Raw genomic sequence first — 52449 nt, forward strand, 5'->3', positions numbered from 1 at the left:
CGCCTGCCCGCCCAGACAAGGAGTCCGCATGACCGATTCTCGCCTGACCTCGTCGATGGCGCGGCTGCTCGCCGTCCTCGAACCGCACGCCGTCGTCACCGACCTCTACAGCGAGCGAGGTTCGGAGGTGTACGACGCGATGACCCGTGGTGACGACAGCGAGGTGCGCGAGATACTCCGTATCGGCCGGCGCACCGAGGGGAGGATCCTCGAACTCGCGTGCGGCAGCGGTCGACTCACTGTCGCGCTCGGTCGCCTGGGACGTGAGACGGTCGCGCTCGACAGTTCGCCGCGCATGCTCGAGCTGCTTGAGGGACGCGCCCAGCGCGCGGGTGCGAAGGTTCTTCCCGTGCTCGGAGACATGAGCGCGTTCGACGTCGATGGGTCGTTCGGACTCATCGTGCTGGCGGCGACCTCGATCACGTTGCTGCCTCCACCCCGGCGTCGGACGATGCTCGAGGCTGTGCGCGCGCACCTGGCGCCCGATGGTGTCTTCCTCGTCTCGGTCCACTCGACCGGCGCCTATACGGGCGGAGCCGAGACGCGGCTCGTGCCGCTGAACGCGGACCCTGTCGAGGTCGTGATCCTGGATGAGCAGGTCGACTCGACGGCCGGCCACCGAGATGTGAGCGTGCTGCACCTGCGTCGGCAGGCAGGAGTGCGCACTACAGAAGTGTTCGCCTCGCGGGTGAACCTTCTCGATGAGACGCAGCTGCGTGCAGAGCTGAGCACCGCGGGGTTGCGCGTGCGCGATGCCTTCCCGGTCCGTCTCGCAGACGGGTCGCAGAGCCTGTCCATGCTCGAGTGCGTCCGATGACGAGCGAGCTTCCGATGACGGTGTTCCCGGCTTCGGCTCGACCGGAGCTCGGGGTGCGTGTCTCCGTCGATGCGCCGGCAGACGCGGAGGGCGCCTGGATCATCGCGCGTGACCGAGTGCCCAAGGCCCGGATCTCCGAGTCGGTTGCCACCGTCGCACGGCACTTCACCGGGGTGCGGACGGTGTCGCAGATCGCTCAGGAGCTCGGCGAACCGTGGACGTCTGACGATGTCGGGGGAGTTGCGCGTCGCCTCGCCGACGCCGGTCTCCTGCGCACAGACGCGCAGCGGGGAGACCGCGACCGTCGGCTCGACCGAGGTTCCCGTTGGCGGTTCCAGCCCCCGCTCACCGTGCAGTTCAGCATCGGAGACCCGGCCCGTCTCTTCGCCGCGCTCCGCCCGATCACCCGAGTCGCCGTGGAGGCTCCCGGCGCGGTCGTGTTCCTGGCCATCGTGCTCGCAGGGTTCGTCGTCGGTCTCCTCAGCACCGACGACATCGTCGGGGTTCTCGATCATCCCGTGCCGCTGCCCGTCGTGATCGGGCTGAGCGTGGCGATCGTCCTCACCACGGTCGTGCACGAGCTCGGGCACGGTGCCGTCCTCAGCCATTTCGGCGGGTCGCCCCGGCGCATCGGAGCCATGCTGTTCTACCTCGCCCCCGCCTTCTTCTGCGACGTCACCGACGGCTGGCGGTTGGGACGGCGCGGACGGCGTGTGGCCGTCGCGCTCGCCGGGCCCGCGGTGCACCTGCTCTGCGCAGCGGCGAGCATCGTCCTCGCGCGCTTCTTCACAGATCCGATGCTGCACGCCGCGCTCGTGCTGTACGGGCTCTCGTGCCTCATGATCACCGTGCTCAACCTGCTGCCCTTCGTGCAGCTCGACGGCTATCTGGCGCTGATGTCGGCGCTGGACCATCCGCATCTGCGGCGCCATGCCATGCACGCGGCGGGAGAGACTCTCGGCGCGATGCTGTTCGGGACCATGAAGGCTGACCGGACGATGGCTGTCGGCGGGTCAGGTTCGACGCGGCGAGGCTGGCTGGTCGCGTACGGCGTCACCTGTCGGCTCTTCCCGGTCGTGCTGGTCGGACTGGTGCTCTACCGCTCCTCGTCGATGGTCGCCGGCCTCGGGGTCGTGCCCGCCATCGCCTATCTGCTCACCGTGGCAGTCGTGATCGCCGTGGCAGCCGCCGCGCTCATCCGGGGTGTCCGTGCGTTACACGGCCGTCGGCCGGATGCGCGGCGGACAGCCGTGTCCCTCGGTGCGATCATCGCGGTGGCAGGAGCGATCCTGTTCCTCGTCCCGATGCAGCCCGCTCATCAGGTCGGGTTCGCGGCCGATGGCGAGGGCGTCCGTCTGGTGGCGAGTACCTCAGCGGAACTGCCGGCGGTGGGCACGGCGGTGACGCTGGAGAGCAACGGCATCGTCCTGCGCCATCCACTGGGCAACGCGACCGTCGGCAGCGGATCCGCCGAGCATGACGACGGGGTCGACCTCGCCGCACTCGTGCCCGTGAGCGCCTCCGGCCTGACCACGCCCGCCTGGACGAGGGGCCTGACAGAAGTCGAAACGGCGGAGACCTTGCCCCCGTACGGGAGGGCGACGTTCTCTGACTCGCGTGCGACGAACATCGCCGTCTGGCTCTGGCAAGCCTTCCTGGCCCGACCGGTGGCCGCGCTCGGATCGGAGCACCGATGAATGCCGGTATCCCGCCGAGCGCACCGGAGAATGATGTGCGCCGGATGCTGCGCCAGGCACTGGCGCGCATGGCGACCGAGCTGGAGGTACGGGCGATCGGTGAACCCGTCCACGGTTGGCATGACCGTTCGATCGGCTCGGCGGTGCAACGCGGAGGCGATGTGCTCTGGCTCCGCATCGTGTGGGCGCGCGCCGAGTGGGCTCGAGGACCGTGGTGGACGGGGAACCAGGATGCCGGAGCGATCCACATCGGCGTCAAACCCCTGTTCCTGGATGTGCGAGAGCAGACCGAAGGAGCGCTCCTGCTTCGGGCGGAGCTGATGACTGCGGTGCCGGGCACCCCTGCTGCGGCGACGCCGGAACTGCGCGACGGCCCGGCTGTGGATGCGGGGTGGTGGTCTGATCTGGAGCAGGCACTGGCCGGAGTCGCCGCCACTCCGACGACGCGCATGTCCCTCGACCCCGTCGGCATCCGCCGACGCATCGCCGTCTTCTTCGGCTGTGAGATCGACACCGACCCGGGGCGTTGGGTGTCGTGTCACGGCGATCTCCACTGGAACAACATCCACACGGCCCCGCTCGCGATCGTGGACTGGGAAGCGTGGGGCCTGGCGCCGCGGGGATACGACGCCGCTTTCCTCCTGGCCCATTCGCTCGGAGTGCCCGCTGTCGCCGACGAGATCGCGCGACGGTTCCGCGACGACCTCGAGACCGACGACGGCGTCGTCGCACAGCTGTACGCGCTCACCAAGCTCCTCACCCGCGCCGACGGAGGCGCGCATCCCGAGCTGATCGCCCCCATCCACCGCCATGCGGATCGACTGATCGGTCGTGTCCCCGTCTCCCGTCCTCTCACGCAAGGAGTGAACCCATGACCGCAGTCGTGACCTTCGACGGCTTCACCAAGTCCTATGGCGGCGATACCGTCGTGCAAGACCTGACCTTCACTGTGGAGGCCGGATCCGTGGTCGGACTGCTCGGCCCGAATGGGGCCGGGAAGAGCACCGCGATGCGGGGGCTGGTCGGACTGCTCCATCCCACAGCGGGGTCGGCGCGAGTGTTCGGGGAGCACTTCGCGGCGCTCCCCAATCCCGCCAGGCGAGTCGGTGTGCACATGGACGGGCTGGGCTTCGAGACGGGGATCACCGCCGCGCGGCATCTCGACATCTACCGGCTCGCTCTGGGCGCGCCGCGCTCGAGGGTCGACGAGGTGCTGGAGCAGGTCGACCTCACGGCGCACGCCGGCAAGCGGGTGAAGAAGTACTCGACCGGGATGCTCCAGCGACTGGGACTCGCGACTGCCCTGCTCGGCGATCCCGAGCTGCTGGTGCTCGACGAGCCGGCGAACGGCCTCGACCCCGGCGGGATCCGCTGGCTCCGTGGATTCCTCCGGAACTTCGCGGCGCGTGGAGGCAGCGTCCTCGTCTCCAGCCATCAGTTGGCCGAACTCGAGCAGAGCGTCGACGAGGTCGTCGTGATGCGTCGCACCGTGCTGTTCCGGGGGCCGCTGGACTCGTTGACCCGCGGAGGGGACTCCTCGCTCGAGGAGGGGTACTTCGATCTGATCGACGCCGCCGCAGGGGGTCGTCGCAATGCCTGACGTGCTCAGAAGCGAACTGCTCCGCAGCATCAGCGGCCTCGCGATGCTCGGCGTCGGCTCCTTCGTGATCCTCATCCCGGTCCTCCTGCTGACCATGGGGCCGCCGCTCGACGGAGTGCGCGCACTCGACGACGGCATGGCGACCAGGATGGTCTTCGGACTCATCGCCTCGATCGGGATCACCGCGATGTACCTCGGGAGCTACTCCGTCTCGCGGGAGTTCTACTACCGTTCGATGTCACGCACGATCGTGATCGGCTCGCTGCGTCGTGTCTTCCTCGCGAAGCTCCTGTCGAGCGTGGCCACGAGCATCGTCTTCTGCGTGGTCGGTGCGGCGATCTGGGCCGGTGTCACGAGCATCGCGCTCGCCGCATACGGTCGACACCTGCAGCTCGACGGCGCATTCTGGGGCATCGTGGGAGGTTCGATCTTCGTGGCAGCCACCGGGGCCGTGATCGGGGGGTCGCTGGGGTGGATCTTCCGGAACTACTACGTCGTCTCCGCCGTGGTGCTGCTGCTGCCGACGATGATCGAGCTGCCGCTGCTGTTCACCGTGCCGGCGATCGAGAGGTTCCTCCCGGTCGGGGCGTTCGCGGGAGCGACGGGCGCGCCGATCGACGGTCTCCTGCCCACGGGCGCGAGCTGCGCCGTGCTGCTCGGGTGGGCAGCTGTCGTGACCGCACTCGCCGTGGTGGTCGTGCGAAGGCGCGCGCGATGACGTCGGCGCCGGCCGTGCCGCCGGTCGGTCGCGGTCCGATCGTCCGCACGATCGCTGCGGAGCTCCGACGGGTGCGAGGCGACCCTCTGCCGTGGGCGTTCCTGCCCGTGATGCTCTTCCTCATCGTCTCCCTGCTCGCATCGCTTCCTGCCGAGCTGGGCATCGCGCCCGCGCCCGCCATCGCCGAGGTCGCCGTGGGACTGAGCGCGTCCGTGTTCAGCAGTCTCATCCTCGTCGTCGCCGTGCTCGGCGCGCTCGGAGTGACGCTCGCCGACAAGGCGGGTGTGCTGGCCAGGGCGCAGCTCTACGGCGGCCCCGTCGCCGTCTTCGGCGTCCGAGCCGCGACGACTCTGCTCACGAGCCTGCTGCTCGGCGGGGTCGGCGCCGTCGCTCTCGAGACCGCCTTCCTGGTCGCATCGGGCCAAGAGCTGCTCCCTCCCGCGACGGCCGGGCGGACTCTGGCGGCGATCGGGGCTGCGGGGCTGTGGGGATACCTCGTCGGTGTGCTGATCCGCAGCCCGATCCTCGTGCTGTTCGTCGTCCCGGCGACGCTCGTGCCCGCCGCCCTTCTCGCCGACATCGCACCCTCCCTGGCCGACGTGCTGCCCCTGCAGACGCTCCTGTCGTCAGCCGGTCTCGCGCACGAGGGGCTCGGTGGCGCGGCGTCTGCGGCGATCGCGTGCGCGTGGCTCCTCGTGCTCGGCGCCGCCGCCGTGCTCGTCGTGCGTCGCAGGGACCGGCTCTGAGCGGGTTCCGCCCACCACCCGCACCCGACGTAGGATTCCTGGGTGGCAACCCCCAAGATCGTCCTCTTCTACGCTTTCACGCCCCTCGCCGACCCCGACGCCGTGCGCGTCTGGCAGCGCGACATCGGCGAGGCGCTCGGGCTGCGCGGACGACTGCTCATCTCGAAGGACGGGATCAACGGCACGCTCGGTGGTGACATCACGGCCCTGAAGAAATGGCTCCGTTCCTTTCGCTCGTATACGCCGTTCGCGGACGCCGACATCAAATGGAGCGAGGGGACGGGGCTCGATGCCGAGGGCCGCAGCCTCGACTTCCCCAAGCTCAGCGTCAAGGTGCGTGACGAGATCGTGTCGTTCGGAGCCCCGGGGGAGCTGCGGGTCGACGAGCACGGCGTCGTCGGTGGCGGCACGCGGCTGAGCCCCGAAGAACTTCACGGCCTGATCGAGGAACGTGGCGACGACGTGGTGTTCTTCGACGGCCGGAACGCCCTCGAGGCGCAGATCGGGCGGTTCCGCGGCGCGGTCGTGCCCGACACCGAGACGACCCGGGATTTCGTGCAGCTTCTCGACTCCGGTGCCTACGACGACCTGAAGGGCAAACCCGTCGTGACCTACTGCACCGGCGGGATCCGCTGCGAGGTGCTGTCGAGCCTGATGACGGCCCGTGGCTTCGGCGAGGTCTACCAGCTCGAGGGCGGTATCGTCCGCTACGGCGAGAAGTACGGCGATGACGGCCTCTGGGACGGCTCGCTGTACGTGTTCGACGGCCGTGGCTCCGTCGATTTCTCCGACCACGCGCGGGTCATCGGCGAGTGCGTCGGCTGCGGGACGCCCACCAAGCGCACCGCCAACTGCCCCGATCTCTCCTGCCGCTCGCAGTTCGTGGTGTGCGAGGCCTGCGTCGCCGTGCCCTGCGCGGCTCACGCCGCCTGAACGCGGGTTCGACCGACCCGAGCCGAGCGTCCCGGAGTCCTGCCGTCAGACCGCCGCTCCCGGCTCGGCGGCTCGCGGAGCGTACAGCGACCGCGGCAGCAGTGCGGCGCGCACCCGCGTCGGTCGGTCGACACTGCCGCGCAACTGTCGCAGGACCTGGCTCAGCGGCTCGGAGAGATCTGCCGATGCCTCGCCGGACCGGGCGTAGTTGGACCGCTCGACGGCATCCGTGAGTCGACGCATCGCCTCCGGGTCCACCTGGCTCTCCCGCACCAGTCCCGCCGCACGCACGCGCGGGGTCTCGGCATCCGACACGTCCCGCTGCAGGTCGATCAGCGTGTCGCGGAGCTCGGCCCAGGCTGCCGCGGGGTCCCCGCTTCGCGCCCGGTTCATACGGCCGCGGCGCTCGACGACGCGGATGAGCGCCGGCAACAGGAGCAGCACGACGATGCCGAGTCCGGTGAGCGCGACCGGCATCGGGTCGAGGGTGCGCCGTGCGCCGCCGTCCGCGGAGTCGCCGCCGTCGGGGTCACGGTCCACTTCCGGAGCCGAGGTCTCCTCGCTCTGCGGGGCCGTGGTGGGGACGGGGGCGGCGGGGTCTCCGGGTCCACCGCCCTGCGTCACTCCTGCACGGAAGGCGGTCGGCACGCCCAGCGAGGCGGTCGGTTCGAACGGAACCCAACCGACCCCGGGGAAGAGCACTTCCGGCCAGGAGTGCAGCTGGTCGCTGGTCACGGAGAAGACCGATTCCGTGCCGCGCTTCTCGTCGGTGAGCGAGCCGGGCAGGTACCCGACGACGATGCGCACCTGCATCCCCAGGCTCTCGGCCATCAGCGCGAAGGCACCGGCGAAGTGCACGCAGTACCCCTGACGCTCTTCGAGGAACTGCGCCACGGCCTCGGCTCCGGTGCCGTCGAAGCCTTCCTGCACCGGTGTCTCGAGGGAGTACGCGAACTGCGAGCGGAACCAGTTCTGCAGCGCCAGGAGGCGGTCGTAGTCGGTGCTCGCGGCCGCGGTCACGTCGGTGGCCAGCTCGGCGATGATGCCCGGCAGCTCCACAGGCTCCGCCTCGGGATCGACGACGGGGGGTGCGGCGTCGATCGCGCGGATCTGCTCGAGCGTCGGGATGAGTCGTGACGAGGTGACGGTGTAGTCGTTGCCGACGGCATCGGCGCTGCGGGAGAAGAGCGTGCGATTGTCGGGGGAGACCCGCCACGATCCGCTGAGTCCCTGCACGTCGGTGGCCGGATACGGCACCGGAAGCCACGAGCTGGACATCCGCAGCACCCGGATGGAGGTGTTCTCCTCCTCTGTCGCGATGCCCTCACCCCACTCCGGGGCGCCGAAGCCGTCGTCCTGCGACTGCAGGTCGCCTCGGTCGGGCTGCCAGACGCGTCCGTCGAATCGGGACAGCGTCGTCAGCCGCAGGTAGGGGGCGGTCTCGCCGTCCGCCGCCACGGTCAGCACCTCGACCGGGTTCGGTTGGCGCAGGTCGTCACCGAGGCGCAGCGATGCGTCGACCGTGACGCCGACGCCGGTGCCGGCCATGCTCGTCGCGACGGGCAGCGCGGGGGCGATGGCCACGGTCGTGACCAGCGCGGCGGCCCCGAGCGCGACGGCGAGCGAGGTCGACGATCGGCGAGGCGATTCCGGATGCCGTCGCGCGGTGTAACGGAAGAGGAGCAGGGCCATCACGCCGTAGAGCACGAACCAGATCACGTTCGTCTCACTCAGGGTGACGATCATCGGCACCGCACCGATGGCGCCGGTCAGCAGCGCAGCCAGCACGGCCGAGCGATGCGCCACGAGCTGATCGAGGAGGATCGCGACGATCGCGAAGCCGACGCCCATCGAGGCGGCGAGCCCGGGCGAGGCATCGAGCGGCGCGGAACCGAACGCGACCTCCTCGAAGGCCGCGGCCGCGAGGGCTCCGAACACCGCGAGGGTGGTCGTCGTCGGGACCACCCCGAAGAGCGCGGTGTCACCTGCGACCAGCAGCGTCACGGCGCCGATGGCCACGACGATCTGGGCGAGGAGGGTGCCGGTGTCCCGGACCCATGCCGCCCGTCGGCGCAGCAGGTGCCGCAGCAGCATGCCCGTCCCGGCCACGACGATGACCACGACGAGGACCGTGCCCGACCAGGTGCCCGGAGAGATGACCGACGTGTACGGCCACGTCGCCACCAGCGTCGCCGCAGCCGCCATCGCACCGGGGCCGACGACACCGGTCGTCTCCTCACGGTCGCGATGCCACCGTGGCGCGGTCGGCGCGGGGGCGGCCGCGGTCGGGGGCGACTGCTCAGCGCGGAACATCGCCGACCCCGATCCGCGCCGAGACGGCATCCTCCCAGGCCTCGGCGATGTCCTCGCCGATCTCCACGACCGTCCAGCCGTGCGGGGCGGAGGCCTCGGCGGCACCGGGCAGCAGCTCGGTGCTGAACAGCATCGGGGCGGTGGCTCCCGCCGGACGCAGCAGGGCGGCGTCCTCCTCATCGAGGCGCCCGGTGATGAAGACCAGCGGGCCGGGAGGCGTTCCGCCGATGAGCGACGCCAGATCCCGACTCTCGCCGCGGGGGGTCACCATCGCCAGCGCCACGAGCAGGCCGTCGCGGTCGTCTTCGTGACCGCGCAGGGCACCGAGCAGAGTTCCCGCGCCGTCGATCACGTCGACGCTGTAGCCCTCGGACGCGAGATGGATGGCGGCGGATGCGCACAGGGAAACGGCGGTCTCGAAGGCCGGATCGGCGTGGACGCCCGGCGCATCCCAGTGGCGACTGCTGCGGTCGAGCACGACGACCGCGTCAGGGCTCGACTCCTCCTCTTCCTGACGCACCATGAGCTGCCCACGGTGGGCGGTCGCCCGCCAGTGGATGCGACGCATCGAGTCGCCGGGGATGTAACCCCGCGGCGACAGGTTGTCGCTGCCCTGCCCCAGTCTCGTCGACGAGGTGTGGGCGGTGCCACCGGCAGCTCCGACCCGCACGGCGAGCGGGGCGAGGGCGAAGACCTCGGGAACGACCGTGACGCTGCGGGTGTCGCCGAACGACTGCTCGCGCTGCGCCAACCCGAACGGATCCACGGTGCGCAGCATGAGCGGGCCGAGGGGCCAGACGCCGCGTCGGACCCCCGTGATCAGGTAGCTGAGCTGCCCGGTCTCCGGCGGGTACTCGCCGCCGGAGTCTCCGGTGACGGCATCGGGCAGCACGTCGTGCCACAGCCCTCGCGGCACGCGGAGGGCGCGCAACGTGAAGCGCACCGTCACCCTCGAGGTCTCCGACACGGTCAGCAGGTCGGTGGAGATCTGGCGGGTGACCGTCCCGGAGCGGCGGGGGAGACGCACGGCGAGGAGCGAGAAGAGGGTGAGGGCGGCGAGCAGCACCCCGATGTAGAGCAGGATGCGGGCGCCGAGGACGTTGGCGGCGATCATGCAGCCCAGCGCGGCGATGAGCGCACCGGCGCCGCGGCTGGTGAGGGATCGGCGTCGTCGCATGAGGGTCTCGGTCAGGAACGGGTCGCGACGGGAACGCGCACCCGCTCGACGATCTGGGTGAGTGCGGCTTCGACGGGCTGTGCGCCGGCACGGTGGGCGCCGCGCGCGGGAAGCAGCCGGTGCGCCAGCACGGGGATCAGCAGCGCGGTGATGTCGTCGGGGATGACGTAGTCGCGTCCGTCGAGGGCGGCCCACACCTTCGCCGCCCTGATCAGCTGCAGGGTGGCCCGGGGGCTCGCGCCGAGGTGGAGGTTCGGGTCGGAGCGGGTCGACTGCGCGAGGGCGACCGTGTACTCCTCCAGCGCGGGGGCCACGTGCACGGAGCGCGCCCACGCGATGAGCTGCGAGATGGACGCCGCATCGGCGACGGGCGTCACTGCGGCGAGCGGGCTCACCACGTCGCGCTGACGGAGCATGAGCGCTTCGGCTGCGGCATCCGGGTATCCCATCGAGATACGCATCATGAAGCGGTCGCGCTGCGCCTCGGGCAGGGCGTACGTGCCCTCCATCTCGAGCGGGTTCTGGGTCGCGACGACCAGGAACGGCTTCGGGAGCATGTGCGTGGCGCCGTCGACCGTGACCTGTCCCTCCTCCATCGCCTCGAGCAGCGCGGACTGTGTCTTCGGGGAGGAGCGGTTGATCTCGTCGGCGATCACGATGTGGGCGAACACTGCGCCGCGCTTGAACTCGAACTCCCGATCGACCGGGTTGTAGACCGAGACGCCGGTGACGTCGCCGGGAAGCAGGTCCGGGGTGAACTGGATGCGGCGCACCGTCGCATCAACGCTCGCGGCGAGCGCCCGGGCGAGCATGGTCTTGCCGACGCCGGGCACGTCTTCGATGAGCAGGTGTCCCTCGGCGAGAAGGCAGACGAGAGCGCTGCGCACGGCATCGGGCTTGCCGTCGATGACCTGGCCGATGGAGCCGAGGATCGCGGAGGTCTGCGCGGCGAACCGCTCGGCGTCGATCGTCACCGGGACCAGGGGGGCGTTCTCGGGCATGCGTTCCCTCTCACATCGGCGCTGCGGTGCGCGTTACTCGATCGTAACCCTGTGGAGGGGGTAACGCTCTGGCAGGTTCCCCTGAGCTCTCCGCCATCCGCGGTGACGGTTCGAACCACCCGGCGCATCGGGTTAGGATGGTTGACGGCTCTCCGCGTGGCGGCATCCAGGCCAATTCCCCCAGGGCGGAAACGCAGCAAGGGTAACCGGGCTCTGCTGGGTGCGCGGAGGGTCACTTTCTTTTTCTGCGGGTGATCCGCCGGATGCTCAGTCCTCTCCTGGCTGCACCTGCGACAATCATCCGGTGACCGTCACTCAGCCACCGAAGGCGCAGCATCCGCTCGGCCGTTTCGCCTCGCCGGTGCTCCTGCTCGTCGCGATGTGGGTCGTGCAGTTCGCCGATGCGATCCTGCCGGGATCGTTCACCGGTTTCGGACTGCGGTCGTGGGATGTGTCCGGTCTCGGTGGCATCGTGCTGGGTCCGCTCCTGCATGCGAACTGGCAGCATCTCATCGGCAACTCGGTGCCGTTCCTCGTGCTCGGCTGCCTCGTCGCGGTCGAAGGCACCCGCCGATTCTGGGCCGTCACGGCGATCGTCGCGGTCGTCGGCGGCATCGGCACGTGGCTCTTCAATGCTCCCGGCACGCTGACGGTCGGCGCCTCCGGGCTCGTGTTCGGCTACTTCGGCTACGTCGTGATGCGGGTGTTCGCGCCGGGCCGCGTCGCCCACCGGATCCTCTACGCCGTCATCGCGCTGATCGTGCTCGCCCTGTACGGCGCCACGATGCTGGCGGGAGTGCTCGGCGTCGCCGACGGGATCTCCTGGCAGGGGCACCTCTTCGGCGCGATCGGCGGCGGACTCGCCGCGCTCATCGGCCGTCGTCCGCGAACAGAGCGCGGAACCCTCGCGGCATGAGTCCCCGACGCGCGGCGTCGCCGGCGAAGCGCAGGCGAGCGACGACGAAGCCGAGATCGAAGCGGAAGAGCACGGCGCGGCGGCGCAAGCCCGGCACGCGACGGCAGGCGGCGATCCGGCTCCGCCGCCGGAAGATCCTGCAGCGGGTGCTCGTGTCGACCACGGCCGTCCTGGTGCTCGGCGGGCTGCTGGCGCTCATCCCGCTCGGGCTCGCGCGCGACCCCGCGCCGATCTGCATCGACGAGCCGCAGACGTTCCCGGCGGCGGGCATCGAGGGGTGGAGCGGGGAGCAGCTCGAGAACGCGGCGACCATCGTGAAGACGGCGGCCGGGCTCGGCTTCCCGCGTGAGGGGCAGATCCTCGGGGTGATGACGGCGATGGGCGAGAGCAGCCTCCACAACATCGACTACGGCGACTGGGAGACGAGCGGGTTCACGAACCCCGACGGCTCGCGCACGACGAGCATCGGACTGTTCCAGCAGCAGGACTGGTGGGGGAGCGCCGAGCAGCGGATGGATCCGGCGACCGCCGCGACCCTGTTCTTCGACCGCCTCGGCCGGCTTCCCGACTGGCAGAGCATGGAGCCGTCGCACGCGATCCACCGGGTGCAGATCAACATGGATCGCGACTACTACTCCCGATTCCAGGCGGATGCCACGGCGGTCGTCGATGCGCTGTCGGGGCACTGCGAGTGACGCCGGCGCAATAGTTCCGGTGGGATGCCCGGTGGGTTCACGGATGCCGCGCCTAAGCTGAAGCTGTGGCGCAGAGCATCTACATCACCTCGGCCGAAGGCCATACCGGAAAGTCGACGATCGCCCTCGGGGCGCTCGACGCGTTGATGCGCGTCTCGCCGCGGGTGGGGGTGTTCCGCCCGATAGCGCGGTCCGTCACCGAACGCGACGACATCCTCGAGCTGATGCTCGCGCACGACGGTGTGCAGCTCGACTACGAGGACTGCATCGGCGTCACCTACGACGACGTGCGCAGCGACCCGGAAGCGGCGCTGTCGACGATCGTCGCGCGGTTCAAGGCGGTCGAGGCGCAGTGCGACTCCGTCGTGATCATCGGCAGCGACTACACGGATGTCGCCAGCCCCGCAGAGCTGGGCTTCAACGCGCGGATCGCGGCCAACCTGGGGGCGCCGGTCATGCTCGTGCTCAGCGGCCGGGATCAGCAGCGCCAGGCGGAGCAGCTGGGCACCACGACCGCCCGCGCGGCGGCAGCCGTCGGACAGATCGCAGAACTGGCGCTGTCCGAGCTCGCCGCTGAACGGGCAGAGCTGTTCGCGGTCGCCGTGAACCGCGCAGACCCCGACGGCCTCGAAGCCATCATCGACGCCGTGCGCGGTGTGCTCCGCGACGAGCGCACACCGGTGTGGGCGATCCCCGAGGACCGCGCGCTGGTCGCGCCCTCGATCCGTGGCATCCTCGCCGCCGTCGACGGCACCCTGCTCAAGGGCGACGACGATCGACTGGCGGCAGAGGCACTGACGATCGTGGTTGCGGGGATGTCGATGGTCAACGTGCTACCGCGGCTCACCGAGGAGGCGGTCGTGGTGATCCCCGCCGACCGCACCGAGGTCCTCCTCGCGGCGCTGCTGGCCGATTCTTCCGGCACGTTCCCGCGCATCGCCGGCATCATCCTGAACGGCCCGTTCCCGTTGCCGGAGCCGATCCTCCAGCTGCTCGACGGATTCGCCTCGACGGTTCCGATCATCACTACCGACCTCGGCACGTATGACACCGCGGTGCGGGTGATGGGCGCCCGTGGCCGGATCTCGGCCGATTCCCGCAGCCGGTACGACCGTGCGCTCGGCCTGTTCCAGGCGCATGTCGACATCGCCGAGCTGACCGAGAAGCTCGGGCTCGCGGAGTCGCGCGTCGTGACGCCGTTGATGTTCCAGTACGGGCTCATCGAACGTGCCAGGGCCGACCGACGCCGCATCGTGCTGCCCGAAGGGGAAGACGACCGCATCCTGCGCGCCGCCGCCACGCTGCTGGCCAGGGAGGTCGCCGACCTGACGATCCTCGGAGACGAGGCTGCGGTGCGGGCGCGTGCCGTCGAGCTCGGCGTCGACATCGCGGCGGCCCAGGTGCTCAGCCCCACCGACCCCGAACTGGTCGAGCGCTTCGCCACGGAATACGCGCGACTGCGCGCTCACAAGGGCATCACGCTCGCCCAGGCGGCCGACACCGTGACCGACGTGTCGTACTTCGGCACGATGATGGTGCACCTCGGCCTCGCCGACGGCATGGTCTCCGGCGCCGCGCACACGACGGCGCACACGATCCGTCCGTCGTTCGAGATCATCAAGACGAAGCCCGGCGTGAACGTCGTCTCCAGCGTGTTCCTGATGGCGCTCGCCGACCGTGTGCTCGTCTACGGCGACTGCGCCGTGATCCCCGACCCGACGAGTGAGCAGCTCGCCGACATCGCGATCTCGTCGGCGACGACCGCCCGCCAGTTCGGGATCGACCCGCGCGTCGCGATGCTGTCGTACTCGACCGGAGAGTCCGGCACCGGCGCCGACGTCGACAAGGTGCGCGCGGCGACCGCCCTCGTGCGCGAGCGCGCGCCGGAGCTGCCGGTGGAGGGCCCCATCCAGTACGACGCAGCGGCGGATGCGGCGGTCGCCAAGGCCAAGCTCCCCGACTCCGCTGTTGCCGGGCGGGCGACGGTGTTCGTGTTCCCCGACCTCAACACCGGCAACAACACCTACAAGGCGGTGCAGCGCTCGGCCGGCGCCGTCGCCATCGGACCGGTGCTGCAGGGACTCAACAAGCCCATCAACGACCTGTCCCGCGGCGCGCTGGTCGACGACATCGTCAACACCGTCGCGATCACCGCGATCCAGGCACAGGGAGAGCAGGCGTGAGCGCGATCCTGGTCATCAACAGCGGCTCGTCGTCGCTGAAGTACAGCCTGATCGACATCGAGCAGGAGAACCTGCTCGCGAGCGGGCTCATCGAGCGCATCGGCCAGGACGCCAGCCCGGTCGCGCACACCGTGCGTCCCGAGACCGATGGCGGTGCCGTGCCGACGATGCTCGACGCGACGTATCGCGACGAGCGCCCGATCGCCGATCACGCCGCCGCCTTCGAGATCATGCGCGAGCAGTTCGCCGCGCATGGGCCGTCGCTCGAGAAGCACCGCCCGGTCGCCGTCGGGCACCGTGTGGTCCACGGCGGCGCCCGCTTCTACGCGCCGACGCTGATCGACGCCGATGTGGAGCGGCAGATCGATGAGCTGGCGGTGCTCGCACCGCTGCACAACCCCGCGAACCTGGCCGGCATCCGCGCCGCCCGTGCCGTGTTCGATCAGGTTCCGCACGTCGCCGTCTTCGACACGGCCTTCCACCAGACGCTCCCGCCCGCCGCATACACCTACGCGATCGACGCCGCGCTCGCCGCGGAGCATCGGGTGCGCCGCTACGGCTTCCACGGCACGAGCCACCAGTATGTGAGCGAGGCGGCGGCGACGTTCCTCGGTCGCGACCTCGGCAGCCTCCGGCAGCTCGTGTTCCACCTCGGCAACGGAGCGTCGGTGACGGCGATCGACGGCGGTCGCTCGGTCGAGACCTCGATGGGGCTCACCCCGCTCGAGGGCCTGGTCATGGGCACCCGCTCCGGTGACCTCGACCCCGCCGCGCTCGTGCACCTGTCGCGGCGTGCCGGCCTCTCGATCGACGACCTCGACTCGCTGCTCAATACCCGCAGCGGGCTCGCGGGGCTCGCCGGGCGCAGCGACATGCGCGACATCCTCGCCGGCGTGGAGGAGGGAGAGGATGCGGCGATGCTGGCGTTCGACGTGTACGTGCACCGCCTGCGCGCCTACGCCGGTGCGTACATCGCGCAACTCGGGGGAGTGGACGTCATCTCCTTCACCGCCGGCGTCGGCGAGAATGCGGCGGCGGTGCGGGCGGCGGCGATGGCGACTCTCGGATTCGCGGGTGTGGAGATCGATGCCGCCCGGAACGAGGCGAGGGAGCGCGGCATCCGTCGCATCTCCACGAACGCGTCGCCGGTGACGGTGCTCGTGGTGCCGACCGATGAAGAGCTGCAGATCGCCCGGCAGACGGCCGAACTGCTCTGATCCGCCCGCCGGGGTTACCTCCTGACGCGCCGCAGCATTACGCTTGCACAGTGGCACGGAGCGGTGCCGGCCCGACGATCGCCCTTCTCCTGGAGGCTCTGTGCCAGAAGCACTGCCCGACCTGTTCCACGCCGAAGGCGTACTGTTCGACCTCGACGGCGTGCTCACTCCGACCGCCGAAGTGCACATGCGGGCCTGGAAGGTCGTGTTCGACGACGTGTTCGCCCGCTGGGGCCTCACACCGCCCTACACCGACGCCGACTACTACGACTACGTCGACGGCAAGAAGCGCTACGACGGAGTGTCGAGTCTGCTGCGCAGCCGCAACGTCGAGGTGCCCTGGGGAGACGTCGACGACGACCCCTCGGCCGAGACCATCTGCGGGATCGGCAATCGCAAGAACGCCGCCTTCGCGGAGTCGCTGCGCGGGCAGGGGATCGCACCGTACCCGGGCTCGCTCGCACTCGTCGAGGCTCTGCACGCCGCCGGCATCCCGCTCGGCGTGGTGTCGAGCTCCAAGAACGCCGAGGAGGTGCTGGGCGCCGCCGGCATCCGTTCCTTCTTCCGGATCGTGGTGGACGGCGTCGTCGCCGAGAGCGACGGTCTCGCGTCGAAGCCCGCCGCCGACATGTTCGCCGCGGGCGCGGTGGCACTCGGCGTCGACCCGGCCCGCTCGGTCGCCGTGGAGGATGCCACCTCCGGTGCCGCTTCCGCCGCCGCAGCCGGCTATGCGGATGTGATCGGCGTCGACCGCGGCGCCGGAGCCGACGCGCTCCGCGCCGCCGGCGCGACGGTCGTCGTCGACGACCTGGCCGTGTTCGTTCCCGCTCCCCGCACCGACAACCCGGAGACCGCATGATCGACCGCGACCGCTTCCCCGTCGACCCGTGGCGTCTGATCGACACGCACTACTCGGAGGAGGGCGTCGGCGAGACGCTGTTCTCCGTCGGCAACGGCTACCTGGGCCTGCGCGGCAACCACATCGAGGGTCGCGGCGCGCAGGAACACGGCACGTTCATCAACGGGCTGCACGAGACCTGGCCCATCCGGCACGCCGAGCAGGCCTACGGCTTCGCCGAGGTCGGGCAGACGATCGTCAACGCTCCCGACGCCAAGGTCATGCGCGTCTACGTCGACGATGAGCCGATCTCGCTCGACGACGCCGACGTGCGCGAGTACCGCCGCACGCTCGACCTGCGCACCGGGGTGCTGGAGCGCCACGTGGTCTGGGAGACTCCGTCGGGCAAGCGGGTGCGCATGCGCGACGAGCGCATCGTGAGCTTCGAGGAACGGCACCTCGCGGTGCTGCGGCTCGAGGTCGTCGTCGAGAACGCCGACGCCCCGGTCACCATCAGCTGCCAGCTGCTGAACCGTCAGGACGGCGCGGGCGTGTACGCCGGCACGCCGATCGGCACGAAGGCCGCCGCGTTCGATCCTCGCAAGGCCGAGAAGATCGCCGACCGCGTGCTGGAGCCCGCCGAGCACTGGCAGGACGGGATGCGCTCCGCGCTGTCGTACCGCGTCGCCGATTCGGGCATGACGGTCGCCGTCGTCGCCGACCACGTGGTCGAGACCGAGAACGAGTACAACGCCCGCACGCTCGTCGAGCCCGACATCGCGAAGAACGTGTTCCGCGTGCAGGCCAAAGCCGGCGTCCCCATCACGGTCACCAAGCTCGTCAGCTACCACACCTCGCGGGGGGTGCCGCCGCGTGAGCTCGTCGATCGCTGCCGTCGTTCGCTCGACCGGGCAGCGGATGAGGGCGTCGAGACGGTCTTCCAGCGTCAGCGGGCGTGGCTCGATGCATTCTGGGAGCGCAGCGACGTGCAGATCGGTGGGCGCGACGACCTGCAGCAGGCCACGCGCTGGTGCCTCTTCCAGCTGGCTCAGGCCTCCGCCCGCGCAGACGGCGCCGGCGTCCCCGCCAAGGGCGTCTCCGGTTCGGGCTATAGCGGACACTACTTCTGGGACACCGAGATCTACGTGCTCCCGTTCCTCACCTACACGTCGCCGCGGTGGGCGTACAACGCACTGCGGGCACGGGCGCGGATGCTCCCGGCTGCGCGTCGCCGGGCAGCCCAGCTCAACGAGGCGGGGGCGCTCTTCCCCTGGCGCACCATCAACGGCGAAGAGGCCTCCGCCTACTATGCGGCCGGCACCGCGCAGTACCACATCAACGCCGACATCAGCTTCGCGCTCGGCAAGTACGTGCGCGCGACCGGCGACGAGGAGTTCCTCCGGCGCGAGGGAGCGGACATCGCGATCGAGACCGCACGCCTGTGGGCGACCCTCGGCTTCTGGCGCGCCTCGCGGCTGGTGGAGGAGACGGATGCCGGCGACGGGATCGAGACCTTCCACATCCACGGCGTCACGGGGCCGGACGAGTACACGACGGTCGTCAACGACAACCTGTACACGAACGTCATGGCCCGCTACAACCTCCGCTACGCGGCGAAGATCGTGCGCGAGATCCAGGAGAACCACCCCGAGGACTATGTGAAGCTCGTCGACCGGACGGGGCTCGGTGTCGGCGAGGCCGAGGCGTGGGACCGCGCGGCGGAGGCGATGTACATCCCGTACAGCGAGGGCCTCGGCATCCATCCGCAGGACTCGCTGTTCCTCGAGCGCGAGGTCTGGGATCTCGCCAACACGCCCGCCGAGCAGCGACCGCTGCTGCTGCACTTCCACCCGTTGGTCATCTACCGGTTCCAGGTGCTGAAGCAGGCGGATGTCGTGCTGGCGCTGTTCCTGCAGGGAAACCACTTCTCGCCCGAGGAGAAGAAGGCCGACTTCGACTACTACGACCCGCTGACCACGGGCGACTCGACGCTCTCGGCGGTCGTGCAGTCGATCCTCGCCGCTGAGGTGGGGTACCAGGACCTCGCGCAGAACTACTTCGAGCAGTCGCTGTTCGTCGACCTGCACGACCTGCACCACAACGCGTCCGACGGCGTTCACGTGGCGTCGGCCGGTGGGGTGTGGACGGCACTGGTGTGCGGTTTCGGGGGCATGCGCGACTACGCCGGCGACCTGAGCTTCGACCCGCGGCTTCCCGCCGACTGGCCGTCGCTGTCGTTCCCGCTGCAGTGGCAGGGATCCGCGCTGCACGTGACGGTCACCAAGGACGAGCTGCGCGTGCAGGTGCGCAGCGGCCCCCCGGTGCCGTTCAGCGTGCGGGACACCGCCTATTTCGCGACGGTCGAGGACGAGGTCGTCGTGCCGCTGGCGGATCAGGGTCCGCGGATCCCGGGGCGTCCGACGCTGCGGCAGTTCGCCGATGCCCGCCGCGACGACGGCACCCGGATGTCGGCGTCCGTCCCCGTCATCACCACGGCCATCCCGGTGATCGAGTCGACCGATTGATGCGTGGGGGTGCCGGGGAGTCGCCGACCAGCCGAAGGTCGGTGGCACGCCGTAGGCTGTTGAGGTGACCACAGCCCTCTACCGCCGCTACCGACCCGAGACGTTCGGCGAGATGATCGGGCAGTCCCAGGTGACCGATCCGCTCATGACGGCGCTGCGCGGCGATCGGGTCGGCCACGCGTACCTGTTCTCCGGCCCTCGCGGCTGCGGCAAGACCACCTCGGCGCGCATCCTGGCGCGCTGCCTGAACTGCGCCGAAGGTCCGACCGACGTGCCCTGCGGTGTCTGCCCGAGCTGCGTCGAGCTGTCGCGCGCCGGCGGCGGATCGCTCGACGTCGTCGAGATCGACGCGGCCAGCCACAACGGCGTCGACGACGCTCGCGACCTGCGCGAGCGGGCGACGTTCGCGCCCAGCCGCGACCGGTACAAGATCTTCATCCTCGACGAGGCGCACATGGTCACCCCGCAGGGGTTCAACGCGCTGCTCAAGCTCGTCGAAGAGCCGCCGGAGCACGTCAAGTTCATCTTCGCGACGACCGAGCCCGAGAAGGTCCTCGGCACGATCCGCTCCCGCACGCACCACTACCCGTTCCGTCTCGTGCCGCCCGCGGCCATGCTCGAGTACGTCGAGAAGCTCTGCGCCGAAGAGGGCGTGATCGTCGAGCAGGGCGTGCTCCCGCTCGTCGTGCGCGCCGGCGGCGGTTCCCCGCGAGACACGCTCTCGCTGCTCGACCAGCTCATCGCCGGATCCGACGCACCCGCCGGCTCCGAGACCGTGACGGTCGGCTACGCGCGTGCCGTCTCTCTGCTCGGGTACACGCACGGTGCCCTCCTCGACGAGATCGTCGACGCGCTCGCCGCCGGCGATGCCGCTGCCGCGTTCCCCGCGATCGACCGCGTCGTGCAGACCGGTCAAGACCCGCGGCGCTTCGTCGACGACCTGCTCGAACGACTGCGCGACCTGATCGTCATCGCGGCCGTCGGTGCCGGCGCTTCGGCCGTCCTGCGCGGGATCGCCGAAGACGACCTGCAGCGCATGCGCGGCCAGGCCGAGACCTTCGGCGCCGCGCGTCTCTCGCGTACCGCCGACGTGGTGAGCGCGGCCCTCGACGACATGTCGGGGGCGACGTCGCCACGCCTGCATCTCGAGCTCATGGTGGCGCGGGTCCTCGCCAGTGCGGCGGATGCTGCCGCTGCGGCGCCGGCGGCTCCCGCTGCCGAGCGCGCCCCGGCGCCCACGCGGCCCGCTGCGGCCTCGGCGCCTGTTTCGGCGCCTGCCGCCTCGGCGCCCGCGGTCCCGACGCCCACTCCTGCTTCGCAGGCGTCGGACACGCCGCCTGCGGATTCGGAGGTTGCTGCCGCAGCGCCAGCAGCGCCTGCGCCTGCGCCGGAAGGGCCGAGTTCAGCCGATGCCGCAACGCCCGCTCCGGCGGCGACCGAGTCGGCCGCCGCCGAACCCGCCGCTCCTCGAGGACCGGTCACGTTCGACAGCATCCGCGCGTCCTGGCCCGCCGTCCTCACCCGGCTCGAGGGCATCAGTCGCACGTCCTGGCTGCTGGCCACGGCCGTGCAGCCGCTCGCCTACGTCACCGACACCGAGGTGCTGACGCTGGGCTTCACGAGCCAGCACGACGTCGCGAAGTTCAAAGGCACGACTCCGGGTTCGGGTCCGTCCGATCACCTGCGGTCCGCGATCGAGCACGAGCTCGGGGTGCGGGTGAAGTACCTTCCCGCGCCGATGCCCGCCGGCGGTGCTCCGCGCCAGTCTGCGGCATCCGGTCCCTCGGCGCCCGCCGATTCCGCTCCCGCATCGGAGCCTGCGTCAGCGGGGTCTTCCCGCTCGCAGGTCCGTGGCGCGTCGGCATCCGCGGTGACCGAATGGGCGGTCGCACCGATCCCCACCGCGCACGAAGAGCCGGCGAGCGCCCCGCCCGTCCCGTCTTCGCCGCTCCCCGTCGACGAAGAGCCCGAAGAGGTCGAGGCCGCGGCATCCGCCCCTGTCCCGCCGTCCGACGGTGCGGTCGATCGCGATGAGCCTCCGCTGCCCGGCGACGACGAGGCTCCTGCCTTCGACGACGAGCCGCCCTACGATCCGTCGTACGAGCCGCCGGTGTCGCAGCAGTCTGCTCCGCAGCAGTCCGCGCCGCAGGCTCCCCAGTCCGCGCCGCAGCGATCCATGCCGCAGCAGCAGCGCGCGGCAGCAGCCCCTCCGGTCGTCATCGAGCGCGCCCCCTCGGTCGGGGGAGTGCAGCGCTACGGTGAGGCCGTGATCCGCCAGGTGCTCGGCGCGACGTTCCTGCGCGAAGAGCCCTACGAGCCCCCGACGAGGTTCAACTGATGTATGACGGCATCGTTCAGGAGCTGATCGACGAGTTCGGTCGCCTGCCCGGCATCGGCCCGAAGTCCGCCCAGCGGATCACATTCCACATCCTGCAGACACCGACGTTCGACGTCGCACGTCTCGCCGAACTCCTCGGCGAGATCCGCACCCGAGTGCGGTTCTGCGAGATCTGCGGCAACGTCGCCGAGCAGGAGCGGTGCGCCATCTGCCGCGACCCGCGCCGCAGCCAGACACTGATCTGCGTGGTCGAAGACGCCAAAGACGTCGCGGCCATCGAGCGCACGCGCGAGTTCCGCGGCCTCTACCATGTGCTCGGCGGGGCCATCAGCCCCATCGCCGGTGTCGGGCCCGACGACCTCCGCATCACGCAGCTCATGACGCGTCTCGCCGACGGCACGGTGCAGGAGGTCATCCTCGCCACCAACCCCAACCTCGAGGGGGAGGCGACAGCGAGTTACCTGAGTCGGCTGCTCACGACGATGCAGATCACGGTGTCCCGGCTCGCTTCCGGTCTCCCCGTCGGCGGCGACCTCGAATACGCCGACGAGGTCACCCTCGGTCGCGCCTTCGAGGGCCGGCGTATCCTGTGACCCCGAACGCGGGTTTCTCGCGTCGCGGCTGGCTCCTCTTCGGGGCCATGGCTCTGCTGTGGGGTGTGCCGTACCTGTTCATCAGCGTCGCAGTCGAGTCGTTCTCCCCGCCCGCGATCGTCGCCGGGCGCACTCTCATCGCCGCACTGCTGCTCCTGCCGTTCGCCCTCCGCAGCGGAGCGCTCCGGGCGGCACTGAAGCACTGGCCGTGGGTGCTGGCGTTCGGAGCGGTCGAGATGGCCGGTCCCTTCCTGCTGCTCGGGCACGCCGAGATGACGCTGCCCTCCGGCATGACCGGCCTGCTGGTGGCGACCGTTCCGCTCTTCGCCGCGCTGATCGCGCTCGGCGGAGGCGACCGTGGGGTGCTGGGACCTGCGCGCGGCATCGGGCTGCTGGTCGGCTTCCTCGGCGTCGCGGTCGTGGTCGCCGGTCCCGGTCTCTTCGGCGGCGAGGTCAGTCTGCTGGCGGCCGGCGAGGTCCTGCTGGTGGCGGTGCTCTACGCGATCGCCCCGTTCATCGTGGCGCGCAAGCTCAATGATGTGCCGTCCTTGGGCACCATCACCCTGTCGCTGCTGATGATCGGCATCTTCTACCTTCCGATCGGTCTGCTCACGCAGCACGAGGTTCCCACACTGCCCTCGATCGCCGCGCTCCTCGCGCTCGCCGTGATCTGCACTGCGGTGGCGTTCCTCGCGTTCTTCGCCCTCATCCGCGAGGTGGGACCGGTGCGCGCCCCGCTGTTCACCTACGTGAATCCGGTGGTCGCGATCATCCTCGGGGCGATCGTGCTCGCCGAGCCGCTGACGCCCGGGCTGCTGCTCGGCTTCCCGCTGATCATCGTCGGCTGCTGGTTCGCCGCCACCGGTGGCCGTCTGCGTCCGGTCTCTCCGCAGGCGCTCCCTCCCGCCCTCTGACGCCCGCGCGCCCCGTGACACATGCGCAACGTGGCATACGCGCCGATCGTAGAATGAGCGTGGGCGGATCCGCCCGACATCCCAGGGAGTGATCGTGGCCCTCATCGTGCAGAAGTACGGCGGCTCGTCCGTCGCCGACGCAGAGAGCATCAAGCGCGTCGCCAAGCGCATCGTCGACACCCGTCGTGCCGGACACGACGTGGTCGTGGCGGTCAGCGCAATGGGCGACACCACCGACGAGCTGCTCGAGCTCGCCAACGAGGTCGCCCCCATCCCCGCACCGCGCGAACTCGACATGCTCCTCTCCAGCGGAGAGCGCATCTCGATGGCGCTGCTGGCGATGGCGATCCACTCGATGGGCTTCGAGGCGCGCTCCTTCACGGGCAGCCAGGCCGGCATGATCACCGACTCGCAGCACGGCGCCGCTCGTATCGTCGATGTCACGCCGGTGCGTCTGCGCGAAGCGCTCGACGAGGGCGCGATCGTCATCGTCGCCGGCTTCCAGGGGTTCAACCGCGACACCCGTGACATCACCACGCTCGGTCGCGGCGGCTCGGACACCACGGCCGTCGCCCTCGCCGCTGCTCTCGACGCCGACGTATGCGAGATCTACAGCGACGTGGACGGCATCTTCACAGCCGACCCGCGCGTGATCCCGAAGGCGCAGAAGCTCGATCACGTCTCGAGCGAAGAGATGCTCGAGCTCGCCGCCAACGGTGCCAAGGTGCTCTACATCCGCGCCGTCGAGTACGCACGCCGTCACGGCGTCCTCATTCACGCTCGGTCGACCTTCTCGTCGGCCGAGGGCACGTACGTTCTGGGCGAGGGCATGAAGAACCCTCGCGAAGCCGAGGGAGCAGTCATGGAAGAACCGATCGTCGCCGGGGTCGCCACCGACTTCAGCCAGGCCAAGATCACGGTCGCGGGCGTGCCCGACGTCCCGGGCAAGGCCGCCGAGATCTTCAAGATCGTCGCCAAGTCCGGCGCGAACGTCGACATGATCGTGCAGAACGTGTCGGCCACGGGGCGCACCGACATCTCCTTCACGGTTCCCAAGGCGGATGCGGCGGCAGCGCTCAAGGCGCTGGCGGGGGATCAGGCCGAGGTCGGCTTCCAGAACCTCATCCATGACGACCAGATCGGCAAGCTCTCGGTCGTGGGTGCGGGCATGCGCACGCACTCCGGCGTCTCCGCGACCCTGTTCGAGGCGCTCTCGGCCGGCGGCATCAACATCGAGATGATCTCGACGTCCGAGATCCGCATCTCGGTGGTCCTGCGCGACACCGACCTGACCGAGGCCGCGCGCACCGTGCACACGGCCTACGGGCTCGACGGGGACGCCGACGCCACTGTCCACGCCGGCACCGGACGCTGATCTCTGCCATCCGCCTTCGCTTTCCTGCCGACCGCGCGGGCGGGTGGAGCGCAGCATCCGCATCGCCCCGGACCGCGGTAGACTCACCGAAACCCTGACACCGGCGCCAGGCGCAGCATCCGCATCCCGACGCCGCGCCCGAAGCCTCGTACGCCGCACCGCACGACGCCAAGGAACATCATGACCCGCATCTCCGAATCAGGACTCTCCATCGCCATCGTCGGCGCCACCGGCCAGGTGGGCACCGTGATGCGCGAGATTCTCGCCGAGCGGTCGTTCCCGATCCGCGACCTGCGCCTGTTCTCCTCCGCACGTTCCGCCGGCACCGCGATCGAGTTCGGTGGCGCGACCGTCATCGTCGAAGACGTCGAGACGGCGGATGCCGCGGGCATCGACATCGCCCTGTTCTCGGCCGGGGCCACGGCGAGCCGTGCCTACGCTCCGCGTTTCGCCGCTGCCGGTGCCGTGGTCGTCGACAACTCCAGCGCCTGGCGTATGGACCCCGAGGTTCCGCTCGTCGTCAGCGAAGTGAACCCGCACGCGATCGACGAGCGCCCCAAGGGCATCATCGCGAACCCGAACTGCACCACGATGGCCGCGATGCCGGTGCTGAAGGCGCTGGACGCCGAGGCGGGCCTCGAGCGTCTGATCGTGTCGACCTACCAGGCGGTCTCCGGATCCGGTCTCGCCGGTGCGCAGGAGCTGCTCGGCCAGGTCGAGGGCGTGCTCGCTCAGGGCGACACCCTGCGCCTGGTGCACGACGGCTCGGCGGTCGACTTCCCCGAGCCCGAGAAGTACGTCGCACCGATCGCGTTCGACGTGATCCCGTTCGCCGGCAACCTCGTCGACGACGGCGACAACGAGACCGACGAGGAGAAGAAGCTCCGCAACGAGAGCCGCAAGATCCTCGAGCTCCCCGGCCTCCGCGTCGCGGGCACCTGCGTGCGCGTCCCGGTCTTCACCGGTCACTCGCTCTCGATCAACGTCGAGTTCGCCCGCGACATCACGCCCGAGCGCGCGCGCGAGGTCCTGAGCGCGGCTCCCGGCGTCGTACTCGACGAGGTTCCGACCCCGCTGCAGGCGGCGGGCAAGGACCCGAGCTTCGTCGGACGCATCCGTGCCGACCAGTCGGCTGCCGAGGGCAAGGGGCTCGTCCTCTTCATCAGCAACGACAACCTGCGAAAGGGCGCCGCGCTGAACGCCGTGCAGATCGCCGAGGTCCTCGCGGAGCGTCTGGTCATAGCCTGACGGTATCCCCGCCATGTGGAACCGGTCTGGCAAGGTCGGTCGCATGGTCTGCGACGGCGTGCCCGCGAACTAGACTGGTTCGGTGACAGAAAACGTCGATGTCGTCCTGATCGGCGGTGGCATCATGAGCGCCACCCTGGGTACTCTCCTGCATGAGCTGCAGCCGGAGTGGAAGATCGTCGCCTTCGAGCGACTCTCCGATGTGGCTCAGGAGAGCTCGAACCCATGGAACAACGCCGGCACGGGGCACGCCGCCCTGTGCGAGCTGAACTACATGCCGCAGCAGGGCGACGCTCCGCTCGACCCCGCCAAGGCCGTGTCGATCAACGAGCAGTTCCAGCAGAGCCGGCAGTTCTGGTCGTCGTTGGTCGAGAAGGGCGTGCTCGACGCGCCGTCGACCTTCATCAACGCGACTCCGCACATGACCTTCGTCCGCGGCGAGAAGGATGTCGCGTACCTCAAGGCCCGCTACGAGGTGCTCAAGGAGCAGCCGCTGTTCGCCGGCATCGAGTACAGCGAAGACTCCCGCGTCATCAACCAGTGGGCGCCGCTGCTCATGCAGCAGCGCCGCAAGGGTGAGCCGTTCGCCGCGACGCGCGTGCCGGCCGGCACCGACGTCGACTTCGGGGCCCTGACGCACCAGCTCTTCGACCACCTGACCGAGTCGGGTGTCACGCTGCGCACGAACCACGAGGTGCGCAGCCTCAAGAAGCAGAAGGACGGCGGCTGGCTGGTCAAGTACCGCACGACCATCGGTCGCACCCCGAACGAGGTCAAGGCACGCTTCGTGTTCGTCGGTGCGGGTGGCTGGGCGCTCAAGCTGCTGCAGAATTCCGGCATTCCCGAGATCAAGGGCTACGGCGTCTTCCCGATCGGCGGCCAGTTCCTCAAGACCACGAACCCGAAGGTCGTCGCCCAGCACAAGGCGAAGGTCTACTCGCAGGCATCCGTCGGCGCTCCGCCGATGTCGGTTCCGCACCTCGACACCCGCGTCGTCGGCGGCGAGTCGTCGCTCATGTTCGGACCCTTCGCGACGTTCAGCCCGAAGTTCCTCAAGAACGGATCGATGCTCGACATCGTCTCGCAGGTGCGTCCGCACAACCTGCTGCCGATGCTGCAGGTCGCCGTGAAGAACCCCGATCTGATCACGTACCTGGTCGGCGAGCTGCTGAAGAACCACGCCAAGAAGGTCGACAGCCTTCGCACCTTCATGCCGACCGCCAAGGACGAGGACTGGACCCTCATCGACGCCGGTCAGCGCGCTCAGGTGATGAAGAAAGACCCGAAGAAGGGCGGCATCCTGCAGTTCGGCACGGAGGTCGTCTCGTCGGCAGACGGCTCGATAGCCGGGCTCCTCGGTGCCTCTCCGGGAGCTTCGACAGCGGTTCCGATCATGCTCCAGCTGCTCAAGGCCTGCTTCCCGGACGAGTATCCGCACTGGGAGCCCGAACTCCGCGCCCTGATCCCCACCTTCGGCGAGAAGCTGAACACGGATGCGGCGCTCGCGGAGCAGTACACCGAGGCGACCGCCGCCACCCTCGGCATCAACGTCTGAGCCCGGACCGTGGCGAAGCTCTACTTCCGCTACGGCGCGATGAACTCGGGAAAGTCGACCTCGCTGCTCCAGGCTGCCTACAACTACGAGGAGCGCGGCCAGCATGTGCTGCTCGCGAAGCCGGCGATCGACACCAAGGGCGCATCCGAGATCGAGAGTCGGCTCGGCGTCACCCGTCAGGTCGACTTCCTGATCGGCCCCGACGACGACGCGCGAGTGCTCTTCGCCGAGCACCGCGCGCGGATGCAGCATTCGTCGGACGACGAGTTGCTCCCCGCGGGGCCGACCGACGTCGCGTGCCTCCTCATCGACGAGGCGCAGTTCCTCACACCGGCGCAGGTCGACGATCTCTTCCGCATCGCGGTGGAGGACGGTATCCCGGTCATGGCATACGGCATCCGCAACGACTTCCTCACGCATGCGTTTCCCGGTTCCGCGCGACTGCTCGCGATCGCGCACTCGCTGGAGGAGCTCAAGACGATCTGTCGGTGCGGGCGGAAGGCCGTGTTCAACGGCCGTGTCGTCGGCGGGCGCTTCGTGTTCGACGGTGACCAGGTCGCGATCGACGAGGGCGCTATCGGGTCGGCCTCGCCGGAGCTGACGACGTACGAGTCCCTGTGCGGCACCTGCTACCTCGAGGAGTCCGGCGGCCGCCTGGGCTGATCCCCGCGTGTCCCCACCCCGCAGTGCGCGCAGCGGGTTGATCGAGCGCGCCTGTTTGCGTGGTCAGACCACACGCGCTAATCTGTGGTCAGACCACAGGAGGATCGATGGGCGACCAGCCGGCGCGCGCCTGGCAGCTCGTGCTCGAGCACATCGAGCGCGACCTGCTCGACGGTCGACTCGGCCCCGGCGATCGTCTGCCGTCGGAGCGCGATCTCGCGACCGAGCTGGGCGTCGGCAGGTCCAGTGTGCGCGAGGCGTTCCGCGTCCTCGAGGTGATGGGACTCATCCGCACCGCGACCGGTTCCGGCCCCCAGTCCGGTGCCATCGTCATCGCCACCCCGACCGGCGGCATGTCGGCGCTGCTGCGGCTGCAGGTGGCGGCTCAGGGGTTCCCGCTGGATGATGTCGTGCGCACCCGCCTCGTCCTCGAAGATGCGGTCGTCACGGCGATGGCCGCATCCCCCGATCGCGACACCGTGCGCGCTCACGAGCTGCTCGACGCGATGGATGCCGTCGGCCTCTCCGCCGGGGAGTTCCTCGCTCTCGATGCCCAGTTGCACCTCTCGCTCGCGGAAGCCAGCGGGAACACGGTCATCGCCGCGATGATGGCGGGCCTGCGTTCCTCGATCGAGTCGTACGTGCAGGCAGGAGTCGCCGCGATCCCGGACTGGGACTCGATGGCGACCAGGCTCCGCGCCGAGCACCACGCACTCGTCGCCGCGATCGATGCCGCCGATGTCGAGGCCGCTCGAACGCTCGTCCGCACGCACATCACCGGTTACTACACGTCCGCGGGGCTCACCCGCGACATCCACCCTCAGAACTGAGAGGCACATCATGGTGCAGCGCCAGCTCCCGAATCCCGTCGAACTCCTCGACCTCATGAAGTTCAAGAAGCCCGAGCTCGACGGCCGCAAGCGTCGCCTCGACGCCGCGCTGACCATCGACGATCTGCGTCTGATCGCCAAGCGGCGCACGCCCAAGGCTGCGTTCGACTACACCGACGGCGCGGCCGAGGGCGAGCTCTCGCTCACCCGAGCACGCCAGGCTTTCCAAGACGTCGAGTTCCACCCCGGCATCCTGCGTCCGGCACCCGATGTCGACACGAGCACCGAGATCCTCGGAGGCCCGTCGGCCCTGCCGTTCGGCATCGCGCCCACCGGGTTCACGCGTCTGATGCAGACCGAAGGGGAGGTCGCTGGAGCCGGTGCCGCGGCCGCCGCCGGCATCCCGTTCACGCTTTCCACACTCGGCACGACGTCGATCGAGGGCGTGAAGGCCGCGAATCCGCACGGCCGCAACTGGTTCCAGCTGTACGTGATGCGCGATCGCGAGATCTCCTACGAGCTCACCCGCCGCGCGGCCGCCGCCGGCTTCGACACGCTGCAGTTCACGGTCGACACCCCCGTCGCCGGTGCTCGTCTGCGCGACAAGCGCAACGGCTTCAGCATCCCTCCGCAGCTGACGCTCGGCACGATCATCAACGCGATCCCGCGTCCGTGGTGGTGGTTCGACTTCCTCACGACCCCCAAGCTCGAGTTCGCGTCGCTGAGCACCACCGGCGGCACGGTCGGCGAGCTGCTGGATGCGGCGATGGATCCGACGATCAGCTACGACGACCTCGCCGTCATCCGTGACATCTGGCCCGGCAAGATCGTGATCAAGGGCGTGCAGAACGTCGAGGACTCCGTGCGCCTGCGGGATGCGGGCGTCGACGGCATCGTCCTGTCGAACCACGGTGGGCGCCAGCTCGATCGCGCGCCCATCCCGTTCCACCTGCTGCCCGAGGTGCGGCGGGCTGTCGGCGACGACTTCACCGTCATGATCGACACCGGCATCATGAACGGCGCCGACATCGTCGCGGCGGTCGCGCTCGGAGCCGACTTCACGCTCATCGGTCGCGCGTACCTCTACGGGCTCATGGCCGGTGGACGCCAGGGTGTCGACCGCACGATCGCCATCCTGCGCAGCGAGATCGAGCGCACGATGCGGTTGCTGGGGGTCTCGTCGCTGGCCGAGCTCGAGCCGGGCCACGTCACCCAGCTCACCCGTCTGGTGCCGGTCGCCCGCGCGAACGCCGAGGCGCGCACGCGCTGATCGCGTCCATCCCGCGGTGGCTCTGCCGTCTCAGGACTGCGGAGCCACCGCGCGAGCGCGCGGCGGCCAGGGAATGAGCATCGAGGTCGCGCGCCGGTACTCGGCGTAGGCCGGGTACTTGGATGCGGTGATCGACTCCGTGAAGATGGTCGACCCGATGAACAGCACGGTCAGCAAGGCGGGGCCGATGATGGTCGGGTTGAGCGCGCCGCCGGCGAAGCCCGCACCGCCGGCGACCGCCGCCGTCGCTCCGATGGCATAGAAGGCCCACCACTGCGCCTGCTCGAAGAAGAAGTTCGGGTGGCGGCTGAAGCGGAACAGCCCCGTCGTCAGGAATCCCGGGGCGAGCGTGCCGCCTGCCTGCTTCTTGCGCTGGTGGAAACGCCACTGCTGCTGGTCGGCCACGGTCTCGCCGATGAGGAACACGAGGAACGCGGCGACGAACAGTGCATCCCACCCGGTGAGTGCTGCGGGATGCTCTGCCGCGACCAGGGCGGGCAGCGTGATGAGCACGAGCAGCGTCATCTGGTAGCCGATGATGAACAGCACGTTGAAGACCTGGAACTGCCACGGGCGCATGCGTCCACGCAGGATCGCCCACCGGTAGTCCTCCACGCCCGTGTAGCCGCCCTTGCGCGCGAAGTTGAAGGTCAAGCGTGCGCCCCAGGCGGTCGCCAGCACCCCCATGAGCACGATACGCACGGAGCCGTCGCCGTTCGCGAAGGCGCCGGCCACGAAGATCCACACGTAGACGACGGGAACGATCGACCATGCCCGATCGACCCACGAGGTGTCGCGTGTGATCAGGGAGAGGATCCAGCACACGGCGCTGGCGGCCGCGGCGGTGATGATGACGATCAGCAGGGCATCCATGACGCCATGTTAGGACCAGGGCGCGACAGAGCGTCGCAGGACGCCTCCGAGGTCAGAGCGTCAGCAGGAGACCGTCGAGCTTCTCCGCCGTGTCTTCCCAGCCGTCGACGGCCACGGAGGGCACGCCGATGGCGAGGACCGGGTAGTCGTTCCCGCCCTCGTCGAGGCGGTCGCCGTAGAACAGCATCTCGGTGAGAGGGATGCCGGTGTGCTCGGCGAGCTGCCGCATCCCGAAGGCCTTGTCGATGCCGGCCTGCGTGATGTCGATGGACGTCGATCCGCCGGAGCGCACCTCGAGTCCGGGAAGGCGAGCGGCGACGGCGGCGCGCAGAGCCGCACGCTTGGTGCCCGCGGGATCCCAGTCGTGCTTCGCCTCGCGCGGTGCGCGCTGCCCCAATGCGGAGAACGTGATCTGAGAGCCGCGGTCCTCGAGGATCTCTCCCCAGGGCTCGGCCTCCCACAGTCCCAGGCGCTCGGCCTCTTCGCGCAGCGCTGTCAACGCGGCCTGCTTGTCCTCGTCGCTGAGGTCGTGCGCGTACACGGGGGCGAAGTCGGAGCCGTCGTACCGGAGGTAGCGGGTGCCGCAGGTCGGCAGCAGGTGCAGGCGGGCGAGGTCGGCGGCATCCGCATCGCCGAGGCGTGCGAGCACTTGACTGCGGAACTGCGCCTCGTTGCCGCCGGAGATGATGGCGACGTCGACGGAGCGCAGCAGGCTGCGCAGCAGCGCCGCGATTCGCGGGTCGATCAGGCCCTTGGAAGGGGCGAGCGTGTCATCGAGATCGAAGGCGACGAGTGTGGGCGCGGTCATGATGTCTCCAGCCTAGAAGGTGGCCGCTGGGAGGGTCGTGAAGCGAGCAGCAGGGTGCAGAGGACGGCGAACACGACGCCGACGAACGCGCCGGTCGAGTTGGCCACGAGGTCGGTGACGGTGGCGGCGCGATGGGGGAGGGCCACACGCTGCGCGGTCTCGATCCCGAGCGACAGGAGCGGCCCGACCAGCAGAGCGAGAGGCCACACCCGACGGGGGAGCAGGACGAAGGCGAGGATGCCGACGGGCACGAACACCAGGATGTTCGCGATGATCTCGAGCCGGGTGAAGTCGAGGGATTCCCATCCGAGGCGGTGCGCCGTGCCGAGGACCAGGTCGAGCAGGTTGGGCATCGCCCGTTCGATCCGCGACGGTGTCAGGGTCAGAGCGGCAAGGCCCAGGAGGAACGGGATGCCGAGCGCGAGGGCCCACAGGCGGGTGAACCGGCGCGGTGGTGGAAGGAGCGACCCCATGCGTTCCCTTCCCCTTCGTGCACGTGCCCGATACAGAGAAGGCCGCCCCGGTGGGGGCGGCCTTCTCTTGTCACTGGTCGGGGTGACAGGATTTGAACCTGCGACCTCTTCGTCCCGAACGAAGCGCGCTACCAAGCTGCGCCACACCCCGTTTGCAACCCTCCGAGTCTACAGGGAAATGCTCCGTGCGCCGAATCGAGCCGGCGATCAGTCCCGCGCGGTGAGCGTGAGCAGCGTGGCCTCGGGGCGGCAGGCGAAGCGGACCGGCGCGTAGATCGAGTGTCCGCATCCGGCGCTGACGTTGAGCGGCACCGTGCGGCCGTCGTGCGTCCACGTACTCAGTCCCTTGGCCTGCTTGAGGGGGATGTCGCAGTTGGCCACGAGGGCGCCGTAGCCGGGGAGGCAGACCTGGCCGCCGTGGGTGTGGCCACCGAGGATCGTGTCTGCACCCAGGTCGATGAATCCGTTGAGCACGCGCTGGTAGGGCGCGTGGGTGACGCCCAGCACCGGTGTGCCGGCGTCGCGCGGACCGAGCGCGCCGATGGCGTCCGGCAGCACGTCGAGGCGGTCCCAGTCGCGGTGGGCGTCGTTCACGCCGAAGAGGTCGACCGGAGTGCCGGCGAGGGTGAGTCGCGCCGCGGCGTTGTTGAGGTCGGTCCACCCGAGCTCGTCGGTGAAGTACCGGTCCATCGCCGCGGTGTCGAGGTGCTCCGGCTCGGGCTGCTTCTTGGACGGACCGAGGAAGTAGCGCAAAGGATTGCGCGGAGACGGCGCGGTCACATCGTTCGACCCGTGCACGAACACTCCAGGGATGCCCGCGAGCGGATCGAACGCCCGTCGGATGCCTTCCAGACCGTTCGCGTGCCCGAGATTGTCGCCGGTGTTGACGACGAGATCGGGCTTCAGCTCGGCGAGCGACGCCAGCCAGTCCTGCTTGCGGTGCTGCCAGGGTGCCATGTGCGCGTCCGAGACGTGCAGGATGCGCAAGGGGGCCGAACCGGGCGGGAGCGCGGATGCCGTCGCCTCGCGCACCGTGAACAGGTAGCGCTCGATGCCGATGCCCCAGACGGCTGCGGCGGCACCGACGGCCCCCACCGCGCCGAGCGCGATGAGGGCCGGGTGCGCAGCACCGCGAGCGTTTACTTGCACGTCACGGTGACGGCGGTGGACTTGCTGGTCGCCGTGCCGGGTGCCGGGTCCGTGGAGGACACCACCGCCGTCGGCGGGGTGCACGAGTTGTCGAAGTCGAACGACGTGAAGCCCGCAGACTGCAGAGCGGCAGATGCCTGCGCTGGCGACATGCCGACGAGGTTGGCCGGAACCGTGGTTCCCTGGCCGTTGCTGGGCGAGATCGTGATGGTCGACCCGCCCGCCGTCTGCCCGGAGGGATCCTGCGCGACGACGATGTTGGTCGGCTTGTCGCTGTCGACAGCGGCACCGACGGACACGCCGAAGCCGTTGCTCTTGAGGGTCGACTCCGCTTCCTCCATCGTCATGCCGACGACGTTCGGGATGTCGACCACCACCCGACGGATCAGCTTGTCGTCCGGACGCGGGAAGTCGCCTCCCTCGTACACCTCGTTGGCGGCGGCCTGCGCGGCCTTGGCCAACGGATAGCGCATCTCGTTGAGCCGGTAACCAGCGGGGGTCCGCTTCTGGTAGATGTCCGACTGCCCCTTCCAGCGGCCGGCCCAGACTGCCGTGGTGACCTTGGTGCTGGACTCGATCATCATGGTCGACCAGCGGTCGTGCGTCCCGGTCTTGCCGATCAGCGGCGTGCCGTCGAACGGGTTGGCGTTCTGACCGGTGCCGCCCGAGTCCATCACTCCCTTGAGCGCGTACGCGGCCGTCGCCGCGACCTCAGGGGCGAGCACGCCGTCGGTGCACGAGGCGGCCGGAAGCTCGCGGTCCTTGCCGTCGGGGCCGACCACGCGGTCGATCGCGCGCGGGGTGCAGTACTTGCCGCCGCTCGCGACTGTGGCATAGGCGTTCGCCATGGCGATGGGGGAGATGTTCTTCGGGCCGAGCACGTCGTACGGCACGTTCTCTTCGGTGACCTTCTTGCCACTTGCGAGCGTGACGCCCATGCGATCGGCGACCTTGTTGATGTCGCAGATATCGAGCTTCGAGGCCATTGCGAAGTAGCCGCTGTTCAGCGACTGCCGCGTGAAGTCCATCACGCTCCCGGTCCTGCCGCCACCGCCGCCGAAGTTGCCGATCTCCTTGGTGTTCGTGCTCTGCGGGCTCTCGCAGACGGGGATCTTCAAGTTCGTCTGCACACGACCGTTGAGCACCTCGTTGACGGAGTGCCCCTTCTCGAGCCAGTCGATCAGCGTGAAGAGCTTGTACACCGAGCCGACCTGGAAGCCGCCGGAGTTGCCGTGCTTCTGGTCGCCGGCGAAGACGAGCGAGGTCTTGCCGAGATCATCGGTGGTGGTCTCGTCGAACCGCGTGTTCTGCGTGATCGACAGGATGCGACCGGTGCCGACCTCGATCGAGACGCCCGCAGCGCCGAAGTAGTCGTTGTCGTAGTTGGCCGGAACGATCTCGCTCATCGTCTGCGCCGCCGGGTTCTGAATGCGGTAGTCCAGCGAGGTGTAGATCTTCAGGCCGCCGCGACGGAGCAGGTCGGCGCGCTCCTGAGGAGTCTTACCGAAGGCTTCGTCGTCGAGCACGATCGATCGCACGTACTGGCAGAAGTACGCGTTGAGACCGGCCGCCGCACAGCCCTGTGTGGGCTGCTTCAGCGTCGGTGTGATCTCGGAGGCATCCGCCTCGTCGTACTGCGCCTGAGTGATCTTTCCGTCGGCGAGCATGCGGCCCAGCACGTAGTGGCGACGGTCCTTCGTGAGCGAGTAGCCGCTCTCGGCGGTGTTCAGCGCCTCGCCGTCCTGGTTCGTCGTGGTGCCCTGCGGCATGTCGATGCGGTAGGTGTTGGGGTTCTGCACGATGCCGGCCAAGGTCGCCGCCTGCGCGACCGTGAGGTTCGCGGCGCTCGTGCTGAAGTAGTACTTCGATGCGGCCTCGATGCCGTACACGGTGCCGCCGAAGTTCGCGATGTTCAGGTATCCGAGCAGGATGTCGTTCTTCGAGAAGTCCTTCTCGACCTGGATCGCGTAGCGCATCTCTTGCAGCTTGCGTTCGATGCCCTCGTTGCCGCTGGCGTTGGTCGCGTCATCGAAGCACTTGCGGAGGTCGTCGGTGTACGTCTCGGAGTTCCGGTCGACGTCCTGCTCGCACTCCTGGATCAGCACGTTCTTCACGTACTGCTGGCTGATCGTGGAAGCACCGCGGCTGGAGGTGCCTCGGACGTTGTCGATGAGGGCCTTCACGGTCGCGCCGAGGTTGACACCGCCGTGGCTGTAGAAGCTCTTGTCCTCACTGGAGAGGATGGCGTCGTACAGCGTGGGAGACACCTGCTCGTACGTGACCGGGATGCGGTTCTGCTCGTAGAACGAGGCGAGCTCGACCGGCTTGCCGTCGGGGTCTGTGGCGTAGATGGTCGACTGCTCCATCGGCGTACCCGGGTTGAGGTTCTCGGGGAGCTGGTCGAAGAGAGTGAGTGCCTGGCTGCCGGCGAGACCGGTCATGGTGAGGACGGGCGTGACACTGGCAGCGACCAGGAGGCCGGCGACGGCGCTCAAGCCGACGAGCCCGACGAGACCGCCGAGCACGCCTCTCACCGTGCGATTCTTTTGGGGCATACGCTTGATCGTAGGGGAGTTCCCTGAATACCACCTTTGACGAGCCGGCCCGTAATCACGGTGTCGCGCCCCGATCGACAGGAGTGCCATGACCACGTGGGAGTACCTCACCACGCCGCTGCTGATCCACAACACGGCAGCCATCCTCAACAACTGGGGCAAGCAGGGCTGGGAGCTCGTGCAGGTCGTGCAGGGTCCCGAAGGCGGTCTCGTCGCCTACCTGAAGCGTCCGGTGAACGCGGATGCCTCCGCCAACGCCGGCCTCGCCGCCGCGGAGCAGGCCGCCCGCCAGTTCGAGGGAGACCAGGCATGAGCGTCGCCGCGCGGCTCGCCGAACTCGGCATCGAGCTGCCCGCGGTGGCCGCTCCCGTTGCGGCCTACGTCCCGGCGGTCGTGCACAGCGGTCTCGTCTACACCTCGGGCCAGCTCCCGTTCGTCTCCGGTGCGCTCCCCGCCGTCGGCAAGGTCGACGCCGAGGTCTCGGCGGAAGACGCGAAGGCGTACGCGCGCACCTGTGCTCTGAACGCCCTCGCCGCGGCGGCGGATGCCGCGGGCGGCGTCGACCGCATCGGCGGAGTGCTCCGCGTGGGCGGCTTCGTCGCCTCCGCCGCAGACTTCACGGGTCAGCCCGGCGTCATCAACGGTGCTAGCGAGGTACTCGGCGAGATCTTCGGCGAGGCAGGGCGTCACGCTCGTGCGGCCGTGGGCGTCGCGGAGCTTCCCCTCGGCAGCCCCGTCGAGGTCGAGGTCACCTTCATCCTCGCCTGAACGCTGTCCGGCGCATCCGTGCCGTAGACGAAGAACGCGCCTCCCCGGATCGGGAAGGCGCGTTCTTCGTCTGCGGGGGAGTCCTACTTGACCTGCGCCGAGATGATGCTCATCACCGCGGTGTCGGCCAGCGTCGTCGTGTCCCCGACCTCGCGGCCTTCGGCGACGTCGCGCAGCAGGCGCCGCATGATCTTGCCGGAGCGGGTCTTCGGCAGCTCGCCCACGATGTACACGTCGCGCGGGCGGGCGATCGCCCCGATCTGCTCTCCGACCCACAGGCGCAGCAGCTGCGCGAGACCTGCGGGCTCGTGCTCGGCGAGGTAGCTCTCCTTGATGATGACGAAGGCCACGACAGCCTGTCCGGTCGTCTCGTCCGACGCGCCGACCACGGCGGCTTCGGCGGTCGCTTCGTGCGCGACCAGCGACGACTCGATCTCCGCCGTCGAGAGACGGTGCCCCGAGACGTTCATGACGTCGTCGACGCGGCCGAGCAGCCACAGGTCGCCATCCTCGTCGAGGCGGGCCCCGTCGCCCGCGAAGTAGTAGCCCTGGTCCTCGAACTTCTCCCAGTACGTCTCGCGGTAGCGCTCCGGGTCGCCCCAGATGCCGCGCAGCATGCTCGGCCAGGGATCGGTGATCACGAGCAGCCCGCCGTTGCCGTTGCCGACCTCGACGCCCTGCTCATCGACGACATCGATCGAGATCCCCGGGAGCGGAACCTGCGCGGATCCGGGCTTGGTCTCGGTCACACCGGGGAGGGCCGAGACCATGATCGCTCCGGTCTCGGTCTGCCACCACGTGTCGACGATCGGCGTCTTGCCGGCGCCGATGACCTCGCGGTACCACATCCAGGCCTCGGGGTTGATGGGCTCACCCACCGAACCGAGCAGGCGCAGCGACGACAGGTCGAACTTCTGCGGCACGCTGCGGCCGATCTTCATGAACGAGCGGATCGCCGTCGGCGCGGTGTAGAAGATCGAGACCTTGTACTTCTCGATGATCTCCCACCAGCGCCCGGGGTGCGGAGCATCCGGCGTGCCTTCGTAGAGCACCTGGGTGGCGCCGTTCGCGAGCGGACCGTAGGTGACGTAGCTGTGTCCGGTGATCCACCCGATGTCGGCCGTGCACCAGAAGACGTCGGTCTCCGGGTGCAGGTCGAACACGTACTTGTGCGAGTACGCGACCTGGGTGAGGTAGCCACCCGAGGTGTGCAGGATGCCCTTGGGCTTCCCGGTGGTTCCCGAGGTGTAGAGGATGAACAGCGGGTTCTCCGCGGGGAAGGCCTGGGCCGTGTGCTCGGCGGACGCCGCCGGAACCACATCGTGCCACCACAGGTCGCGCCCCTCGACCCAGTCCACCTCGTTCTCTCCACGACGGACCACCAGGACGTGTTCGACGGTCTGCTGCTCGCCCTCGCCGCGGTCGGTCAGCGCCTGATCCACGGCGGGCTTCAGGGCGGAGACGCGGCCCTTGCGGTAGCCGCCGTCGGCGGTGATCACGAGCTTCGCTCCCGCATCGTCGATGCGCGAGCGGAGGCTGTCGGCGCTGAATCCGCCGAACACCACGGAGTGGATAGCGCCGAGGCGGGCGACGGCAAGCATCGAGGCGATCGCCTCCGGGATCATGGGCAGGTAGATCGCGACGCGGTCGCCCTGGCCGATGCCGAGTCCTTCGAGGACATTGGCGACCCGTTTGACCTCTGCGGTCAGCTCGGCGTAGGTGATGCGCCGGGAATCCCCGGGCTCGCCCTCCCAGTGCAGCGCGACCCGGTCGCCGTTCCCCGCTTCGACGTGACGGTCGAGGCAGTTGTACGCCACGTTCAGCTCGCCGTCGTCGAACCACTTGGCGAATGGCGGGTTCGTCCAGTCGAGAACCTGCGTGAACGGCTTGTGCCAGTGCACCAGCTCGCGGGACTGCTCGCCCCAGAACGCCTCGCGATCGGCCGCGGCGCGTTCGTAGAGTTCGGGCGATGAGATGGTCTGGGCGACGAATTCCTCCGACGGTGCGAACCGCCGGGTCTCGTCGAGAAGGTGGTCGATCTGGCTGCTCATCGGCAGGCGCTCCTTTGCGGCATTCGGGTCGTTCGAGCAGGGCCGTGGGGGTGGACGGCCCGGTCAGGGCGAATCTATCCGCGCGGCCACGCATCGCATACTGCCGAAAGTCGGTAGTCGTACGGGTTTTGTCAGGACGGTTGCCTTGCGTACACTCGACGACAGCCGAAATCTCATTCCGGCCTTGGCGTGCCCGTTTCCCCCAATCGGGTATCGCCGTGGGCGGCATCTCATTCCCCCCGTGAGATGCCGCCCATTCCGTTGGGAGCGCTCCCGGTTTCGGCGGCGGGGCCTGTCCGTCTCCTGCACCGGCCGGCGACCGTGGGGCTTGTGCACAGCGCCTGAGCCTCGGTGGCGTATCCGATCACCCGGGCCGTTCGTGCCGCCTACCTTCGCGGTATGCCCGATTCCTTCGTCATCCAGCCCCGCGGCGCGGCACCTGTCAGCGGTGCGACGGATGCCGCTGGCGAGCCGCTGCGCCTTGACCCCGCCTTCGGTCCGCTCCTCGCGCACGTCGACGACGCTGTGACCGATGTCTTCGTCAACGGCCCGGCGGGTCTGTTCGTCGACCGGGGCAGCGGTGCCGATCCGGTGAGCGGATGGCGGGCATCGGAGCGGGAGGTCCGCGACCTCGCCGTCGCCCTCGTCGGCCTGGGCGGGCGCCATCTCGACGACCAGGCTCCGTGCGTCGACGTCCGTCTCGATTCCGGCATCCGGGTGCATGCCGTCCTCGCTCCGATCGCGACGACGGGCACCGCACTCTCCATTCGCATCCCTCGAGTGCGGGCGGCCGACCTCGAGGCGCTTGCCGCGCTCGGATCCTTCGGCGCACGCCAGCAGGCCTGGCTCCTCGGCCTGGTGGCCGAGCGGGCCAACATCCTCATCACCGGTGGCACCGGAACGGGCAAGACGACGCTCCTGTCCGCGTTGCTTTCCGAGGTCCCGGCGACCGAGCGCATCGTCACGATCGAAGATGTCGCAGAGCTCCGTCCGCGCCACCCGCATCACGTCGCACTCGAGGCGCGTCAGGCGAATGTCGAGGGAGCGGGAGGGATCACGCTCGCTCGGTTGGTGCGCGAGTCGCTGCGGATGCGGCCGGACCGTCTGGTGGTGGGCGAATGCCGCGGGGAAGAGGTCCGAGAGCTGCTCACCGCGCTCAACACAGGACACGACGGCGGCGCCGGCACGATGCACGCCAGCGGGCTCCGCGACGTGCCGGCCCGGCTCGAGGCCCTCGGCGCGCTGGCGGGAATGGACGCGGTCGCCCTCGCGCGGCAGGCGGTGAGCGCGTTCACCGTGGTGCTGCATCTCGACCGCGCGCCCGGGGGCATCCGTCGGATCCGCCAGGCCGGCCGGCTCGTGATGATGGGCGACCGGCTGGACATCGAGGAGGTGACGCCGTGGTGATCCGGCGTCGTCCTGCGCCCCCTGCGAGTGGGGCGGGGGCGAGCGATGCCGCGACCTCGGTGCAGACCCTGGCCGTCCTGCTGCAGGCGGGAGCGGTGCCGGTCGTCGCCTGGCGGCACCTCGCCGACATCGGTGATCCGCACGCGCTGGCCGTGACCGAACGGGTCGAAGGAGGCGTTCCCCTCCTCGACGCCATCGAGGCAGAGGGCGGGGCCTGGGTAGACCTCGCGGCTGCGTGGGAGATCGCCACCACCGTCGGCGCACCGCTTGCGGAGGTGCTCAGGATCATCGCCGAATCTCTGCGCGACGCCGCGTCCGCCGCCGACGACGTGCGCATCGCACTCGCAGAGCCCGCGGGAACGGCGCGTCTGCTGCTGTGGATGCCGCTCGCCGGACTCCTTCTCGGCTTCGCGCTCGGCTTCGACACCATCGGCGTCATCGTCGGCAATCCGCTCGGTGCCGCCTGCGTGGTCGCGGGTCTGCTGCTCGTGCTCGCGGCGCGACTGTGGACGCGGCGGCTGCTTCGTCGCGCCGCGCCTGCGCCGGGCACGCCGGGCATGCGGGCGGAACTCGTGGCCGTCGCACTCTCCGGGGGCGCTTCGATCGACCGCGCACTCCGCCTCGTCGCCGAGAGCTCGGCCGGCGGAGGGACCGAGGAGAGCATCCGGTCTGTGCTGGAGCTGTCCCGTGCAGCCGGCGTGCCCGCTGCGGAGCTCCTTCGAGCCTCCGCAGCGCAGGATCGGCATGCCGCGCGCGTGAACGGCCGCTTGCGCGCGGCGAAGCTCTCGACGCGACTGCTCATCCCCCTCGGCGTGTGCACCCTGCCCGCATTCCTCCTGCTCGGCGTGGCGCCGATGCTGCTCAGCGTCCTGGCCTCGACACCGCTGCCCCTGTGAGCGAGTGCCCAGCAACCTGCGGAGACCGACCAACCGATGCGAAGGCATCACAGAGAAAGAGGTACACCATGATCCAGATCCCCCGACTCGACCGGCGCCGTGCGGCTGCGCTGTTCGGCGATGACACCGGCGCGGCCACCGCCGAATACGCGATCACCACGATGGCTGCCGTGGCGTTCGCAGGGCTCCTGGTCGTCATCATGCGATCTGACGAGGTTCGCGGCATCCTGACGGATCTTGTCCGGCGAGCCCTCACCGTGTCGTGATGCGCGTCCGCAGGAGCGGCGCCGGTCGCGGCGGGGTGGGGGAGCGAGGCTCCGTCGCCGCAGAACTCGCTCTCGGGCTGCCCGCCGTGGTGCTGGCGCTCCTGCTCGGTGCCGGCGCGCTCGGCGCAGCGTCACGTCAGGTGGCGCTGCAGGACGCCTCGGCGGATGCGGCCCGTCTCCTCGGCCGCGGCGAGGGGGCGGACGCCGCGCAGCGCGTGGTGGGCGCGGCCGTCCCCGGCGCAGGGATCTCGTCTTCGCACTCGGGTGACCTCGTGTGCGTCACGGCAACGTTCGAGGCCTCGATCGGCTCGCTGGTGCGGCTGCCGCTGCGGGCGTCGAGCTGCGCGCTCGACGGAGGCCGCTGATGGCGGGCACGGCGGTTGCGGCGGGGGTCCTGGTGGTCGCGGCCGCGCTGTCGCTCGGGCTCGCCGCGGTCGGCGGAGCGTCGGTGACGGCACAGCGCGCGGCCGGTGCCGCCGATGCCGCGGCACTCGCCGCAGCCGATGCTGCGAGCGGGGCCGTGCCGACCGCAGCGGAGCCGTGCGCGCTCGCCGGGCGGGTCGCTGAGGCGGCGGGCGCGGTGCTCACGGGCTGCGCTCTCGACGGCTTCGTGGCGACCGTGGAGGTGCAGGCGGCGTACGCTGGACTCGCAGCCGTCTCCCGAGCCCGTGCCGGGCCACCCGAGGGATAGCGACGGCAGCGCGACCTCGCTCACTGTGAACGACCCCAACACAGTGGTGTGTATGGTGTGCTTCGAAGAAAGGACGCACCCTTGGCTGAAGGCAAGAAGCTCGTCATCGTCGAGTCCCCGACGAAGATGCGGTCTATTCAGGGATACCTCGGCGACGGCTATGAGGTACTCAGCTCCGTCGGCCACATCCGCGACCTCGCTGACAAGAAGGACATCCCGGCTGCCGACAAGCAGGCCTACGGGAAGTACTCCATCGACATCGACAACGGGTTCGACCCGTACTACGTCGTCTCCGATCGGAAGACCAAGACGGTCGCCGAACTCAAGCGCGCGCTGAAGAGCGCCGACGAGCTCCTGCTCGCCACTGATGAGGACCGCGAAGGCGAGGCGATCGCCTGGCACCTGCTCGAGACGCTCAAGCCCAAGGTCCCCGTCAAGCGCATGGTGTTCCACGAGATCACCAAGGACGCGATCCAGGCGGCCGTCGGCAACACGCGTGAGCTCGACCACGACCTCGTCGACGCACAGGAGACCCGCCGCATCCTCGACCGTCTGTACGGCTGGGACGTCTCGCCTGTCCTCTGGTACAAGGTCAAGACCGGCATCTCGGCCGGACGCGTGCAGTCGGCCGCGACCCGCCTCATCGTCGACCGTGAGCGTGAGCGCATGGCGTTCACCTCGGCCGAGTACTGGGACGTCGATGCTCAGGCCGCCGCGACCGGCACGTCGTTCAAGATCCGCCTCGTGCGCGTCGACGGCGGCCAGCTCGCCCGCGGCACGGACTTCGACGACAGCGGAAAGCTCAAGAAGGCCGTCGTCATCCTCGATGAGGCCACCGCCGCCGCGCTCGCCGAGGCGGTCGACGCCGCCGGCGCCGGCAGCGTCACCAAGGTCGAAGCCAAGCCGGGCACACGCAGCCCGTATGCGCCGTTCACCACCTCGACGATGCAGCAGGAGGCGGGGCGCAAGCTCTCGATGGGCGCCAAGCAGGCGATGGGTGTGGCCCAGCGGCTGTACGAAAAGGGCTACATCACCTATATGCGTACCGACTCCACGTCGCTGAGCACCCAGGCGGTGCAGGCGGCGCGGAGCCAGGCGGTGGCCCTCTACGGCGACGCCGCGGTGCCGCTGAAGCCGCGCGTATACAAGTCCAAGAGCAAGAATGCGCAGGAGGCCCACGAGGCGATCCGTCCCTCGGGCGACACCTTCCGCACGCCCGCCTCTCTCTCGTCCGAGCTCGACCGCGACGAGCAGCGCCTCTACGACCTCATCTGGAAGCGCACGGTCGCCAGCCAGATGTCCGACGCGAAGTACGAGACCACCACGGTCACGATCGCCGTCGACGCCGCGGGCAAGAAGGCCGAGTTCACGGCCTCCGGAACCGTCTACACCTTCAAGGGCTTCCTGGAGGCGTACGAAGAGGGTCGCGACGAGAAGCGCGGTGACGCGGATGCCGCCGAGAATCAGTCGCTGCCTGCCGTCGCTGTCGGAGATCAGCTCGCGGTGTCGGATGCCGAGGCCAAGGGGCACCGGACCACGCCGAAGCCGCGCTACACCGAAGCCTCGCTCGTGAAGGTGCTCGAAGAGAAGGGCATCGGCCGTCCCTCGACGTTCGCGTCGATCCCCGAGACCATCCTCGACCGCGGCTACGCGGTCAAGCGCGGACAGGCGCTCGTGCCGACCTGGCTCGCGTTCAGCGTGGTCCGGCTGCTCGAGGAGCACTTCGCCGAGCTGGTCGACTACGACTTCACCGCGGCGCTCGAGGACGACCTCGACACGATCGCCCGCGGCGAGCAGAACCGCGTGGAATGGCTCAAGTCGTTCTACTTCGGCTCCGATTCGCACGTGGGCCTCCGCCAGGTCGTCGACAACCTCGGCGAGATCGACGCGCGGGCCCTCAACTCCACCCCCATCACCGACACCGCCACGCTGCGCTTCGGCAAGTACGGTCCGTACCTCGAGGTCGCCGACCCGGAGAACCCCGACGCCAAGCCGCGCATCGTCAACGTGCCGGAAGACCTCGCACCCGACGAGCTGACCGCCGAGAAGGCGCAGGAGCTCATCGACGCTCCCGTCGCGGGCGACCGCGTGCTCGGTGAGAACCCGGAGAACGGCAAGATCGTCGTCGTCAAGGACGGCCGGTTCGGTCCGTACGTGCAGGAGAACGACCCGGTGTCCGAGGACGCGGCGGTCGACGAGACGACCGGCGAGGTCGTCGAGGCCCCGAAGCCGAAGCGTGGAGCGAAGAAGGAGACGGCCCCGAAGCCGCGCACCGCATCGCTGTTCCGCTCGATGTCGGTCGACACGATCGAGCTCGACACCGCTCTGCAGCTCCTGAGCCTGCCGCGTGTGGTGGGCGTCGACCCCGAATCGGGCGACGAGATCACGGCGCAGAACGGCCGCTTCGGTCCGTACTTGAAGAAGGGCACCGACTCGCGGTCGCTCGAGAGCGAGTCGCAGATTTTCGACGTCACGCTCGAGCAGGCGCTGGAGATCTACTCCCAGCCGAAGTACGGTGCCGGTCGTCGTGCATCCAGCGCACTCGCCGAGTTCGAGGCCGACCCCGTCAGCGGCAAGCCGATCCGCATTCGCGACGGCCGCTTCGGCGCCTACGTGACCGACGGTGAGACGAACGTCACGATTCCGCGCGGGCAGACCGTCGAAGACATCACGTTCGAGATCGCCGTGCAGATGCTCGCCGACAAGCGTGCGAAGGGCCCGGCTCCCAAGCGCGGAGCGGCCAAGAAGGCACCGGCCAAGAAGGCACCCGCCAAGAAGCCCGCCGCCAAGAAGCCTGCCGCGAAGACCGCGGCTAAGTCGACGGCCGCGAAGAAGGCCCCGGCGAAGAAGGCGACAGCGGCGACGTCGGCCGCACGGTCGGCTGCGGCGAAGAAGGCTGCGGCCACTCGTGCCGCGAACGCCGCCGCGAAGGCCGCGGAGAAGGCAGACTCGTGACCTCAGGTCACGGGGCGTGGATCACGCTCGAAGGCGGAGACGGCTCCGGCAAGACCACGCAGTCGAATCTGCTCGCGGAGTGGCTCGAGGGTACCGGGCGAGCGGTCGTGCGCACGCGCGAACCCGGTGGCTCCGAGGTCGGGCAGCTCATCCGCGACATCGTGCTGCATCATCGCGGTGACATCGCGCCGCGGGCCGAGGCGCTGCTGTATGCGGCCGACCGAGCGCACCACGTCGCGACCGTCGTGCGACCCTCGCTCGACCGTGGTGAGGTGGTGCTGCAGGATCGCTACCTCGACTCGTCCGTGGCGTACCAGGGCGCCGGCCGTGTGCTCGATGCGACCGAGATCCGCGACCTCTCGCTGTGGGCGGCCGAAGGCGCACTGCCCGACCTGACGGTGCTGCTCGACCTCGACCCTGCAGCGGCGCGCACCCGCCTCGACTCCGCCGACAAGCCGTTCGACCGCCTGGAAGCGGAACAGGCGGAGTTCCACGGGCGCGTCCGCGACGCGTACCTCGCCCTCGCGGCGGCCGAGCCGGACAGGTTCCTCGTGCTCGACGCCGCCGCAGCACCGACGGCGATCGCCGAGCAGATCCGTGCGCGGGTCGGCGCCCTGCTCGGCTGACCTGCGCGAGCGACGCCCATGCCGTCGGCGTCGGTGGTCGCGATTAGGCTGAGTGCATGCCCCGCACCGATCCTGCTCCTTTCCCGTGGGCGGATGTGTGGGGGCAGGATGCCGCCGTCGACACTCTGCGTGCGGCTGCATCCGATCCGGCTGCTCTCTCGCACGCCTGGCTGATCACCGGCCCGCCCGGATCCGGCCGCTCGACTCTCGCGTACGCGTTCGCGGCCGCGCTGGTCGCCGACCACCCCGAAGACGAGGCCGTGATGCGGCAGGTCTTCGCGGGCACCCACCCCGACGTCACGGCGCTCCGGACCGACAAGGTGATCATCACGATCGCCGAGGCCCGCGCTCTCGTGGAGCGCTCGTACTTCGCACCCTCCGCCGGTCGGTATCGCGTGATCGTCGTCGAAGACGCCGATCGCATGGTCGAACGCACCTCCAATGTGCTGCTGAAAGCACTCGAGGAGCCGCCCGAGCAGACGGTGTGGATCCTGTGCGCGCCCAGCGAGGCCGACCTTTTGCCGACGATCCGCTCCCGGGTCCGCTCGCTGCGACTGCGTGAGCCGGATGTGGCTGACGTGGCCCGGCTCATCACCCTGCGCACGGGGGCCGATGAGGCTGTCGCCGAGCAGGCCGCGCGGCATGCGCAGCGCCACATCGGCATGGCGCAGCGTCTCGCCACCGACGACGCGGCTCGGCGTCGGCGCGACGAGACCCTCCGGTCGGTCATCGGGGTCCGCGGCGTCGGCGATGCGGTCGATGTGGCGGGACGAATCATCCAGGCCGCGACCGAAGACGCGAAGGCCCTCACGGCAGAGCGCGACGCGCAGGAGCGGGCTTCGCTCCTGCGCACGATCGGAATCGCCGAGGGTCAGGCCGTGCCGCCGGCTTTGCGCACGCAGCTCTCGGCTCTCGAAGACGATCAGAAGAAGCGTGCCACGCGCAGCCTGCGTGACGGCATCGATCGCGTGCTCACCGACCTGCAGTCGCTGTTCCGCGACGTGATCATGCTGCAGTTCGGCCGCGGCGACGATCTCATCAACAGCGAGCTGCGCCCCGAGCTGGAAGGCCTCGCCGCGGCCTGGTCCGAGGCCCGTACCCTTGTCGTACTTGACCACCTTGCCGAGACGCGGCTGTCGCTGGAGCGCAACGTCGCTCCGCTGCTCGCACTCGAGAGCTTGCTCGTGACGATCACGAGCGGGAGGAAACCGTGAACAACCGATCGACTTCCCGCTTCCGTCGCGCCGCCGCGGTCATCGCCGGCCTCGCCGCGGCATCCGTCGCGCTCTCAGGCTGTCTCTACGCGATGATCCCCGAGCAGTCCTCGCGCCCGGCGTCGACGATCGTCCCCGACACCGACGGGGTCGCCGAAGACCTGCTGCCGTTCTATTCGCAGGAGCTGGAGTGGACGGACTGCGGCCCCGGCTTCGACTGCACCGATGTGACGGCGCCCCTCGACTGGGAGAACCCGGGAGCCGGTGACATCAGCCTGTCGGTGATCCGGCATCGCGCGCAGGGGACCCCCGTCGGCTCCCTGCTCACGAACCCGGGCGGTCCCGGCTCGAGCGGTGTGGAGCTCGTCCAGAGCAGCCTCGACTTCGCCGTCGGGCCCGATCTCATCGAGAACTACGACGTGATCGGCTTCGATCCGCGCGGAGTCGGGGGCTCGACCGCGGTGACCTGCTACGACGCGCCGCAGATGGACGACTACCTCTACGGTATCCCGTCCGCTGCCCGTGGCACCGCGGAGTGGGAGGCCGAGCTGCTCGACGCGCACAAGTCGTTTGCCGAAGCATGCGAGGCGAACAGCGATGGCATCCTGCCGCACATCACGACGGTCAACTCCGCCCGCGACATGGACCTGATCCGCGCCGTGCTGGGCGACAAGCAGCTCAACTATCTCGGGTACTCGTATGGCACGTTCCTCGGGGCGACCTACGCCAAGCTCTACCCCGAGAAGGCCGGACGATTGGTGCTCGACGGTGCCATCGATCCCGCCGTTCCGGGGCTCGAGGTGGGCGCGACTCAGGCTCTGGGCTTCGAGTCGGCGCTGCGCGCGTACATGCAGAACTGCCTCGACTCGGGAAACTGTCCCTTCAACGGCACCGTGGATGAGGCGATGGCCGACCTCGGGGCGCTGCTGGCGAGCGTCGACCGCACGCCGCTCGAGAACGGCGACGGACGCATGATGGGTGCGGACTCGCTACTGACGGCGATCATCGCCGCGCTGTACTCGCAGGACAGCTGGGACATCCTCACCCAGGCGCTCGAGGAGGCGCTGCAGGGCGACCCGACCACGGCCTTCCTGCTCGCCGACTACTACAACAAGCGCGGCGATGACGGGGTCTACACCGACAACTCCACCGAGGCCTTCCGGGCATACAACTGCATGGACTATCCGGTCGAAGACGATCCGGCCGCCGAAGCCGCGATCGAGGCCAAGATCGCGGAGGGGGCGCCGACGATCGCCCCCTATTGGACCGGACCCGATTCGTGCGAGGTCTGGCCGTACCCGCCCACCGGCACGCGCGGCGAGATCACGGCCGAGGGTGCGGGCCCCATCCTCGTGATCGGCACGACGAACGATCCGGCGACGCCGTACGAGTGGTCCGAGTCGCTCGCCGACCAGCTCGAAGAAGGCGTCCTCATCACCCGCGTCGGCGAGGGCCACACCGGTTACAACAAGGGCAACGTCTGCGTGGACGACGCCGTCGAGGCGTTCCTGCTCGACGACGTGGTGCCCGAAGACGGCCTGCGCTGCGAGTGAGGCGGGCTCGATTCGCGAGCGAGCACGAGACAGGGTAATATCGGTGATCGTGCCGCTCACGCGTCGCACGCCGCCTTAGCTCAGTCGGCAGAGCATCTCACTCGTAATGAGAAGGTCGTCAGTTCGATTCTGACAGGCGGCTCCGAAGGCCCCGTGATGTGAAAACACCACGGGGCCTTTCCCGTTCTCGCGGCGTACCCTCGAATCATGAGCAGAGCGCTTCTCATCGTCGATGTGCAGAACGATTTCACGGAAGGCGGCGCACTCGCCGTCGCGGGTGGTGATGCGGTGGCCGCCGCCGTCACGAGCTTCCTCGCCGCGCATTCCTCCGACTACGGGGTGATCATCGCCTCCCGAGACTGGCATGACGCGGAGGGCGACAACGGCGGACACTTCGCGGAGACGCCCGACTACGTCGACTCGTGGCCGGTGCACTGCGTCGCGGGTACCGACGGTGCGGAGTACGACCCGCTCCTGGTGACGGATGCCGTGACGCACCACGTCCGCAAAGGGCAGGGCAAGCCGGCCTACTCGATGTTCGAGGGGGAGACGGAGGCGGGTGAGACCGTCGGCGCGCTCCTCGCTGCTGCGGGTGTGCTCAGTGCCGACGTGGTCGGGATCGCGACCGATCACTGCGTGCGGGCGTCCGCGCTCGACGCGATCGCCCACGGCGTCCACGTCCGCATCCTGACCGACCTCATCGCCGGGGTGGCATCGGAGCCGAGCGAAGCGGCCCTCGCAGAACTCGTGCATGCGGGGGCGGAACTGGTCGAGAGCACCGACGCGTGAGCCGCAGCGTCCTGCTGCTCCGGGCTGTGAACGTCAGCGGGCGCAACAGCGTGCCGATGGCACGGTTGCGAGAGGTGCTGGCGACCGAGACCGATCTCGCCGACGTGTCGACCTACATCGCGAGCGGCAACATCGTCTGCGCGACGCCGAAGAACCCGGATGCCGCATGCTCCGCCGTGCGCGTCGCGATCCACGAGGAGTTCGGGGTCGACACCCCGGTCATCCACCGGACACACGCGCAGCTGGTCGCGTCGGAGTCCGCTCAGCCGTTCCCCGAGGGTGACGTGAAGTTCGTGCACGCGATGTTCCTCGAGGGATCGCCCTCGGCAGGGGCGGTCGAGGCGCTGGAGGAGCGACGTCTGCCGGAGGAGCGCATCGCGCTGATCGGCAACGACCTGTGGATCGACTACGGGAGTGGCGGCGTGCACTCCACGAAACTCACGAAGGCGGTGTTGGACCGTGCGCTGGGAGTGGCCGGGACCGCGCGCAACCTCCGGACGACGCGCACACTCATCGAGCTGACGGCGTGACCCCGCCGGATGCCGTCGAGCTGGCCCTGCCGTTCACCGGACGGTGGCTGGTTCAGAACAGTCCGGCATCCCGCATTCCCAGCCACGGCACCGACCTGTTCGGCACGTCGCACGCGATCGACTTCGTGCCCGTCGGGCCGGACGGGCGCAGCGCCCCGCGCACCGTCGCGAGTCTGATCGGCACGGAGGACCCGGACACCTTCGCCGGGTTCGGCCGCCCGATCCTCAGCCCCGCGGCGGGCGAGGTCGTGGCCGTCCACGACGGCGAGAGCGACCACGTCGCGCGACGGTCACCGCTGTCGCTGATCGCGTACGCGCTCACTCAGCCATCGCGCATTCGCGGGGGTGCTCCGGCGATCGCGGGAAATCACGTGGCGGTTCGCGTGGGCGACGCCCTTGTGCTTCTCGCACATCTGCGGAAGGGGAGCGTCCGGGTGCGCAGAGGTCAGAGCGTCGCGATCGGCGAACAGCTGGGGGAGTGCGGGAACTCGGGCAACAGCACGGAACCGCACCTGCATGTTCAGGTGTCCGACTCGCTCGCTCGCGAGGCCCGTGGCATCCCGATCGCCTTCGGCCGACGCGATGGCGCCTGGTGGATTCCGCGGAACGGCGAGATCGTCGAGGCTTGAGGCTCAGCCCTGGACCCCGCCGGTCTCCGTGCTCAGCGCGGTCGGCGGCGTGTGCGGGTGCGACTGCAGGTCGACGCGACGGGTGCCGCATCCCCCGCAGCGCACGTAGAGGACGACGCCCTCACTGGTCGGATGCCGGGATTCGACGAGCCACGCGTGCTCGTGGGTCTCTGTGTCGGGCCGGACGCGGGGGATCGGGAGGGTGTTCTGCGAGGTCATGCATCCAGCGTGGTGTAATGGTCTTATGCATCTCAACCCTTACGGAGAATATGCGGTGCTCCTGGCCGCCTCCCTCGCGAACGACTGGCCGTCCGACCGTGCCGGGATCGCGGAGCGCACCCTCGAGTTGGGCATGACGCAGACCTTCCCGCCGGCTGCCGACGACCACGAGAAGATCAGGGCGGTCATCGACGACTGGCTCACGATCGTCGACGAGTCTGACCCCGACGCCCGGGCTCTGCTGCTGAACGCCCAGCTCGCGGCCGCGGCCGCCTACCCGCGGCTCACGAACCACGACGGGGAGGGCTGGCACCTGCACTACCGCGACGACGTGCCGTCACTGCCGTACGTGCTGCGGGCGATCATCAGCCTCGGCACCTCGCTGCACCTCGTGACCCGCGGGATGAGCAGGCTCGGGAGATGTCAGGCCGCGCCGTGCACGAACGTCGTCGCGGATGTGACCCGCAACGGCCGCCAGCGCTTCTGCTCCGTGCGCTGTGCGAACCGCGCGGCCGTCCGACGGCACCGGGCGCGGGCCTGACACCACCGCTCAGGCGGTCTGCCTGGAGTGCTTGCCCTCGCCGATCTCCTCGACGAGCTTCGCGTTGAAGGCGGGCAGGTCGTCGGGCGTGCGGCTGGAGACGAGGCCCTCGTCCACGACGACCTCCTCGTCGACCCAGGTCGCCCCGGCATTGCGGAGGTCTGTCGTCAGGCTCGGGTAGCTGGTGAGCGTCCGCCCGTCCACGACACCGGCCTCGATGAGGATCCAGGCGCCGTGGCAGATCACGCCCACCGGCTTGTGCTGCTCGAAGAAGGCCCGCGCCAGGGCGATCGACGGCTTGTCGAGGCGCAGATGGTCGGCGTTCACGACGCCGCCGGGAAGCACGAGCGCGTCGAACTGGTCGGCCGCGGCGTCGGAGGCGAGGAGATCCACGGCCTGCTCGTGACCGTTCTTCCCGGTGATCGCGGCGCCGTCCGGGGCGATCAGCGTCGCGCTCGCGCCCTCGGCGGTCACCGCATCCCAGGGGCTGGTGAGCTCGCTGTCCTCGAATCCGTCCGTCGCCAGGAATGCCACTCGGTTGCCGGTGAGAGTCATGGTTCGTCGTCCTTTCGTGGAGGGTCGTCCGCGGGGAGCGGACGAGTAGACCCTCTCCCAGGGCACCCGGATGTGGGAAGGGGGTGGCCACTGCGAGGAGCCGGTGATACAGGAGAAGCCGTCGTCTCCGGAGCGCTCCCCTCAGAATCCGCTGCGGCGGCAGTAGCATCCAGACATGCGCGTTCGTCCTGCTCTCGTCCTCCTGCCGATGCTCGTTCTGCTCGCGGCCTGCGCCCCCGAGCCGGCTCCGAGCCCGTCGCCGTCGACGTCGTCGACCTCTGCGCCCACGTCGCCCACTCCCACACCGTCTGAGACCTCCGCGCCGACCCCGGACCCGACGGAGGCCGCCTCGGAATTCTCCGGTCCCCAGCTCGTGAAGCTCTGCACCGAGAAGACACGCAGCCTGGCACCGGACGCGACCTACTACGCCGACATGGCGACCACCGAGTGGCTTGCGGAGAAGTCCCTCTGGTTCGTCGTCATCCCCAAGACGCTGGACGGCCAGGACAGCGTCGCGGTGTGCGCGATCGGCGGTACCCCGAAAGCCCCGACGTTCGAACTCGAAGGCGAGACGCTGCCCAGTGGCGTGGCCGACATCCGCGCGGAACTGCTGGCGGGCGAGCACGACGGCGAATCCTGAGACAGATGCCGCCGCGCTCACCCTGCGGTGGGCCCCGTGGGGCTCGAACCCACGACCCGCGGATTAAAAGTCCGATGCTCTGCCAACTGAGCTAGAGGC

The 52449-nt window shown here is 69.5% G+C and carries 49 protein-coding genes, 3 tRNA genes and 1 other RNA gene; 40 read left to right on the plus strand and 13 right to left on the minus strand.

From position 1 onward, the window contains the following. The first annotated feature begins 28 nt into the window (after positions 1-28). From mpaM to trhO, 7 genes are read left to right on the plus strand one after another with little or no spacing between them, the layout of a single operon-like run. Positions 29-817 carry a daptide-type RiPP biosynthesis methyltransferase gene (mpaM, locus tag HCX50_RS17480; RefSeq protein WP_167635210.1) on the plus strand — a complete coding sequence of 263 codons (789 nt, stop codon included), beginning with the start codon at positions 29-31 and terminating at the stop codon, positions 815-817. Beyond that, entirely contained in the window at positions 814-2514 is a 1701-nt protein-coding gene (gene mpaP, locus HCX50_RS17485) for a daptide biosynthesis intramembrane metalloprotease (RefSeq protein WP_167635211.1), read from the plus strand. The genes mpaM and mpaP overlap by 4 nt, the downstream gene beginning before the upstream one ends. Next, the gene (locus HCX50_RS17490; protein WP_091028739.1) at positions 2511-3389 is read left to right on the plus strand and encodes a phosphotransferase; all 879 of its coding nucleotides are present in this window, start codon (positions 2511-2513) and stop codon (positions 3387-3389) included. Before mpaP ends, HCX50_RS17490 begins: the two co-directional genes overlap by 4 nt. Continuing rightward, positions 3386-4114 (plus strand): ABC transporter ATP-binding protein, encoded by a 729-nt coding sequence (locus tag HCX50_RS17495; protein WP_167635212.1) that lies wholly within the window; start codon positions 3386-3388, stop codon positions 4112-4114. The genes HCX50_RS17490 and HCX50_RS17495 overlap by 4 nt, the downstream gene beginning before the upstream one ends. Position 4115: 1 nt before the next feature. Beyond that, complete coding sequence (locus HCX50_RS17500; protein WP_167635213.1) at positions 4116-4832, plus strand: hypothetical protein; 717 nt, start codon at positions 4116-4118, stop codon at positions 4830-4832. Continuing rightward, on the plus strand, positions 4829-5578 hold the full coding sequence (locus HCX50_RS17505; RefSeq protein ID WP_167635214.1) for a hypothetical protein: 750 nt from the start codon (positions 4829-4831) through the stop codon (positions 5576-5578). Before HCX50_RS17500 ends, HCX50_RS17505 begins: the two co-directional genes overlap by 4 nt. A gap of 42 nt (positions 5579-5620) precedes the next feature. Next, positions 5621-6511 carry an oxygen-dependent tRNA uridine(34) hydroxylase TrhO gene (trhO, locus tag HCX50_RS17510; protein WP_167635215.1) on the plus strand — a complete coding sequence of 297 codons (891 nt, stop codon included), beginning with the start codon at positions 5621-5623 and terminating at the stop codon, positions 6509-6511. Positions 6512-6556: 45 nt separating this feature from the next. Here trhO and HCX50_RS17515 read toward each other — a convergent pair whose 3' ends face one another. From HCX50_RS17515 to HCX50_RS17525, 3 genes are read right to left on the minus strand one after another with little or no spacing between them, the layout of a single operon-like run. Further along, positions 6557-8824, minus strand: a complete 2268-nt coding sequence (locus HCX50_RS17515; RefSeq protein ID WP_167635216.1) for a transglutaminase family protein — start codon at positions 8822-8824, stop codon at positions 6557-6559. Next, a complete protein-coding gene (locus tag HCX50_RS17520; protein ID WP_167635217.1) occupies positions 8811-10001 on the minus strand; it encodes a DUF58 domain-containing protein in 1191 nt (396 codons plus the stop codon). The genes HCX50_RS17515 and HCX50_RS17520 overlap by 14 nt, the downstream gene beginning before the upstream one ends. Before the next feature lie 11 nt (positions 10002-10012). Beyond that, the gene (locus tag HCX50_RS17525) at positions 10013-11002 is read right to left on the minus strand and encodes an AAA family ATPase (RefSeq protein WP_029261029.1); all 990 of its coding nucleotides are present in this window, start codon (positions 11000-11002) and stop codon (positions 10013-10015) included. Positions 11003-11145: 143 nt separating this feature from the next. Here HCX50_RS17525 and ffs point away from each other — a divergent pair. The 16 genes from ffs to HCX50_RS17605 all read left to right on the plus strand — a co-directional run bounded on the left by ffs (position 11146) and on the right by HCX50_RS17605 (position 30162). Beyond that, positions 11146-11242, plus strand: an RNA gene (gene ffs, locus HCX50_RS17530) — signal recognition particle sRNA small type. A 64-nt stretch (positions 11243-11306) separates the two neighbouring features. Then, positions 11307-11918, plus strand: a complete 612-nt coding sequence (locus HCX50_RS17535) for a rhomboid family intramembrane serine protease (RefSeq protein ID WP_091028766.1) — start codon at positions 11307-11309, stop codon at positions 11916-11918. Continuing rightward, complete coding sequence (locus HCX50_RS17540; protein ID WP_167635218.1) at positions 11915-12613, plus strand: hypothetical protein; 699 nt, start codon at positions 11915-11917, stop codon at positions 12611-12613. The genes HCX50_RS17535 and HCX50_RS17540 overlap by 4 nt, the downstream gene beginning before the upstream one ends. 65 nt (positions 12614-12678) lie before the next feature. Further along, positions 12679-14796, plus strand: coding sequence for a phosphate acetyltransferase (gene pta, locus HCX50_RS17545; RefSeq protein WP_167635219.1), 2118 nt, complete (start codon positions 12679-12681; stop codon positions 14794-14796). Beyond that, on the plus strand, positions 14793-16013 hold the full coding sequence (locus tag HCX50_RS17550; RefSeq protein ID WP_167635220.1) for an acetate/propionate family kinase: 1221 nt from the start codon (positions 14793-14795) through the stop codon (positions 16011-16013). Before pta ends, HCX50_RS17550 begins: the two co-directional genes overlap by 4 nt. A gap of 100 nt (positions 16014-16113) precedes the next feature. Then, positions 16114-16872 (plus strand): HAD-IA family hydrolase, encoded by a 759-nt coding sequence (locus HCX50_RS17555; RefSeq protein WP_167635221.1) that lies wholly within the window; start codon positions 16114-16116, stop codon positions 16870-16872. After that, the gene (locus HCX50_RS17560; protein ID WP_091028781.1) at positions 16869-19376 is read left to right on the plus strand and encodes a glycoside hydrolase family 65 protein; all 2508 of its coding nucleotides are present in this window, start codon (positions 16869-16871) and stop codon (positions 19374-19376) included. Before HCX50_RS17555 ends, HCX50_RS17560 begins: the two co-directional genes overlap by 4 nt. Before the next feature lie 64 nt (positions 19377-19440). Continuing rightward, positions 19441-21714, plus strand: coding sequence for a DNA polymerase III subunit gamma and tau (locus tag HCX50_RS17565; RefSeq protein WP_167635222.1), 2274 nt, complete (start codon positions 19441-19443; stop codon positions 21712-21714). After that, positions 21714-22307 carry a recombination mediator RecR gene (gene recR / locus HCX50_RS17570; RefSeq protein ID WP_091028788.1) on the plus strand — a complete coding sequence of 198 codons (594 nt, stop codon included), beginning with the start codon at positions 21714-21716 and terminating at the stop codon, positions 22305-22307. Before HCX50_RS17565 ends, recR begins: the two co-directional genes overlap by 1 nt. After that, positions 22304-23221, plus strand: coding sequence for an EamA family transporter (locus HCX50_RS20230; RefSeq protein WP_167635223.1), 918 nt, complete (start codon positions 22304-22306; stop codon positions 23219-23221). The genes recR and HCX50_RS20230 overlap by 4 nt, the downstream gene beginning before the upstream one ends. 94 nt (positions 23222-23315) lie before the next feature. After that, positions 23316-24596, plus strand: coding sequence for an aspartate kinase (locus HCX50_RS17580; protein ID WP_091029204.1), 1281 nt, complete (start codon positions 23316-23318; stop codon positions 24594-24596). Positions 24597-24776: 180 nt separating this feature from the next. Continuing rightward, positions 24777-25844, plus strand: a complete 1068-nt coding sequence (locus HCX50_RS17585) for an aspartate-semialdehyde dehydrogenase (RefSeq protein ID WP_091028795.1) — start codon at positions 24777-24779, stop codon at positions 25842-25844. 82 nt (positions 25845-25926) lie between these two features. Next, complete coding sequence (locus HCX50_RS17590) at positions 25927-27399, plus strand: malate:quinone oxidoreductase (RefSeq protein WP_167635224.1); 1473 nt, start codon at positions 25927-25929, stop codon at positions 27397-27399. Between the two features lie 9 nt (positions 27400-27408). Further along, entirely contained in the window at positions 27409-28062 is a 654-nt protein-coding gene (locus HCX50_RS17595; protein ID WP_091028802.1) for a thymidine kinase, read from the plus strand. Between the two features lie 107 nt (positions 28063-28169). Continuing rightward, entirely contained in the window at positions 28170-28892 is a 723-nt protein-coding gene (locus tag HCX50_RS17600; RefSeq protein ID WP_091028805.1) for a FadR/GntR family transcriptional regulator, read from the plus strand. A 10-nt stretch (positions 28893-28902) separates the two neighbouring features. After that, a complete protein-coding gene (locus tag HCX50_RS17605) occupies positions 28903-30162 on the plus strand; it encodes an alpha-hydroxy acid oxidase (protein WP_091028809.1) in 1260 nt (419 codons plus the stop codon). A gap of 30 nt (positions 30163-30192) precedes the next feature. Here HCX50_RS17605 and HCX50_RS17610 read toward each other — a convergent pair whose 3' ends face one another. The 6 genes from HCX50_RS17610 to HCX50_RS17635 all read right to left on the minus strand — a co-directional run bounded on the left by HCX50_RS17610 (position 30193) and on the right by HCX50_RS17635 (position 36020). Beyond that, a complete protein-coding gene (locus HCX50_RS17610) occupies positions 30193-31035 on the minus strand; it encodes a DUF1295 domain-containing protein (protein WP_167635225.1) in 843 nt (280 codons plus the stop codon). Between the two features lie 52 nt (positions 31036-31087). Beyond that, on the minus strand, positions 31088-31843 hold the full coding sequence (locus tag HCX50_RS17615; protein WP_029261046.1) for an HAD-IIB family hydrolase: 756 nt from the start codon (positions 31841-31843) through the stop codon (positions 31088-31090). Then, positions 31840-32316 (minus strand): VanZ family protein, encoded by a 477-nt coding sequence (locus HCX50_RS17620; RefSeq protein WP_167635226.1) that lies wholly within the window; start codon positions 32314-32316, stop codon positions 31840-31842. The genes HCX50_RS17615 and HCX50_RS17620 overlap by 4 nt, the downstream gene beginning before the upstream one ends. Positions 32317-32390: 74 nt before the next feature. Next, positions 32391-32467, minus strand: a tRNA-Pro gene (locus tag HCX50_RS17625). Between the two features lie 56 nt (positions 32468-32523). Continuing rightward, positions 32524-33465: a metallophosphoesterase gene (locus HCX50_RS17630; RefSeq protein ID WP_167635227.1), complete on the minus strand. Its 942-nt coding sequence runs from the start codon at positions 33463-33465 to the stop codon at positions 32524-32526. Continuing rightward, entirely contained in the window at positions 33456-36020 is a 2565-nt protein-coding gene (locus HCX50_RS17635) for a transglycosylase domain-containing protein (RefSeq protein ID WP_167635228.1), read from the minus strand. Before HCX50_RS17635 ends, HCX50_RS17630 begins: the two co-directional genes overlap by 10 nt. Before the next feature lie 88 nt (positions 36021-36108). Here HCX50_RS17635 and HCX50_RS17640 point away from each other — a divergent pair, with 88 nt between their 5' ends. Together HCX50_RS17640 and HCX50_RS17645 are read left to right on the plus strand one after the other, a co-directional pair. Continuing rightward, a complete protein-coding gene (locus tag HCX50_RS17640; protein WP_167635229.1) occupies positions 36109-36333 on the plus strand; it encodes a hypothetical protein in 225 nt (74 codons plus the stop codon). Then, positions 36330-36788 (plus strand): RidA family protein, encoded by a 459-nt coding sequence (locus tag HCX50_RS17645; protein WP_167635230.1) that lies wholly within the window; start codon positions 36330-36332, stop codon positions 36786-36788. Before HCX50_RS17640 ends, HCX50_RS17645 begins: the two co-directional genes overlap by 4 nt. Positions 36789-36871: 83 nt before the next feature. Here the strand turns inward: HCX50_RS17645 and acs are convergent, their stop codons facing one another. After that, a complete protein-coding gene (gene acs, locus HCX50_RS17650) occupies positions 36872-38839 on the minus strand; it encodes an acetate--CoA ligase (protein ID WP_167635231.1) in 1968 nt (655 codons plus the stop codon). Between the two features lie 399 nt (positions 38840-39238). Here acs and HCX50_RS17655 point away from each other — a divergent pair, with 399 nt between their 5' ends. The 13 genes from HCX50_RS17655 to HCX50_RS17715 all read left to right on the plus strand — a co-directional run bounded on the left by HCX50_RS17655 (position 39239) and on the right by HCX50_RS17715 (position 50395). Then, the gene (locus HCX50_RS17655; protein ID WP_167635232.1) at positions 39239-40246 is read left to right on the plus strand and encodes a TadA family conjugal transfer-associated ATPase; all 1008 of its coding nucleotides are present in this window, start codon (positions 39239-39241) and stop codon (positions 40244-40246) included. Beyond that, positions 40240-41142 (plus strand): type II secretion system F family protein, encoded by a 903-nt coding sequence (locus HCX50_RS17660; protein ID WP_208617604.1) that lies wholly within the window; start codon positions 40240-40242, stop codon positions 41140-41142. Before HCX50_RS17655 ends, HCX50_RS17660 begins: the two co-directional genes overlap by 7 nt. Positions 41143-41210: 68 nt before the next feature. Continuing rightward, positions 41211-41408, plus strand: a complete 198-nt coding sequence (locus HCX50_RS17665; protein WP_091028836.1) for a DUF4244 domain-containing protein — start codon at positions 41211-41213, stop codon at positions 41406-41408. Further along, positions 41408-41773, plus strand: coding sequence for a TadE family type IV pilus minor pilin (locus HCX50_RS17670; RefSeq protein ID WP_167635233.1), 366 nt, complete (start codon positions 41408-41410; stop codon positions 41771-41773). The genes HCX50_RS17665 and HCX50_RS17670 overlap by 1 nt, the downstream gene beginning before the upstream one ends. Then, complete coding sequence (locus HCX50_RS17675) at positions 41773-42099, plus strand: helicase (protein WP_091028842.1); 327 nt, start codon at positions 41773-41775, stop codon at positions 42097-42099. The genes HCX50_RS17670 and HCX50_RS17675 overlap by 1 nt, the downstream gene beginning before the upstream one ends. Before the next feature lie 81 nt (positions 42100-42180). Continuing rightward, complete coding sequence (gene topA / locus HCX50_RS17680; protein WP_167635234.1) at positions 42181-45054, plus strand: type I DNA topoisomerase; 2874 nt, start codon at positions 42181-42183, stop codon at positions 45052-45054. Continuing rightward, positions 45051-45680 (plus strand): dTMP kinase, encoded by a 630-nt coding sequence (gene tmk / locus HCX50_RS17685; protein ID WP_091028849.1) that lies wholly within the window; start codon positions 45051-45053, stop codon positions 45678-45680. The genes topA and tmk overlap by 4 nt, the downstream gene beginning before the upstream one ends. A 56-nt stretch (positions 45681-45736) precedes the next feature. Further along, positions 45737-46894, plus strand: coding sequence for a DNA polymerase III subunit delta' (locus HCX50_RS17690; RefSeq protein WP_167635235.1), 1158 nt, complete (start codon positions 45737-45739; stop codon positions 46892-46894). Continuing rightward, complete coding sequence (locus HCX50_RS17695) at positions 46891-48447, plus strand: alpha/beta fold hydrolase (RefSeq protein ID WP_167635236.1); 1557 nt, start codon at positions 46891-46893, stop codon at positions 48445-48447. The genes HCX50_RS17690 and HCX50_RS17695 overlap by 4 nt, the downstream gene beginning before the upstream one ends. A 69-nt stretch (positions 48448-48516) precedes the next feature. Then, positions 48517-48589 (plus strand) — tRNA-Thr (locus HCX50_RS17700). Between the two features lie 65 nt (positions 48590-48654). Then, complete coding sequence (locus HCX50_RS17705) at positions 48655-49236, plus strand: isochorismatase family protein (RefSeq protein WP_167635237.1); 582 nt, start codon at positions 48655-48657, stop codon at positions 49234-49236. Next, positions 49233-49766, plus strand: a complete 534-nt coding sequence (locus HCX50_RS17710) for a DUF1697 domain-containing protein (protein ID WP_167635238.1) — start codon at positions 49233-49235, stop codon at positions 49764-49766. The genes HCX50_RS17705 and HCX50_RS17710 overlap by 4 nt, the downstream gene beginning before the upstream one ends. After that, positions 49763-50395: a peptidoglycan DD-metalloendopeptidase family protein gene (locus HCX50_RS17715; RefSeq protein ID WP_167635239.1), complete on the plus strand. Its 633-nt coding sequence runs from the start codon at positions 49763-49765 to the stop codon at positions 50393-50395. Before HCX50_RS17710 ends, HCX50_RS17715 begins: the two co-directional genes overlap by 4 nt. A gap of 3 nt (positions 50396-50398) precedes the next feature. On the opposite strand, the gene HCX50_RS17720 is transcribed toward HCX50_RS17715, so the two are convergent. Then, positions 50399-50614, minus strand: coding sequence for a hypothetical protein (locus HCX50_RS17720; protein WP_167635240.1), 216 nt, complete (start codon positions 50612-50614; stop codon positions 50399-50401). 25 nt (positions 50615-50639) lie between these two features. Here HCX50_RS17720 and HCX50_RS17725 point away from each other — a divergent pair, with 25 nt between their 5' ends. After that, a complete protein-coding gene (locus tag HCX50_RS17725) occupies positions 50640-51155 on the plus strand; it encodes a CGNR zinc finger domain-containing protein (RefSeq protein WP_091028871.1) in 516 nt (171 codons plus the stop codon). A 9-nt stretch (positions 51156-51164) separates the two neighbouring features. On the opposite strand, the gene HCX50_RS17730 is transcribed toward HCX50_RS17725, so the two are convergent. Then, positions 51165-51710 carry a type 1 glutamine amidotransferase domain-containing protein gene (locus HCX50_RS17730; protein WP_167635241.1) on the minus strand — a complete coding sequence of 182 codons (546 nt, stop codon included), beginning with the start codon at positions 51708-51710 and terminating at the stop codon, positions 51165-51167. Between the two features lie 175 nt (positions 51711-51885). On the opposite strand from HCX50_RS17730, the gene HCX50_RS17735 reads away from it, so the two are divergent. Further along, positions 51886-52350: a hypothetical protein gene (locus HCX50_RS17735; RefSeq protein ID WP_029262789.1), complete on the plus strand. Its 465-nt coding sequence runs from the start codon at positions 51886-51888 to the stop codon at positions 52348-52350. Between the two features lie 28 nt (positions 52351-52378). Here the strand turns inward: HCX50_RS17735 and HCX50_RS17740 are convergent. Continuing rightward, a tRNA-Lys gene (locus HCX50_RS17740) sits at positions 52379-52449 on the minus strand.

Origin of the sequence: Microbacterium sp. B19(2022), assembly GCF_012030385.1 — a bacterium.
Classification (GTDB): Bacteria; Actinomycetota; Actinomycetes; order Actinomycetales; family Microbacteriaceae; genus Microbacterium; species Microbacterium oxydans_B.

Bases quoted from the DNA above. Each gene is read 5' to 3' on its own strand.
- HCX50_RS17540 (WP_167635218.1), top strand. From the start codon at position 11,915: ATGAGTCCCCGACGCGCGGCGTCGCCGGCGAAGCGCAGGCGAGCGACG.
- mpaP (WP_167635211.1), top strand. From the start codon at position 814: ATGACGAGCGAGCTTCCGATGACGGTGTTCCCGGCTTCGGCTCGACCG.
- mpaM (WP_167635210.1), top strand. From the start codon at position 29: ATGACCGATTCTCGCCTGACCTCGTCGATGGCGCGGCTGCTCGCCGTC.
- HCX50_RS17605 (WP_091028809.1), top strand. From the start codon at position 28,903: ATGGTGCAGCGCCAGCTCCCGAATCCCGTCGAACTCCTCGACCTCATG.
- HCX50_RS17690 (WP_167635235.1), top strand. From the start codon at position 45,737: ATGCCCCGCACCGATCCTGCTCCTTTCCCGTGGGCGGATGTGTGGGGG.
- HCX50_RS17505 (WP_167635214.1), top strand. From the start codon at position 4,829: ATGACGTCGGCGCCGGCCGTGCCGCCGGTCGGTCGCGGTCCGATCGTC.
- HCX50_RS17600 (WP_091028805.1), top strand. From the start codon at position 28,170: ATGGGCGACCAGCCGGCGCGCGCCTGGCAGCTCGTGCTCGAGCACATC.
- HCX50_RS17560 (WP_091028781.1), top strand. From the start codon at position 16,869: ATGATCGACCGCGACCGCTTCCCCGTCGACCCGTGGCGTCTGATCGAC.
- HCX50_RS17705 (WP_167635237.1), top strand. From the start codon at position 48,655: ATGAGCAGAGCGCTTCTCATCGTCGATGTGCAGAACGATTTCACGGAA.
- HCX50_RS17725 (WP_091028871.1), top strand. From the start codon at position 50,640: ATGCATCTCAACCCTTACGGAGAATATGCGGTGCTCCTGGCCGCCTCC.
- HCX50_RS17645 (WP_167635230.1), top strand. From the start codon at position 36,330: ATGAGCGTCGCCGCGCGGCTCGCCGAACTCGGCATCGAGCTGCCCGCG.
- HCX50_RS17620 (WP_167635226.1), bottom strand. From the start codon at position 32,316: ATGGGGTCGCTCCTTCCACCACCGCGCCGGTTCACCCGCCTGTGGGCC.
- HCX50_RS17520 (WP_167635217.1), bottom strand. From the start codon at position 10,001: ATGCGACGACGCCGATCCCTCACCAGCCGCGGCGCCGGTGCGCTCATC.
- HCX50_RS17665 (WP_091028836.1), top strand. From the start codon at position 41,211: ATGATCCAGATCCCCCGACTCGACCGGCGCCGTGCGGCTGCGCTGTTC.
- HCX50_RS17675 (WP_091028842.1), top strand. From the start codon at position 41,773: ATGGCGGGCACGGCGGTTGCGGCGGGGGTCCTGGTGGTCGCGGCCGCG.
- HCX50_RS17615 (WP_029261046.1), bottom strand. From the start codon at position 31,843: ATGACCGCGCCCACACTCGTCGCCTTCGATCTCGATGACACGCTCGCC.
- HCX50_RS17655 (WP_167635232.1), top strand. From the start codon at position 39,239: ATGCCCGATTCCTTCGTCATCCAGCCCCGCGGCGCGGCACCTGTCAGC.
- HCX50_RS17640 (WP_167635229.1), top strand. From the start codon at position 36,109: ATGACCACGTGGGAGTACCTCACCACGCCGCTGCTGATCCACAACACG.
- HCX50_RS17490 (WP_091028739.1), top strand. From the start codon at position 2,511: ATGAATGCCGGTATCCCGCCGAGCGCACCGGAGAATGATGTGCGCCGG.
- HCX50_RS17735 (WP_029262789.1), top strand. From the start codon at position 51,886: ATGCGCGTTCGTCCTGCTCTCGTCCTCCTGCCGATGCTCGTTCTGCTC.
- HCX50_RS17585 (WP_091028795.1), top strand. From the start codon at position 24,777: ATGACCCGCATCTCCGAATCAGGACTCTCCATCGCCATCGTCGGCGCC.
- acs (WP_167635231.1), bottom strand. From the start codon at position 38,839: ATGAGCAGCCAGATCGACCACCTTCTCGACGAGACCCGGCGGTTCGCA.
- HCX50_RS17635 (WP_167635228.1), bottom strand. From the start codon at position 36,020: ATGCCCCAAAAGAATCGCACGGTGAGAGGCGTGCTCGGCGGTCTCGTC.
- HCX50_RS17525 (WP_029261029.1), bottom strand. From the start codon at position 11,002: ATGCCCGAGAACGCCCCCCTGGTCCCGGTGACGATCGACGCCGAGCGG.
- HCX50_RS17670 (WP_167635233.1), top strand. From the start codon at position 41,408: ATGCGCGTCCGCAGGAGCGGCGCCGGTCGCGGCGGGGTGGGGGAGCGA.
- recR (WP_091028788.1), top strand. From the start codon at position 21,714: ATGTATGACGGCATCGTTCAGGAGCTGATCGACGAGTTCGGTCGCCTG.
- HCX50_RS17730 (WP_167635241.1), bottom strand. From the start codon at position 51,710: ATGACTCTCACCGGCAACCGAGTGGCATTCCTGGCGACGGACGGATTC.
- HCX50_RS17610 (WP_167635225.1), bottom strand. From the start codon at position 31,035: ATGGATGCCCTGCTGATCGTCATCATCACCGCCGCGGCCGCCAGCGCC.
- HCX50_RS17515 (WP_167635216.1), bottom strand. From the start codon at position 8,824: ATGTTCCGCGCTGAGCAGTCGCCCCCGACCGCGGCCGCCCCCGCGCCG.
- HCX50_RS17720 (WP_167635240.1), bottom strand. From the start codon at position 50,614: ATGACCTCGCAGAACACCCTCCCGATCCCCCGCGTCCGGCCCGACACA.
- HCX50_RS17495 (WP_167635212.1), top strand. From the start codon at position 3,386: ATGACCGCAGTCGTGACCTTCGACGGCTTCACCAAGTCCTATGGCGGC.